This window comes from Paraburkholderia sp. TE9906 (assembly GCF_056279605.1).
Genome location: NZ_JBWCCT010000002.1, coordinates 286,215 through 342,024, shown reverse-complemented (window position 1 = coordinate 342,024; position 55,810 = coordinate 286,215). Strand labels below are relative to the sequence as shown.

Annotated in this window: 53 protein-coding genes, 1 tRNA gene and 1 riboswitch (2 of these 55 only partly in view); of the genes, 32 read left to right on the top strand and 22 right to left on the bottom strand. The window is 64.1% G+C overall.

Annotated features, from left to right (window positions below):
* Both xdhB and xdhA read right to left on the bottom strand, forming a co-directional pair.
* A protein-coding gene (gene xdhB, locus ACZ9H4_RS05455) for a xanthine dehydrogenase molybdopterin binding subunit (RefSeq protein WP_476118417.1) crosses the window boundary here: on the bottom strand, positions 1-191 show its 5' end (the start). The gene continues 2,176 nt to the left of window position 1, outside the view; 191 of the gene's 2,367 nt are visible here — the first part of the coding sequence; it begins with the start codon at positions 189-191; its stop codon lies beyond the left edge, outside the window.
* Positions 192-229: 38 nt separating this feature from the next.
* The gene (xdhA, locus tag ACZ9H4_RS05450; protein WP_476118416.1) at positions 230-1,759 is read right to left on the bottom strand and encodes a xanthine dehydrogenase small subunit; all 1,530 of its coding nucleotides are present in this window, start codon (positions 1,757-1,759) and stop codon (positions 230-232) included.
* A gap of 400 nt (positions 1,760-2,159) precedes the next feature.
* Here xdhA and ACZ9H4_RS05445 point away from each other — a divergent pair, with 400 nt between their 5' ends.
* Complete coding sequence (locus tag ACZ9H4_RS05445) at positions 2,160-3,371, top strand: MFS transporter (protein ID WP_476118415.1); 1,212 nt, start codon at positions 2,160-2,162, stop codon at positions 3,369-3,371.
* Between the two features lie 39 nt (positions 3,372-3,410).
* Here the strand turns inward: ACZ9H4_RS05445 and ACZ9H4_RS05440 are convergent, their stop codons facing one another.
* The 4 genes from ACZ9H4_RS05440 to aspT (ACZ9H4_RS05425) form a co-directional block, all read right to left on the bottom strand.
* A complete protein-coding gene (locus ACZ9H4_RS05440) occupies positions 3,411-4,634 on the bottom strand; it encodes a pyridoxal-phosphate-dependent aminotransferase family protein (protein ID WP_408144274.1) in 1,224 nt (407 codons plus the stop codon).
* A gap of 161 nt (positions 4,635-4,795) precedes the next feature.
* The gene (locus tag ACZ9H4_RS05435) at positions 4,796-6,460 is read right to left on the bottom strand and encodes a bifunctional aspartate transaminase/aspartate 4-decarboxylase (protein ID WP_476118413.1); all 1,665 of its coding nucleotides are present in this window, start codon (positions 6,458-6,460) and stop codon (positions 4,796-4,798) included.
* A gap of 128 nt (positions 6,461-6,588) precedes the next feature.
* Entirely contained in the window at positions 6,589-8,271 is a 1,683-nt protein-coding gene (gene aspT, locus ACZ9H4_RS05430) for an aspartate-alanine antiporter (protein ID WP_408144271.1), read from the bottom strand.
* Positions 8,272-8,466: 195 nt separating this feature from the next.
* Positions 8,467-10,149, bottom strand: a complete 1,683-nt coding sequence (gene aspT / locus ACZ9H4_RS05425; RefSeq protein WP_476118412.1) for an aspartate-alanine antiporter — start codon at positions 10,147-10,149, stop codon at positions 8,467-8,469.
* Between the two features lie 534 nt (positions 10,150-10,683).
* On the opposite strand from aspT (ACZ9H4_RS05425), the gene ACZ9H4_RS05420 reads away from it, so the two are divergent.
* Complete coding sequence (locus ACZ9H4_RS05420) at positions 10,684-11,682, top strand: 2-hydroxyacid dehydrogenase (protein WP_408144266.1); 999 nt, start codon at positions 10,684-10,686, stop codon at positions 11,680-11,682.
* Between the two features lie 207 nt (positions 11,683-11,889).
* On the opposite strand, the gene ACZ9H4_RS05415 is transcribed toward ACZ9H4_RS05420, so the two are convergent.
* Positions 11,890-12,534 (bottom strand): plasmid fertility inhibition factor family protein, encoded by a 645-nt coding sequence (locus ACZ9H4_RS05415; protein ID WP_476118411.1) that lies wholly within the window; start codon positions 12,532-12,534, stop codon positions 11,890-11,892.
* Positions 12,535-12,624: 90 nt separating this feature from the next.
* On the opposite strand from ACZ9H4_RS05415, the gene ACZ9H4_RS05410 reads away from it, so the two are divergent.
* From ACZ9H4_RS05410 to ACZ9H4_RS05395, 4 genes are all read left to right on the top strand, one after another.
* Positions 12,625-13,410, top strand: coding sequence for a crotonase/enoyl-CoA hydratase family protein (locus ACZ9H4_RS05410; protein ID WP_476118409.1), 786 nt, complete (start codon positions 12,625-12,627; stop codon positions 13,408-13,410).
* 210 nt (positions 13,411-13,620) lie between these two features.
* Positions 13,621-14,787: an MFS transporter gene (locus ACZ9H4_RS05405; RefSeq protein WP_408144260.1), complete on the top strand. Its 1,167-nt coding sequence runs from the start codon at positions 13,621-13,623 to the stop codon at positions 14,785-14,787.
* Between the two features lie 151 nt (positions 14,788-14,938).
* Positions 14,939-16,099, top strand: a complete 1,161-nt coding sequence (locus ACZ9H4_RS05400; protein ID WP_408154773.1) for an MFS transporter — start codon at positions 14,939-14,941, stop codon at positions 16,097-16,099.
* Between the two features lie 237 nt (positions 16,100-16,336).
* Positions 16,337-18,121: a pyrrolo-quinoline quinone gene (locus tag ACZ9H4_RS05395; RefSeq protein WP_476118408.1), complete on the top strand. Its 1,785-nt coding sequence runs from the start codon at positions 16,337-16,339 to the stop codon at positions 18,119-18,121.
* 60 nt (positions 18,122-18,181) lie between these two features.
* On the opposite strand, the gene fahA is transcribed toward ACZ9H4_RS05395, so the two are convergent.
* On the bottom strand, positions 18,182-19,495 hold the full coding sequence (fahA, locus tag ACZ9H4_RS05390; RefSeq protein ID WP_476118407.1) for a fumarylacetoacetase: 1,314 nt from the start codon (positions 19,493-19,495) through the stop codon (positions 18,182-18,184).
* Complete coding sequence (gene hmgA / locus ACZ9H4_RS05385; RefSeq protein ID WP_408324977.1) at positions 19,492-20,850, bottom strand: homogentisate 1,2-dioxygenase; 1,359 nt, start codon at positions 20,848-20,850, stop codon at positions 19,492-19,494. The genes fahA and hmgA overlap by 4 nt, the downstream gene beginning before the upstream one ends.
* A gap of 314 nt (positions 20,851-21,164) precedes the next feature.
* Between hmgA and ACZ9H4_RS05380 the strand changes: the two genes are divergently transcribed.
* Positions 21,165-21,998 carry an EAL domain-containing protein gene (locus ACZ9H4_RS05380; RefSeq protein ID WP_476118652.1) on the top strand — a complete coding sequence of 278 codons (834 nt, stop codon included), beginning with the start codon at positions 21,165-21,167 and terminating at the stop codon, positions 21,996-21,998.
* Between the two features lie 84 nt (positions 21,999-22,082).
* Here the strand turns inward: ACZ9H4_RS05380 and ACZ9H4_RS05375 are convergent, their stop codons facing one another.
* Entirely contained in the window at positions 22,083-22,868 is a 786-nt protein-coding gene (locus ACZ9H4_RS05375) for an IclR family transcriptional regulator (RefSeq protein WP_476118406.1), read from the bottom strand.
* A 94-nt stretch (positions 22,869-22,962) separates the two neighbouring features.
* On the opposite strand from ACZ9H4_RS05375, the gene ACZ9H4_RS05370 reads away from it, so the two are divergent.
* The gene (locus ACZ9H4_RS05370) at positions 22,963-24,153 is read left to right on the top strand and encodes an acyl-CoA dehydrogenase (protein ID WP_408144249.1); all 1,191 of its coding nucleotides are present in this window, start codon (positions 22,963-22,965) and stop codon (positions 24,151-24,153) included.
* Positions 24,154-24,311: 158 nt separating this feature from the next.
* On the opposite strand, the gene ACZ9H4_RS05365 is transcribed toward ACZ9H4_RS05370, so the two are convergent.
* Positions 24,312-24,950 carry a peroxiredoxin gene (locus ACZ9H4_RS05365; protein ID WP_408154763.1) on the bottom strand — a complete coding sequence of 213 codons (639 nt, stop codon included), beginning with the start codon at positions 24,948-24,950 and terminating at the stop codon, positions 24,312-24,314.
* Positions 24,951-25,302: 352 nt separating this feature from the next.
* Here ACZ9H4_RS05365 and ACZ9H4_RS05360 point away from each other — a divergent pair, with 352 nt between their 5' ends.
* The 3 genes from ACZ9H4_RS05360 (at position 25,303) to ACZ9H4_RS05350 (ending at position 26,739) form a co-directional block, all read left to right on the top strand.
* Positions 25,303-25,605, top strand: a complete 303-nt coding sequence (locus tag ACZ9H4_RS05360; RefSeq protein ID WP_007179108.1) for an ElaB/YgaM/YqjD family protein — start codon at positions 25,303-25,305, stop codon at positions 25,603-25,605.
* 129 nt (positions 25,606-25,734) lie between these two features.
* The gene (locus ACZ9H4_RS05355) at positions 25,735-26,121 is read left to right on the top strand and encodes a phage holin family protein (RefSeq protein WP_408144245.1); all 387 of its coding nucleotides are present in this window, start codon (positions 25,735-25,737) and stop codon (positions 26,119-26,121) included.
* A gap of 144 nt (positions 26,122-26,265) precedes the next feature.
* The gene (locus ACZ9H4_RS05350) at positions 26,266-26,739 is read left to right on the top strand and encodes a DUF3318 domain-containing protein (RefSeq protein WP_408144243.1); all 474 of its coding nucleotides are present in this window, start codon (positions 26,266-26,268) and stop codon (positions 26,737-26,739) included.
* Positions 26,740-26,914: 175 nt separating this feature from the next.
* On the opposite strand, the gene ACZ9H4_RS05345 is transcribed toward ACZ9H4_RS05350, so the two are convergent.
* The 7 genes from ACZ9H4_RS05345 to glyA all read right to left on the bottom strand — a co-directional run bounded on the left by ACZ9H4_RS05345 (position 26,915) and on the right by glyA (position 31,713).
* Positions 26,915-27,346: a type IV pilin protein gene (locus tag ACZ9H4_RS05345; protein WP_408154759.1), complete on the bottom strand. Its 432-nt coding sequence runs from the start codon at positions 27,344-27,346 to the stop codon at positions 26,915-26,917.
* A 10-nt stretch (positions 27,347-27,356) separates the two neighbouring features.
* The gene (locus ACZ9H4_RS05340; protein WP_408325018.1) at positions 27,357-27,848 is read right to left on the bottom strand and encodes a pilus assembly PilX family protein; all 492 of its coding nucleotides are present in this window, start codon (positions 27,846-27,848) and stop codon (positions 27,357-27,359) included.
* Positions 27,849-27,964: 116 nt separating this feature from the next.
* The gene (locus ACZ9H4_RS05335; RefSeq protein ID WP_408324979.1) at positions 27,965-28,774 is read right to left on the bottom strand and encodes a PilW family protein; all 810 of its coding nucleotides are present in this window, start codon (positions 28,772-28,774) and stop codon (positions 27,965-27,967) included.
* Complete coding sequence (locus tag ACZ9H4_RS05330) at positions 28,771-29,217, bottom strand: type IV pilus modification PilV family protein (RefSeq protein WP_408144238.1); 447 nt, start codon at positions 29,215-29,217, stop codon at positions 28,771-28,773. The genes ACZ9H4_RS05335 and ACZ9H4_RS05330 overlap by 4 nt, the downstream gene beginning before the upstream one ends.
* A complete protein-coding gene (locus tag ACZ9H4_RS05325; protein WP_408324981.1) occupies positions 29,214-29,780 on the bottom strand; it encodes a GspH/FimT family pseudopilin in 567 nt (188 codons plus the stop codon). Before ACZ9H4_RS05325 ends, ACZ9H4_RS05330 begins: the two co-directional genes overlap by 4 nt.
* Positions 29,781-29,976: 196 nt before the next feature.
* Entirely contained in the window at positions 29,977-30,459 is a 483-nt protein-coding gene (nrdR, locus tag ACZ9H4_RS05320) for a transcriptional regulator NrdR (RefSeq protein WP_042328342.1), read from the bottom strand.
* A gap of 6 nt (positions 30,460-30,465) precedes the next feature.
* On the bottom strand, positions 30,466-31,713 hold the full coding sequence (gene glyA, locus ACZ9H4_RS05315) for a serine hydroxymethyltransferase (RefSeq protein WP_408144234.1): 1,248 nt from the start codon (positions 31,711-31,713) through the stop codon (positions 30,466-30,468).
* Between the two features lie 166 nt (positions 31,714-31,879).
* Positions 31,880-31,988, bottom strand: a riboswitch (ZMP/ZTP riboswitch).
* A 238-nt stretch (positions 31,989-32,226) separates the two neighbouring features.
* Between glyA and ydfG the strand changes: the two genes are divergently transcribed.
* The 12 genes from ydfG to ACZ9H4_RS05255 all read left to right on the top strand — a co-directional run bounded on the left by ydfG (position 32,227) and on the right by ACZ9H4_RS05255 (position 41,681).
* Positions 32,227-32,973, top strand: a complete 747-nt coding sequence (gene ydfG / locus ACZ9H4_RS05310) for a bifunctional NADP-dependent 3-hydroxy acid dehydrogenase/3-hydroxypropionate dehydrogenase YdfG (RefSeq protein ID WP_408144232.1) — start codon at positions 32,227-32,229, stop codon at positions 32,971-32,973.
* 58 nt (positions 32,974-33,031) lie between these two features.
* Positions 33,032-33,511, top strand: coding sequence for a tol-pal system-associated acyl-CoA thioesterase (ybgC, locus tag ACZ9H4_RS05305; protein ID WP_476118651.1), 480 nt, complete (start codon positions 33,032-33,034; stop codon positions 33,509-33,511).
* Positions 33,512-33,667: 156 nt separating this feature from the next.
* Positions 33,668-34,345 carry a protein TolQ gene (tolQ, locus tag ACZ9H4_RS05300; RefSeq protein WP_007179119.1) on the top strand — a complete coding sequence of 226 codons (678 nt, stop codon included), beginning with the start codon at positions 33,668-33,670 and terminating at the stop codon, positions 34,343-34,345.
* Positions 34,346-34,355: 10 nt separating this feature from the next.
* Positions 34,356-34,802 carry a protein TolR gene (gene tolR, locus ACZ9H4_RS05295; RefSeq protein WP_168663430.1) on the top strand — a complete coding sequence of 149 codons (447 nt, stop codon included), beginning with the start codon at positions 34,356-34,358 and terminating at the stop codon, positions 34,800-34,802.
* Complete coding sequence (gene tolA / locus ACZ9H4_RS05290; RefSeq protein WP_408144227.1) at positions 34,799-35,812, top strand: cell envelope integrity protein TolA; 1,014 nt, start codon at positions 34,799-34,801, stop codon at positions 35,810-35,812. Before tolR ends, tolA begins: the two co-directional genes overlap by 4 nt.
* Before the next feature lie 137 nt (positions 35,813-35,949).
* Positions 35,950-37,242, top strand: coding sequence for a Tol-Pal system beta propeller repeat protein TolB (gene tolB, locus ACZ9H4_RS05285; protein WP_408144225.1), 1,293 nt, complete (start codon positions 35,950-35,952; stop codon positions 37,240-37,242).
* 34 nt (positions 37,243-37,276) lie between these two features.
* On the top strand, positions 37,277-37,786 hold the full coding sequence (pal, locus tag ACZ9H4_RS05280) for a peptidoglycan-associated lipoprotein Pal (protein ID WP_168662948.1): 510 nt from the start codon (positions 37,277-37,279) through the stop codon (positions 37,784-37,786).
* A gap of 20 nt (positions 37,787-37,806) precedes the next feature.
* Entirely contained in the window at positions 37,807-38,556 is a 750-nt protein-coding gene (gene ybgF / locus ACZ9H4_RS05275) for a tol-pal system protein YbgF (protein WP_121316602.1), read from the top strand.
* A gap of 184 nt (positions 38,557-38,740) precedes the next feature.
* Positions 38,741-38,816: transfer RNA gene (locus ACZ9H4_RS05270), tRNA-Lys, on the top strand.
* 249 nt (positions 38,817-39,065) lie between these two features.
* On the top strand, positions 39,066-39,731 hold the full coding sequence (locus ACZ9H4_RS05265) for a hypothetical protein (protein ID WP_408324985.1): 666 nt from the start codon (positions 39,066-39,068) through the stop codon (positions 39,729-39,731).
* A 409-nt stretch (positions 39,732-40,140) separates the two neighbouring features.
* Positions 40,141-40,515, top strand: coding sequence for a hypothetical protein (locus ACZ9H4_RS05260; protein WP_476118402.1), 375 nt, complete (start codon positions 40,141-40,143; stop codon positions 40,513-40,515).
* A 326-nt stretch (positions 40,516-40,841) separates the two neighbouring features.
* Complete coding sequence (locus tag ACZ9H4_RS05255; protein ID WP_408144218.1) at positions 40,842-41,681, top strand: mechanosensitive ion channel family protein; 840 nt, start codon at positions 40,842-40,844, stop codon at positions 41,679-41,681.
* 113 nt (positions 41,682-41,794) lie between these two features.
* Here the strand turns inward: ACZ9H4_RS05255 and ACZ9H4_RS05250 are convergent, their stop codons facing one another.
* Positions 41,795-42,466 carry a VTT domain-containing protein gene (locus ACZ9H4_RS05250; RefSeq protein WP_476118400.1) on the bottom strand — a complete coding sequence of 224 codons (672 nt, stop codon included), beginning with the start codon at positions 42,464-42,466 and terminating at the stop codon, positions 41,795-41,797.
* Positions 42,467-42,649: 183 nt separating this feature from the next.
* Here ACZ9H4_RS05250 and mutL point away from each other — a divergent pair, with 183 nt between their 5' ends.
* Both mutL and miaA read left to right on the top strand, forming a co-directional pair.
* Positions 42,650-44,710, top strand: a complete 2,061-nt coding sequence (gene mutL, locus ACZ9H4_RS05245; RefSeq protein WP_408154750.1) for a DNA mismatch repair endonuclease MutL — start codon at positions 42,650-42,652, stop codon at positions 44,708-44,710.
* Between the two features lie 43 nt (positions 44,711-44,753).
* On the top strand, positions 44,754-45,704 hold the full coding sequence (gene miaA, locus ACZ9H4_RS05240; protein WP_476118398.1) for a tRNA (adenosine(37)-N6)-dimethylallyltransferase MiaA: 951 nt from the start codon (positions 44,754-44,756) through the stop codon (positions 45,702-45,704).
* A 70-nt stretch (positions 45,705-45,774) separates the two neighbouring features.
* Here the strand turns inward: miaA and purM are convergent, their stop codons facing one another.
* A complete protein-coding gene (gene purM / locus ACZ9H4_RS05235) occupies positions 45,775-46,842 on the bottom strand; it encodes a phosphoribosylformylglycinamidine cyclo-ligase (RefSeq protein WP_408143600.1) in 1,068 nt (355 codons plus the stop codon).
* Positions 46,843-46,943: 101 nt separating this feature from the next.
* On the opposite strand from purM, the gene ACZ9H4_RS05230 reads away from it, so the two are divergent.
* From ACZ9H4_RS05230 to panB, 7 genes are all read left to right on the top strand, one after another.
* On the top strand, positions 46,944-48,020 hold the full coding sequence (locus tag ACZ9H4_RS05230; RefSeq protein ID WP_408154746.1) for an AI-2E family transporter: 1,077 nt from the start codon (positions 46,944-46,946) through the stop codon (positions 48,018-48,020).
* A 73-nt stretch (positions 48,021-48,093) separates the two neighbouring features.
* Complete coding sequence (gene hda, locus ACZ9H4_RS05225) at positions 48,094-48,867, top strand: DnaA regulatory inactivator Hda (protein ID WP_408143596.1); 774 nt, start codon at positions 48,094-48,096, stop codon at positions 48,865-48,867.
* Positions 48,860-49,546, top strand: a complete 687-nt coding sequence (locus ACZ9H4_RS05220) for a histidinol-phosphatase (protein WP_408154744.1) — start codon at positions 48,860-48,862, stop codon at positions 49,544-49,546. Before hda ends, ACZ9H4_RS05220 begins: the two co-directional genes overlap by 8 nt.
* The gene (gene pcnB, locus ACZ9H4_RS05215; RefSeq protein ID WP_408143591.1) at positions 49,543-51,144 is read left to right on the top strand and encodes a polynucleotide adenylyltransferase PcnB; all 1,602 of its coding nucleotides are present in this window, start codon (positions 49,543-49,545) and stop codon (positions 51,142-51,144) included. The genes ACZ9H4_RS05220 and pcnB overlap by 4 nt, the downstream gene beginning before the upstream one ends.
* A gap of 48 nt (positions 51,145-51,192) precedes the next feature.
* Complete coding sequence (folK, locus tag ACZ9H4_RS05210) at positions 51,193-51,738, top strand: 2-amino-4-hydroxy-6-hydroxymethyldihydropteridine diphosphokinase (RefSeq protein WP_408143589.1); 546 nt, start codon at positions 51,193-51,195, stop codon at positions 51,736-51,738.
* Positions 51,735-52,415: a deoxynucleoside kinase gene (locus ACZ9H4_RS05205; RefSeq protein WP_476118397.1), complete on the top strand. Its 681-nt coding sequence runs from the start codon at positions 51,735-51,737 to the stop codon at positions 52,413-52,415. The genes folK and ACZ9H4_RS05205 overlap by 4 nt, the downstream gene beginning before the upstream one ends.
* 37 nt (positions 52,416-52,452) lie before the next feature.
* Positions 52,453-53,268, top strand: coding sequence for a 3-methyl-2-oxobutanoate hydroxymethyltransferase (gene panB / locus ACZ9H4_RS05200; RefSeq protein WP_408154738.1), 816 nt, complete (start codon positions 52,453-52,455; stop codon positions 53,266-53,268).
* Between the two features lie 106 nt (positions 53,269-53,374).
* Here panB and pabB read toward each other — a convergent pair whose 3' ends face one another.
* Positions 53,375-55,315, bottom strand: a complete 1,941-nt coding sequence (gene pabB / locus ACZ9H4_RS05195) for an aminodeoxychorismate synthase component I (protein WP_476118396.1) — start codon at positions 55,313-55,315, stop codon at positions 53,375-53,377.
* 25 nt (positions 55,316-55,340) lie between these two features.
* On the bottom strand, positions 55,341-55,810 hold the 3' portion of the coding sequence (dnaJ, locus tag ACZ9H4_RS05190; RefSeq protein ID WP_408143581.1) for a molecular chaperone DnaJ. 670 nt of this gene lie beyond the right edge of the window; only the last 470 of its 1,140 coding nucleotides appear in the window; the start codon falls outside the window, past its right edge; the stop codon is at positions 55,341-55,343.

Sequence of the window (55,810 nt, the reverse complement as noted above, 5' to 3'; positions counted from 1 at the left end):
TTCGCATGGGCTTTCGACGACAGCCCGAGCGCGGCGTGCAACGTGCCGGCGAGCGTCGGGATGTCGTCGGTATAGGTGGCGCGGCCGCTCACGTGCAGATGCGCGGACTCGTGCGGACGCGACACGTGGACCTGGGTGAAGTCGTCGAGATCCTGCAGGTCTTTCAGGAACGGCTCGGCTTGCTGATTCATCGTGATGTTCTCCGTATCCTTCGTAGGCTGAGCGCGGATCAGGCGCTCGCGGCGACAGGCGCGCACGCGGCGGCGACCGCGCGCACGTCGAGCGCGCTCTTCGGCAGCGGATTATGCGGACGCGTTTCGAGCCAGAAGCGGTACAGCGTGTTCTTCGCGGCTTCGAGCCGGTAGTCGCTGGTCGCGCGCATGTCGGACAGCGGCGCATAGTCGTTGCCGAGCGCGAGCATCGCGGCCTGCGCGGTGGCCTCGTGCCATTCGGCGTCGCCCAGCACGGCTTCGACATGCGTCGCGCGTTTGGGCGTCGCGGCCATCCCCCCGAACGCGACGCGCGGCTCGCGAATCAGCTTGCCGTCGGCGATGAACGAGAACGCGGCGCACACGGCCGAGATATCCGAATCGAAACGCTTCGAGAGCTTGTAGGTGCGAAATTGCAGATTCGCGCGCGCGCCGCTGCGCGTCGGCACCTTCAGCCCGACGACGAACTCGTGCTCGGCCATGTCCTTCTTCTGATACGCGAGGTACAGGTCTTCGAGGGGCATCTCGCGCTCGATCTCGCCGCCGCGCACGATCACGCGTGCGCCGAGCGCGATCAGACCCGGCATCGAATCGCCGATCGGCGAGCCGTTGGCGATATTGCCGCCGAGCGTGCCGGCATTGCGGATCGGCAGCGAAGCGAAGCGCTGCCACATCTCGGTCAATTCGGGGTACTGCTTCGCGATCTCCGCATAAGCCTTTTCGACGCTCACGCCCGCGCCGATCTCGATCCACTCGCCGTTGGTTTCGAGCTTCCGCAATTCGGCGATCTGGCCGACGTAGACGAGGTCGCCCAGCTCGCGCATCTGCTTCGTGACCCACAAGCCGATGTCGGTGCTGCCGGCGAGAATGCGCGCGGCCGGCTGGGCTTCCTTGATCTTCGCGAGTTCGGCGACGCTGCGCGGCGCGTCGAACTGCTGGCCAGCGTGCTCGTAGTGGAAGGTGTTCTCGCGCGCCAGCGTGGCGAGCGTGGCGGCGAGCGCCGCGACGTTCACGGGCGCTTTCGGCGCGGGCGCGTCGAACATGCGCACGGCCGCATCGACGATCGGCCGGTAGCCGGTGCAGCGGCACAGGTTGCCGGTCAGCGCATCGCTGATGGCTTCGCGCGACGGCACCGTGCGGTTCGCGCAACTCTGCTCCTGGCCGTGCTTCTCGTACAGCGACCACATCGACATGATGAAACCCGGCGTGCAGAAGCCGCATTGCGAGCCGTGGCATTCGACCATCGCCTCCTGCACCGGATGCAGCGAGCCATCGGGCTGACGCAGATCTTCGACGGTGTAGAGCGCTTTGCCGTCGAGCGTCGGCACGAACTGGATGCAGGCATTGACCGCCTTGAAGTCGACGCCGCCCGCTTCGTTGCGCTCGCCGAGCACGACCGTGCACGCGCCGCAGTCGCCTTCGGCGCAGCCTTCCTTGGTGCCGGTGCAATGCGCGTCCTCGCGCAGATACTGCAGGACCGTGCGGGTGACGGGCGCATCCTTGATCTCGCGGATCGCGTTGCGGTGGTAGAAGCGAATCGGCTCAGTCATGTCTCGTTACTCTCGAATTAATCTCGAATGTTCTGTGTCCGTGGGGACGTGCTGCAGCGATGGTTTGAAAGCTATCACCGTCAATAAAGGCAACCCATAGCGCGGCTCGCATGGGGGACATATTCGCCAGGCGATATAGAGGGCGGTTTGAGAGCGGGTTGGCTTATGTTGGAATGAGCTTTTTGCCGTGTATTTGTTCTTTTTGCAGAATTTTGGTCACCACCAATCATGGCATGCCTCGCTCGCCAGACAAAAATACGGACGCTGAACACGCGAACTCGGGCCACTATGTGGGTTCGCGACGCCGATGCGACGGTCGGCGAATTATGTAAATGCAGCAAGGGAATCGGTTCCATGGGAAAATCACGTCTTCCCGCCGATTTCAAGTCTCGTTTTCCCCATGTCCACTGACTCCGCGCCACCTCGCAGCGAATTCGCGACGACCCTGCAGATTATTCCGGTCGTCTTTTTCACGTTTCTTTGTTATCTGACGATCGGCATTCCGCTGGCGGTGCTGCCCGGCTACGTCCACGGCGACCTCGGGTACAGCGCGGTGCTGGCCGGCGCGGCCATCAGCGTGCAATACCTGGCGACGCTGGCCTCGCGGCCGCTCGCGGGCCGCTCCGCCGATACGCTGGGGCCGAAGCGCACGGTGTCGATCGGTCTGCTGGGTTGCGGCGCGAGCGGCGTCCTGCTGCTGCTCGCCGTGTTGTCCGGCCATTGGCCGGTGCTGAGCCTCACGCTGCTGGTGTTCAGCCGGCTCGTGCTCGGCTTCGGCGAAAGCCTGTGCGGCACCGGCGCGATTCTGTGGGGCATCGGCCGGGTCGGCACGAACAACAACGCCCGGGTGATTTCGTGGAACGGCATCGCGACCTATGGCGCACTGGCGATCGGTGCACCGCTCGGCGTCGCGATCGCGCACGCGATCGGCTTTGCCGCGCTCGGCATTCTGGTGATCGCGCTGGCCGCGCTCGGTTTCTATCTGGCTCGCCAGATCGCGCCGGTGCCGCTCGTCCACGGCCAGCGGATGTCGTATCGCAGCGTGTTCACGCGGGTGCTGCCGCACGGCATCGGCCTCGCGCTCGGCTCGGCCGGGTTCGGCTCGATCGCGACGTTCATCACGCTGTTTTATGCGGCGAAGAACTGGCCGAATGCGGCTTTGTCGCTGACGGTGTTCGGCACGCTGTTCATCGGCGCGCGCCTGCTGTTCGCCAACACGATCAAGACCTACGGCGGCTTTCGCGTCGCGATTGCCTCGTTCTCGTTCGAATGCGTCGGCCTGCTGATGTTGTGGCTCGCGCCCGAGCCGCATATCGCCCTGGCCGGCGCCGCGTTGACCGGCTTCGGCTTCGCGCTGGTGTTCCCGGCGCTCGGCGTCGAAGCGGTCGGGCTCGTGCCGCCTGCGAGCCGTGGTGCGGCGTTGTCCGCGTACTCCGTGTTTCTCGATCTGTCGCTCGGGATTACCGGGCCGCTGGCCGGTTATATCGCCGGGGAATTCGGCTATGGGTCGGTGTTCCTGTTCGCCGCGGTTGCTGCTGCGGCGGCGGTCGTGCTGTCGACCGTGCTCTATCTGCGCAACGCCAAAGTGACTGGCCAACCCGCGGCGCTGTGACAGGATTGTTGTTTGCCTGCGCTTAGCGCAGGCAAACAACTACTTTCCTTCCGACAACCCGCGTTCGAGCGCCGCCACGCCGGCCGGCAGATCGACCTTCACGCCGAGATCCACCATCGTCCTGCCGAGCGCATGCACGGTGCGGAAAAGATTGTGTTCGCGGCATTGCTCGCCCATCTGCCCGATCCGGACGATCGGCAAACCAAACGAGCCCGAGATCTCCACCTGATGCTGCCGCGAAATATGCGAGCAGACATCCGCGGGAGTCAAACCGTCGGGCACTTCGATGCCGACCACCGAATTCAAGCGGCACGCTTCGGGGGCATACAGCTGCAAGCCGAGCGCCGTCACACCCTCCTGCAACGCCAGCGAACATTTCAGATGCCGTGCGAAGCGCTTTTCGAGCGTCTCCGCGCACACGAGGCGCAACGCCTCGTGCAATGCGAGCACGCCCGAGACCGGCGCGGTGTAGTGATAGCCGGCGTTATGCCAGAAGTTCTCCGCGAGCGACGCATCCAGGCACCAATGCGCATTCGGCGCGGTGCGTCCTTTGACGCGCGCCCAGGCCGCATCGGAAAACGCGATCAGCGACACGCCCGGAATCGACGACAACCCCTTCTGTCCGCCCGTGATGACCGCGTCGATGCCCCACGTGTCCATCTCCAGCGGCATCGTGCTCAACGTGCACACCGCGTCGACGATCACCAGCGCGCCCGCCGCTTTCGCAAGCGCGGCAATGTCCTTCAGGTGGTAATTCCACACCGTGTTCGACGTCTCGCCCTGCACCACCGTGACCACTTCGGGACGTTCGCGGCGAATCGCCTCGGCGATCTGTTCGAGGCTCGCCACCGACCTGTCCGCGACTTCGAGCGTGCTCACCTTCGCGCCCACTCGCCGGCCCATTTCGCCCATGCGGTCGCTGAAAAAGCCGTTCTTGATGCACAGCACGCGCGTGCCTTCCCACGCGAGGTTGGAGATCGCCATCTCCATCGCGGCCGAGCCCGGTCCCGCCACGCCGAGCACCCACTTCGATTGCGTCTGGAACACGTAGCGCGCCATCGTCTTCACCTGAGTGATCACCTTCACCATCGCGCCGCCCAGGTGATTGATCACGATGGTATTGGCCTTCGCCACGGCGGCGGGAATCGGCACGGGGCCGGCGCCCATCATCAGAAGCGGCTCTTCGGGAAGGATGGCGTCGAGCGATTCGACAACCGGACAGGGCACTACGGAAGCAACGGTAGAAGGTGATGAAGTCGGCATGATCGGTACGTGAATGTCAGGACGCAGAGGAAAGCGTGGCCTCACCGGCCATGACGCCGGTGAGGCCACTCGTCCGATCATTCACTGATCCGCGCGATTGCGCAAGTTTTTTGACTATGCCTGATGAGGCAACGGCGCCACTGCCTCACGCGTCCCATGCGTCATTTCACCTTGGTCTTGTCGAGTTTCTTGCCGGTTGCCGCGTTGAACCGTTCGACATACTCCTCCATCAGCTTGCGCAGCGCACGGCCGATTTTCCGGTAGTCGGCCTCGTTGAGATTGGCGAGCGACACGCGTCCCGACGGATGCTGGGTCCCGAAGCCTCGACCCGGCAGCAGCACGACCCGTGCTTCGCGCGCAAGACGGAACAGCAACTCGGAAGGCTCCGTGTTCTTATAAAGCCACTCGACGAACTCGCGGCCATACGCCCGCTCGCCAAGAAATTCGACGTCGAGAATCGTGTAGTAGTCGACCTGGTTCGGATCGTCGTCCTCGAATGAGATGCCCACCTCTTCGTACAGCGCGCGCTTGCGGCTGCGGATCAGGCGCTTCAATGCGTTCTTGTAGGCGTCCGGCGTGTCCATCAGCGAGAACAGCGAAAACAGCACCATCTGCACCTGCTGCGGCGTCGACAAACCCGCTGTATGGTTCAGCGCGACAGTACGGCTGTCGGCCACCAGGCGGTCGATGAACTTGAGCTTGTCCGGCTCGGTCGTGATCGACTCGTAACGCTCGTGCAACTGCCTCTTCGCGTCTTTCGGCAACTCGGCGATCAGCTTGTCGAGCACGTTGTCGCGATGCGTCGCGATCGTCCCCAGACGCCAGCCGGTTGCGCCGAAGTACTTCGAATACGAGTACACGAGGATGGTGTTCTTCGGCGCGAGCGCGAACAGCGACACGAAGTTGTCGGCGAACGTGCCGTACACGTCGTCGGTGAGCAGGATCAGGTCGGGCCGTTCCTGGACGATGTCGGCAATGTACTGAAGGCTTTCGTCGTCGATCCTCACCGACGGCGGATTGCTCGGGTTCACGAGAAAGAACGCCTTCACTTTGGGATCGCGCAGCTTGTCGAGTTCCTTCTTCGAGTACTGCCAGCCGTTGGCGACATCGGCTTCGAGATTCACCACGTTCAGCTGGTAGTCGTTCAGACGCGGAATCTCGATGTACGGCGTGAAGATCGGCATGCCGAGCGCGATCGTGTCGCCCGGTTTGATCAGGTGATTCTCGCGCATCGTGTTGAAGATGTACGTCATCGCGGCCGTGCCGCCTTCCACCGCGAAAATGTCGAACTCGCCGACGAACGGATGATCGCCGATCATCTCGCGGCGCAGATACTGCCCGACGATCAGTTCGGACAGCTTGAGCATGCGGTCGGGCACCGGATAGTTCGACGCGAGGATTCCCTCGCACATTTCATACAGGAAGTCGCCGGCCGAGTACCCCAACTGATCGCGCACATACGACACCGCACCGCGCAGGAAGTCGATACCCGCGACGCCCTTGTTCTCGCGCAGAAACAGATCGAAGCGTTCCGTCAGGCCTTCGCGCTTCGGAAACCCGCCGATGCCTTCCGGCATATACGCAAACGAACGCTCCGATTCGCGCATCGCAAAGAGGCCGAGTTGCCAGAAGCCGTGGCGCGGAATGGTCGCGAGAAAGTTCGGATTGCCGCGCCCGGCGTTGAGCATCGACGCATTGGCGGGCCGCTCCACGGCGCCGCCGCCGGCGGCCTTGATCAGTTCGTCCTTCAGTTCGAACGGGCTGAGCGCGGACAGTCCGGGTTGCGCCATGTCCCCTTGTTTCTTGTCGCCCTTCTCTTTTGCCATGATGCGTTCTCCAATGAGCCAGGTGAAAGACGCCGGCATATCGAACCATTGCCCGGTTGCGGCCGGCGTAACAGAGATCGATGGATGCGTGCGCTACATCTGCGCCGCACGCGTGAGCCGCACGCGCCCTACACGAGCCCGACCACGAGCGGCCCAAGCAGGGTCAGCGCGACGTTCGCGATCGCATAGGTGATCGCGAACGGCACGGTCGGCACCGCGCTTTCCGCCTTGTCGAGCACGCCGCCAAAGGCCGGGTTGGCGCTGCGCGAGCCCGACAGCGCGCCGGCCAGAATCGCCGCGTTGTTGTACTTGAGCACGTAGCGGCCGAACAGCATGGTCAGCAGCAGCGGGAACAAGGTGACGAACACGCCGAGCAGGAAGATCGTCAGGCCGCTCTGCTTGACCGTCACTACCGCCTGCAAGCCGGAGTTCAGGCCCACCACCGCGACGAACGCGGCGAGCCCGAAGTCCTTGAGCAATTGCGATGCGGCCGACGGCATCGCGCCGTACATCGGATGCTTGCCGCGCATCCAGCCGAACAGCAGGCCGGCCAGCAGACAGCCGCCGCCCGAGCCGAGCGTGAGCGGAATGCCGCCGACGTTGAGGACGATCAGCCCAATCAGCAAACCCAGCACGAGGCCGACGCCCATGTAGATGAAGTCGGTCTTGTTGCTGTACGGCAATTCGTAGCCGGCGGCGTCGACTGCGCGCTTGGTGTCTTTGGGCGATCCGTAGAAGGTGATGACGTCGCCGTGCTCGACTTTCGTTTCCGGCAGGATCGGCAGCGGCTGGCCAGCGCGCGTGATGCTCTGGATGTAGACACCGTGGCGCATGTTGCGATCCACGAGTTCGCGCGCGGCAGCGAGCGTCGTGTGGTTCATGCCCTTCCTGGTGAAGACGCCTTCGCGTGTCTGCATGACGACGCCGACGTCGCCGGTGTCGGCGACTTCGTTGCCGTTCGCGCCGAAGGCGACCACCGCCTCGCGGCGGCCCACCACCAGCACCACGTCGTCGTGCTTCAGCATCAGATCGGGCGTCGGTTCGAGCGTCTTGCCGTCGCGCTTGATGCGCTCGATCGTCAGGTAATCCTCATGCAGCGTCTCGACGGCCTTCACCGTCTTGCCCGCGCTGACGTCGATCTTGTACGCCCGTCCCACCAGCTCGGGCAGCGCGGCAAGCTGCCCCGGCCCGCGTGCCGGCGCGCCCGAGGCCAGCTCGCGTTCCGCCTCGATCGAGGCCTCCCGCAGACCTTGCCCCATGAACTTCGGCAGGATGTTCACGCAGACGATGATTGCGCCGAGCGAGCCGAACACGTAGGTCACCGCGTACGCAATCGCCACGTCCGATTGCAGCGACTTGACCTGATCGGCCGGCAGCCCGAGGCGCGCGATCGCATCGCCCGCCGTACCGATAATCGCCGATTGCGTCAGCGCGCCGCCGGCGAGTCCGGCCGCGAGTCCCTTGTTCAGGTGGAACAGCTTCGCGCATACCACCACAGTGACGAGCGCGCTGACGGCGAGGAACACCGCCATCGCGATCTCACGCAGCGTCTTGCGGTTCAGCGAATTGAAGAAGCCAGGCCCGGAGTCGTAGCCGACCGCGTAGATGAACACGGCGAACATCACCGACTTCACGCCATTGTCGATCGTCACGCCCGCCTGGCTGATCACCACCGCCGCCAGCAACGACCCGCCGACGCCGCCGAGCTGGAACTTGCCGAAGTTGATCTGCCCGATGAAGTAGCCGACCGCAAGCGACAGAAACAGCGCAATCTCGGGGGATTTCTGAAAGATATGGTGTAGCCAGTCCATCGTGCCCTCGCTGATTAGTTGGCGATACTGAGTACTGGTTGCTGCCTGCGCATGCGCTGCGCGGTCATGTCGTGCGCCGCTGCTCGCGTGCTTCATGTCACATGCCCGATGCCGCATCGGCCGCGCAAGACCTGGTCCGCCGCGCGCGGCGCATCTGCTCGTCCCCCCGGCCTCGCCGGGTTGACCTGCCTATGCCTAGCCGACTTTGCCCGCGAGGCCCACGACCACGGGCCCCATCAGCGGCAACAGGATGTTCGAGAGTGCGTAGGTGATCGTGTAGCCGATCACCGGCGTCGAGTTGCCGGTCACGCCCACCAGTGCGCTGATCGCCGGCGTGCTGCATTGCTGGCCGGCGATCGCGCCGAGCAGCATCGGCGCTTCGAGCTTCAGGAACATGTGGCCGATCCACAGCGACAGCAGACCCGGCACCAGCACCATCAAAACACCGGCGACGGGCAGCGCGAGGCCGTACTCGCGCACCAGCTTGATCGCGTCCGGCCCCGCCGACAAACCCACCGCGGCGATGAAAGTGGCGAGGCCGAAGTCCTTGAGGATTTGCGCGGCCGCCGACGGCAGCGAGCCGATCAGCGGATGGCGCGAACGGATCCAGCCGAACAGCAGGCCGGACAGCAAACAGCCGCCGCCCGTGCCGAGCGCGATCGACACGCCGCCGATCTGTCCGCCAAGACGACCGATCGCCATGCCGACCAGCACGCCGAGGCCGAGATAGACGAAGTCGGTTTTCTGCGTCGCGGGGAGCACGTAGCCGAGCCGCTTCGCGCCGCGCTCGACATTGGCCTTCGCGCCGACCAGCGTCAGCACGTCGCCGCGATTGAGCTCGGTGCCGGGCAGCGCGGGCACCGTGGTTTCGAGCCGCGTAACGGCTGCGATGTAGACGCCGCGTCCATCCTCCGGCTTCGCCTGGTCACGCACCTGCGCAATCGTGCGGCCATGCAGATCGCCCCGCGTCAACACGACGTCGAGCTTCTCGGCGAAGACCTGGCCGAAGGCCGCGCCATCCACTTCTTCGCCGAGACCGGCCGCCGCCGCGACCACCGCTTCGCGCCGCCCCGCCACGAGGATGAGATCGTCCGCCGCGAGGCGCAATGACGGTTCGACCGGCACGTTCGCGCCGTTGCGCTGAAGCTGTTCGATGGTGAGGTTGAAGCCGTGCTGCTGTTCGAACTCGCGGATCGTGACGGCGGCCCCCGCGCCCACCCGGAACGCGCGGCCCACGAGCGCCGGCGCCGCCTCCCGCTGCCCCTCGCTGAACGCGCCCTCGCCGCCGAGCTTGCGCCACACGCGCTCCGCTTCGTCACGCAGATTGATGCGCAGCAACAGCGGCGCGAACTGGCTGGTGAACAGCACGATCGTGATCAGGCCGAACAGGTAGCTCACGCTGTAAGCGGTCACGATGTTGGCCTGCAGACGCAGCGTTTCCGCGTCGCCGAGACCGAGCTTGCCGATCGCCTCGGACGCCGTGCCGATCACCGCCGACTCCGTCGCGGCGCCCGCGAGCAAGCCCGCCGCTGTGCCGATGTCGAGCCGCAGCACGCTCACCGCGATCATGATCAGCACGAGCACCGACACGATTTCGACGATCGACAGCAAGCCATAGCGCCAGCCCCGGCCGATGTTGGCGAAAAACTGCGGGCCGCCGGTAAAGCCGAGCGCGAAAATGAATAGCGCGAACGCGATGTTTTTCAGGTCGGGCGCGAGCCGCGCGCCCGTCTGACCCAATATCAATGCGACGATCAAGGTGCCGCATACGCCACCGAGCTGAATCGGTCCCACCCGAAACGAGCCAATAAAATATCCGATTGCAAGGCTTGCGAACAGCGCGATCTCCGGTTGCGTTTTCAGCAATTCACCGATCATGTTGTCTCCCCGATTAACGGGTTTTGTTAGCAGCGCACCGAAGACACTCACCCGGAACTCGAATAAACCCCGCTGACCGGGGTGGATCAGGCAATCAACGGCCGCCGGCGGGGAGCCGGACGAAACGTGGGTTATGGCAAGGGAATGATGCAGCAGGCATTGCGGCAAGAACGCCGCGGCGCAGCAAAGGGACAAGAAAGTTTTCCGCTAGCTCGACAGTCACGCTTTCCTCGCGAAGTTGCCTAACGCTGTGAAAAAACATTATTTGCTGACGGCCTATTTCTTACAGCATGTTTTGGCATGCTTATGGACTGCCTTTTAATAAATATTGTAGTTCGGCAACCCTGTCAATATTATTTTCATCTCGACGCGTCGAGTTCACGAAATACGATCCTGGTTAAAGGCAAACGAATAGGGTAGCGGGCACTACGCCCGAAGGCGATTATTTGGATGGGTAATTTATACTGGCCTGCAAGCCGCCGTGCCCGGCAGTCCGCCTCGTCAAAGCCGAACCATCTTCTTCGGAGTCCCGACATGCGCATGATCCTGTTCAGCAGCCGCCAGTACGACAGCGACACGTTCACCGAAGCCAATGCGGCCCACGGCTATGAGCTGCATTTCCAGGAGTCTCATCTCGACAGCGAAACGGCGGTCCTCGCACAGGGCTTCGAGGCGGTGTGCCCGTTCGTCAACGACAACGTCGACGCCGCCGTGCTCGAGCGGCTCCATGCGGGCGGCACGCGTCTGATCGCGCTGCGCTCCGCAGGCTTCAATCACGTCGACCTCGCGGCGGCCGAACGGCTCGGCATGACGGTCACGCGGGTGCCGGCCTACTCGCCGCACGCGGTCGCCGAACATGCGGTCGGGCTGATCCTCGCGCTGAACCGGCGTCTGCCGCGCGCCGCGGCGCGCACCCGCGAGGGCGACTTCTCGCTGCATGGGCTGCTCGGTTTCGATCTGCACGGCAAGACCGTGGGCGTGGTCGGCACCGGCATGATCGGCCGGGTGTTCGGACGCATCATGGCAGGCTTCGGCATGCGCGTGCTCGCGCATGATCCCGGCACGCCCGCCGACGACCTGCTCGCGCTCGGCGCGCGCTATGTGCCGCTCGACACGCTGCTCGCCGAATCCGACGTCGTCAGTCTGCACTGCCCGCTCGTGCCCGCCACTTATCATCTGATCGACGGACCCGCGCTCGCGAAGATGAAACGCGGCGCGATGCTGGTCAACACCGGCCGCGGCGGACTCGTCGAGGCCAATGCGCTGGTCGGCGCGTTGAAGGACGGCCAGCTCGGCCATCTCGGGCTCGATGTGTACGAGGAGGAAAGCGGCATCTTCTTCGAGGATCACTCGAATCTGCCGTTGCAGGACGACGTGCTCGCGCGGCTGTTGATGTTCCCGAACGTGATTGTCACCGCCCACCAGGCGTTCTTCACGCGCGAGGCGATGAGCGAGATCGCGCAGACCACGCTTGGGAACGTCGCGGCATGGCAGGCCGGCACGCCGCGCAACGCGGTGCATGCTGCGGGGTAGGCTGGGGGCGGGACGTTTGTATGTTGAGGGCCAGGTCGTGCGTCGTGCGTCGTGCGACTTATACCGTGCGTCATGCCCGTACTGCACGGCCAGGGCTGACGCGGTACGTCGTACGCTGACGCCCTGGCGGCTTGCGCCTTACCACGCGTCGTGCACCTCATGCCATCCCCCGCGCCACGCATCATCGACACCATCACACATGGCGAACTACACGCCTTTGTCACCGGCCGGCGGGATCGAGCGAATCGCGGTGCGGGCATCGTCCGCCGCGCCGCAGACTTCGCGCAGCAACGCCGCTTCGCGCTCATGCACTTCCACCGGACACCAGCGCGCACCCGCATCGGCCAGATAGCGCGCGCGATGCTGGCCGTTGCGAAACGCCACCACCCCTTCGCGCTCCAGACCCAGCCAGCCGAGCAACCCCGGCGCGCGGCGCATCGAGATCGTCACGTAAGGCATCTGCGGAATGCGCTCGCTCTCGGGGTCGAGAAACTCACGAATGCCGCGCACCTTGCCTGAATGCCATTCGGCGACCGGCTTGAGCACGTAATCCGTGTTGTCGCGATCCGCGCAGACGAGCAGCTTGCGCATATCGACCAGCACGACCTGATGCCGTGTGCCGTCGGTGACGAAGACGCGCTTCAGGCGCACATGGTCGTACCATGGATGTTCCTGCAACGGCACGATCCAGACCGTTTCGGCACGCCCCGAAGGAAGTCCATCGGGGGGACACGCCGGCGTGGCGGCTGGCGATGAATTGGACAAGGGCAAAGGCAGGCTCGATAAGCTGGCAAACCAGCGCCAGCGCGTGAATAGAGCGCCCACGCTACGAGTCGACTGTGAAAGAAGCATGACAGGCCATGGAATTAATTGCTCTGCATGAGCACGCTGCACAAAACTCCCGACACGCACGGGCGGACCTTGACCCTCAGATAAACGACGATGATAACCACTCAAAATTTTAATGAGTCCGTGCGCATCGAAGCCGACGAGGACAGCGGCGTCGCCACCATCGTTCTGGAGCGGCCCGCGCGGCGCAACGCGGTCGACCGTCCGATTGCCGAAGCATTGAGCGCTGCGTTCAGCCGCTTCGAAGGGGAGCCGGCCTGGCGGGCGGCGGTGCTGTTCGGCGCGGGCGGCACGTTTTGCGCGGGCGCGGACCTGAGCGCGCTCGCCGACGACACCCGCCGCAACGAACTGCATGCCGACGGCAGCGGCCCTGGTCCGATGGGTCCGACGCGAATGAGCTTCAGCAAGCCGGTGATCGCGGCGATTGCCGGTTACGCGGTGGCGGGCGGGCTGGAGCTGGCGGCGCTGTGCGATCTGCGGGTCGTCGAGGACGATGCGGTGCTCGGCGTGTTCTGCCGGCGCGTCGGCATTCCGCTGATCGACGGCGGCACGATCCGCCTGCCGCGTTTGATCGGGTTGTCGCGGGCACTGGATCTGATCCTGACCGGGCGCGCGGTGAGCGCCGAGGAAGCGCTCGCCATGGGACTGGCGAATCGCGTCGTAGCGAAGGGCGCGGCGCGCGCGGCGGCCGAGCGGCTGGCTGCGGAGCTAGCCGCGTTTCCTCAGGCGGCGCTGCTCGCCGACCGCCGCTCGGCACTGGAAAACAGCCCGCTCGACGATCTCGCCGAGGCGCTTCGGCGCGAAGGCGCCGGCGGATATCGGGCGGTGTTCGAGGAAGGGGTCGCCGGGGCGGCGCGGTTCATCAACGGTGCAAAGTGAGGTGCGTTAGGCGCGATGGGTTGAGTTGCGCGATCTGCCTGCTCCGCCTCCCCTTTTCAAAAAAACAACGTCCCCCTCGACGGTCAGCATCGCGGTTTTGACTTAGGTAGAATCCCCTACTGCTTCCCAGTACAGCGCCGGCGTTCTCGTCCCGAAAACGCGCGCCTGCCGCGCGACGCTCCCCGTCGCGCCGATTCACGCTCCGTCACCATGCCTTTGCCCCTGCTTGCCCTTGCCGTTGCCGCGTTTGGAATCGGTACCACCGAATTCGTGATCATGGGGCTGCTGCCCGACGTCGCGCGCGATCTGTCCGTGTCGATTCCGGCCGCCGGCATGCTGGTGTCAGCCTATGCGCTCGGCGTCACGATCGGCGCGCCGATCGTCGCGATCGCGGTCGCCAACATGCCGCGCAAGAAGGCGCTGATGAGTTTGATCGGCGTGTTCATCGTCGGCAATCTGCTGTGCGCGGTTGCGCCGAGCTACGCGGTGCTGATGGCCGCGCGCATCGTCACGGCGTTCTGTCATGGGGCGTTCTTCGGCATCGGCTCGGTGGTGGCCGCGGGGCTCGTCGCGCCGAACCGCCGCGCGCAAGCCATCGCGCTGATGTTCACCGGCCTCACGCTCGCCAACGTGCTCGGCGTGCCGCTCGGCACGGCGCTCGGCCAGGCCGTGGGCTGGCGCGCGACCTTCTGGGCGGTGACGGGCATCGGTCTCGTCGCGGCGGCCGCGCTCGCCGTGTGCCTGCCGGCGAAGATCGAGATGCAGAAGGCGAGTCTCGTCCACGAATTCAGCGTGCTGAAAAACCCGCAGGTGCTGATGGTGCTCGGCATCAGCGTGCTCGCGTCGGCGAGCCTCTTTTCCACCTTCACCTACATCACGCCGATTCTCGAGGACGTGGCCGGCTTCACGCCGCACGCGGTCACGCTGGTGCTGCTGCTGTTCGGGCTCGGGCTGACGGTCGGCAGCACGCTCGGCGGCAAGCTCGCCGACTGGCGGCTGATGCCGTCGCTGGTCGCATTCCTGCTGGCGATCGTCGTGATCCTGACCGTCTTCGCGGGCACGATGCACGCGCAGATCCCGGCGATGATCACGATTTTCGTGTGGGGCATCCTCGCTTTCGCGATCGTGCCGCCGCTGCAGATGCTGATCGTCGATCGCGCGAGCAGTGCGCCGAATCTCGCGTCGACCTTGAACCAGGGCGCCTTCAACCTCGGCAACGCAACGGGTGCCTGGCTCGGCGGGATGGCGATCGGCGCGGGCGCGCCGCTCACGACGCTGCCGTGGGTCGGTGTGGCGACCTCGATCGGCGCGCTGCTGTTGACGCTGTGGTCGGTGTCGATCGACCGGCGCGCGCAGAAGATGGCGGTGGCGGGTTAAGGCCGCGCACATTGCGCACTATCAGCCTTGCGCCTGCGCGAGGCGCCCGTTGCGGGCGTTCCGTCTTGCCCCTTTGCGCAGCGCCCGTTGGCGCGTCCCGCAGGCCCCGCACTCGTGCCAACGCCCGTCAGCCGTAGTAGCATCCCGGCCGATGAAAGTCATCTTCACTCGCGATTTCCTCGCCCTGATCCTCAGCGTCGCCGTCGTCGGACTCGGCAGCGGCGCCACGCTGCCCCTCACCGCCCTCGCGCTGACGCAAGCCGGCTTCGGCACCGACGTCGTCGGCCTGCTGACCGCCGCGCAAGCGGGCGGCGGCCTCGTCGTCGTGCCGGTGGCCGGCTGGATCGCGGCGCGCGTCGGCGGCCGCGAGGTGATCGTCGGCGCGGTGCTGGTGGTTGCGCTCGCCACCGCGCTCATGCAGCTCACGTCGAACCTGTGGCTGTGGGCGCTGTTGCGCGTGCTGTGCGGCGCGGCGCTGATGCTGCTGTTCACGATCGGCGAGGCCTGGGTCAACCAGTTGGCCGACGACGCGTCGCGCGGCCGCGTGATCGCGATCTATGCAACCAACTTCACGCTGTTCCAGATGTCGGGCCCGGTGCTCGTGAGCCAGATCGCGGGCTTCACGCATTCGCGCTTTCTGATCTGCGGCGCGATTTTCCTGCTCGCGCTGCCGATGCTCGCCGCGATCCGCACGACGCCGCGAGCTTCCGACGACGAGCACGCCGCCCACGGCAGTTGGCGCCACGTGCTGCCGCAGATGCCGGCCCTCGTCATCGGTACCGGCTTCTTTGCGCTGTTCGACACGATCGCGCTGTCGCTGCTGCCGCTCTTCGCGATGTCGCACGGCATCGCGAGCGAGGTGGCGGTGCTGTTCGCGTCGGCGCTGCTGCTCGGCGATACGACGATGCAGTTTCCGATCGGCTGGCTCGCTGACCGGCTCGGCCGCGAACGCGTGCATATCGGCTGTGGGGTGGTCGTCGTGGCGCTGCTGCCGTTGCTGCCTTGGGCGATCAGGTCGCCGTGGCTGTGCTGGCCGCTGCTGTACGTGCTCGGCGCGGCCGCGGGCGCGATCTATACGCTTTCGCTGGTTGCCTGCGGCGAGCGCTTTCGCGGCGTCGCGCTGGTGTCGGCGAGTTCGCTGGTGGGCGCGTCGTGGAGCGCGGCCAGTTTCGGCGGCCCGCTGGTCGCCGGCGCCCTGATGAAGGGTGTCGGCAACGACGCGATGGTCGGTGTGCTGCTGTTCGCGGCGCTCGCGTTTCTCGCCGCCGCGTGGTGGGAAAAGCGCCGCGCGCCGCTGCGAGCCGCCGGCTGACGGGCGAGGATTGACGGCCGCGCGCTATCGCGCTGACGGGTGACGACGGCACGCCATCGGCCGACAGGCGACGAGCGGCAGTTGCACGCCCCGGCTCGCGCGCAACGCCTGGGCGGCCGCGCGCTCGATGCAATCTTGCGGTCAGCACGCTTGATGCTAGTCTTGAACCACATTGCACGGTCCTCCGCCGAACGGCCCATGCTTCATGGCGCCGCCGTATGCAATGGGGAGTTCGCCATGCAAACCCTGCACACCCCGCGCCGTTTTTACCTGTTGAGCGCACTCATCGTATTGAGCGCCCTGCTGTTCGCCGATTGCGGCGGCGGTGGCGGAAGCGGGGAAACGAGCGGCGCAGCGAGCAGCGGCGGCGCGTCGGGGGCCGGGGCGACGACCGGCGGCAGCGGTTCGGCAAGCGGTACGGGCAGCGGCGGCAGCACCAGTGGTACCGGCGGTACCGGCGCTGGCACTGGCGGCTCCGGCACCTCGTCGGGCGGCGGCATGTCCATGGCCGCGACGCACGACGTGCTGACCTATCACAACGACATCGGCCGCACGGGCCAGAATCTCAGCGAGACTCTCCTTTCCCCCGCCAACGTCAACGCGGCGACGTTCGGCAAGGTCGGCTTTTTCGCCGCCGACGGCAAGGTCGACGCGCAACCCCTCTTTGTCGAATCACTGGCCATCGCGGGCGGCACGCACAACGTGCTGTACGTCGTGACCGAGCACGACAGCGTGTACGCGCTCGACGCCGACAGCGGCGCGCAGCTATGGCGGGTCAGCACGCTCGGCACCAACGAAACGCCGAGCGACGACCTCGGTTGCAGCCAGATCACGAAGGAAATCGGCATCACGTCGACACCGGTCATCGACCGCTCGCGCGGCGCGCACGGCACGATCTACGTGGTCGCGATGTCGAAGGACACGAGCGGCGCCTATCATCATCGCGTGCACGCGCTCGATCTCGCGACCGGCGCGGAACTGCTGAACGGCCCAACGGAGGTGAGCGCCAGCTACCCCGGCAGCGGCGCGAACAGTTTCAACGGCAACGTGCTGTTCGCGCCGTCGTCGTATGCCGAGCGCGCGGGTCTGCTGCTTCTCGGCGGCGTGGTCTACACGGCGTGGACCTCACATTGCGACGCGGGCGCCTACACCGGCTGGATCATGGGCTATAGCGCCGACACCCTGCAACAGACTTCCGTGCTCAACCTCACGCCGAACGGCTCGGGCGGCGCGATCTGGATGAGCGGCGCCGGCCCGGCGTCGGATGGCGCGTCCATCTACCTGCTCGGCGGCAACGGCACGTTCGACACCACGATGAACGCCAGCGGCTTTCCCGCGCAACACAACTTCGGCAATGCGTATCTGAAGCTCGGCACGGCAGGCGGTCTTGCGGTCGCGGATTACTTCGCGATGTCCAATACCGTTCAGCAGTCCAATGCCGACCAGGACCTCGGCTCCGGCGGAGCGATCGCGCTGCCCGATCTCACCGATGCAAACGGCGTGGTCCAGCACCTCACGCTCGGCACGGGCAAGGACGGCATCATCTATGTGCTGAACCGCGATTCGATGGGCAAATTCAATGCCGCGGGCAACAGCATCTACCAGGAGATTCAGGGGGTGTTGAACGGCGGCGAGTTCGGCATGCCTGCGTACTTCAACGGCCGCATCTATTTCGGCTCCGTCGGCGACAATCTCAAGGCGTTCACGGTGACCCATGCGCGGCTCTCAACGGCGCCGAGCGCGCAGACCTCGATGACGTTCGCCTATCCCGGCACCACGCCGAGCATCTCCGCCAATGGCTCAGCGAACGGCATCGTGTGGGCTGCGGAAAACGGCACCACGGCGGCGCTGCATGCGTTCGATCCGGCCAATCTCGCCGTCGAGCTCTATAACAGCAATCAGATGGGCACCCGCGATCAGTTCGGCGCGGGCAACAAGTTCATCACGCCGATGATCGCCAACGGCAAGGTGTATGTCGGGACGACGAACGGCGTCGCGGTATTTGGCTTGCTGAAGGGGTGAGGAGGTCTGGGCGTGGCGGGCGTGACCCGACATGCGCCAGCCTGCCCTCTGCCTGCGCCCCTAAGGCCGCGCCGGAAGAATCTCCCCCACACACGCGCCAAATCCCACGCGATACCCATCACCCTGGCACCAGCCGGCCAGCGTCAACTCGTCCCCGTCCTCGATGAACGTGCGTGTTCCGCCTTCGTTCAACTCCAGCGGCTTCTTGCCGTTCCATGTCAGTTCGAGCAGGCTGCCGTACGAATCGTCGGTCGGGCCGCTGATCGTGCCGGAACCCATCAGGTCGCCCACCCGCGTATTGCAGCCCGAGACCGTGTGATGCGCGAGTTGCTGCGCCATCGTCCAGTACATGTGCCTGAAGTTGGTTCGCGCGATCGTGCTTGCCTGCTTCGCCTGTTGCGGGCGCAGCATCACTTCGAGATGGATGTCGAACGCATGCTCGCCGTCGTGGCGCAGGTACGCGAGCGGTTGCGGCGCCTGCACCGGCTGCGCGACGCGGAACGGTTCGAGCGCGTCGAGCGTGACGATCCACGGCGAGATCGTGGTCGCAAACGTCTTCGCGTTGAACGGGCCGAGCGGCACGTATTCCCATTGCTGGATGTCGCGCGCGCTCCAGTCGTTGAGCAGCACCATGCCGAAAATATGCGCTTCGGCGTCGGCGCACGCGACCGGCTCGCCCAACGCATTGCCCGCGCCGATCACGAAGCCCGTTTCCAGTTCGATATCGAGCTTACGGCACGCGCCGAACACCGGACGCTCCTGATCCGGCAGCTTCAACTGGCCGTTGGGGCGGCGCACTGGCGTGCCGCTCACCACCACCGACGACGCCCGTCCGTTGTACCCGATCGGCATCTCCGACCAGTTCGGCAGCAGCGCATTCTTCGGATCACGAAACATCGAGCCGACATTCGTCGCGTGTTCTCTCGACGAATAGAAATCGGTGTAGCCCGGAATCCGCACCGGCAGATGCAGTTGCGCGTCGGCCTGGCGTACGAGTGCCTTCGCGCGCAACGCGGTGTCGTCGCGCAACGTCGCGGTGTCGCGTGCCAGCAGCATGCTCAACTGGATGCGCACGCTGCGCCATGCGTCGCGGCCGAGCGCGATGAAGTCGTTCAGCGTGTCGCTGGCGACGGCGCGGGCAAACCCATCGCCTTGCGCAGACCCGTTCAACAACCCCGCCTTCTGCAACGCGGCGAGGTCGACGATCTGGTCGCCGATCGCCACGCCCACGCGGCGCGCGTCGTTGTGCCGGTCGCTAAAGATGCCAAACGGCAGGTTCTGGATCGAAAAATCGTTGACCGGATCGTTGGCCGACTCGACCCAGCTTTTGCGCGACGAATCGAGCGTCGCCTGGAGATCGCTCGATGCGTTCATCGTTGCTCCGGATTGAAGTGTTTCTTGAGACCTTGCCAGCATTCGTAGTAATGCGCCTGCAATTGGGCAGTTTCGAGCGCGAAACGGGTGGGTTTGATCAGCGTGCGCGTTTCGAACATGAAAGCCATCGTGTCGCCGACTTTCTTCGGCGTCGACGTATCGCCGTTCGAGGCTTTTTCGAACGTGTCGGCGTCCGGCCCGTGACCCGACATGCAGTTGTGCAGACTCGCCCCGCCCGGCACAAAGCCCTCGGCCTTTGCGTCGTACACGCCATGCACGAGCCCCATGAACTCGCTCGCGACGTTGCGATGAAACCACGGCGGGCGGAACGTATCTTCTGCGGCGAGCCAGCGCGGCGGGAAGATCACAAAGTCGATCGTATCGACGCCTGGCGTGTCGCTTTGCGATTGCAGCACCAGAAAGATCGATGGGTCCGGGTGATCGAAGCTGATCGAGCCAATCGTGTTGAAGCGCCGCAGGTCGTATTTGTACGGCGCGTAGTTGCCGTGCCACGCGACCACGTCGAGCGGCGAATGGCCGATGTCCGCGCGCCACAGCTGGCCGTTCAGCTTCGCGACGAGTTCGAAGTCGCCTTCGCGGTCTTCGTAAGCGGCATGCGGCGTGAGGAAGTCGCGCGGATTGGCGAGACCGTTCGAGCCGATCGGGCCGAGGTCCGGCAAGCGCAGCAGCGCGCCGAAGTTCTCGCAGATATAGCCGCGCGCCGCGCCGTCCGGCAGGTTCACCGCGAAGCGCACGCCACGCGGAATCACCGCGATCTCGAAGGGCGCGAGTTCGATGCGGCCCATTTCGGTCGCGATCTCGAGGCCGCCTTCCTGCGGCACGATCAGCAATTCGCCGTCGGCGTTATAGAAGAAGCGCTCGTGCATCGAGCGGTTCGCCGCGTACAGATGAATCGCGCAGCCATTCATCGCTTCTGCGGCGCCATTGCCGGCCATCGTCACCCAGCCGTCGATGAAATCGGTCGGCTCGGCCGGCATCGGCAACGGGTCCCAGCGCAACTGGTTCGGCGGCGTCGGCGGCACGTCGGCGAAATTGGCGACGAGCCGCTCCGACGGTAGCGGCGTGAACGGCTTGTGCATGGCCGCCGGACGAATCCGGTACAGCCACGATCGGCGGTTATGACCGCGCGGCGCGGTGAACGCGGTGCCGGACAACTGTTCGGCATACAGGCCATAGGCCGCGCGCTGCGGCGAGTTGCGGCCTTCCGGCAGGGCGCCGGGCAACGCCTCGGTCGCGAATTCGTTCGCGAAACCCGATTGATAGCCCGGTTCGATGTCGAGCCGCGAACTGGCGGCAGGCGGACTACGAAGCGGCGTGCGTGTTGGGGTGTCCATACAAAGGTTCTCCGTAGATGCTCGACTCGTTTCGTCTCGCCTCGACTGCGGTTCGGATAAGCGGCCGGCGAAATCAGCACTCAGCCTGCAATTTACGAATAGTAAAACGAATTATGAATGGTGAAATTAACGTATACCCTGAAGTACGACGGCGGCAGGCGTTACCGCTCGTACGTACGCATGAGCGGCGGATAACGTTATGAGCATTTTGTTCATGTGCGCGGATTGCGGACTGCTACCATCAACGCATGCGGCAATCGAGTCGCGTTGCCGAGCGCCGTGTGCGCATTCACCATCGCCATTCATTCGCCTTCATGATTCCGCCGACCATCACCGATCTCGTTACCCGCGCCGCCGCTCACCCTTTTCTCGGCGAACATCTGGTGATGGGGCAAGGCGAGCATAGCGACATCGCGCTCGCACGGTTCGAGGACATCCAGCTCGCGAGCGCCTACGTGCCGATCTTCGATATCAGCGTGCATGCGTTGGCGCAGTCGCTGTCGTCGGGGGCCGAGGGAGTGGACCGTTTCGGCGACGAACTCGGCTTCCAGGCCGTCACCCATCAACTCGGCGCGGCGCCGTTCGACGTGTTCGATCCGTTCGACCGCGTCGGCAACGATCAGGAACTGGTCGCGCTCGACCGGATGTCACGCGCGCTGCACGCGATCAATTTCTTCGGCGCGCAGCGGCATGGGCTGCTGTTTCTGCGCGTGCACGAGCGTTTGCTCAAGAGCGTGAAGTACGACCACGGACGGCATTTCTCGACCGTGCTGATGTCGTTCGGATTGAACCCGTCGCGGGTGGTGATCGAATTGCCGGCGGCGGCGGTCGCGCATAAGACTTTTCTCGGCTATCTGACGAGGAGCTACCAGCACTACGGCTTCAAGGTGGCGGGCAACCTGTCCAACGCGGGGCAGATTCTGTCGGTATCGGAAACGGCGCGGCTCGACTTCATCAAGATGGATGCCGGCACCGCGTTGCGCGACGCGACGGTGAAGCCGCTCGTCGGCTATGCGGGCAGGCTGCGGATTCCACTGATTTTCAATCGCGTGATGGATGAAGCGCAGTTCCTCGCATTGCAGCAGTACGACGTTCGCTTCGTGCAAGGGCCGTTATTCACGGCGCACTATCACGACCGGGCGGCCTGATAGCGCGAGAGCGTGAGGTGGGCAATGTCCGCGATGCACGATGCGTGCGTCCCGCTTCTGCTTGCCACAGCCGGCTTGACGGCTTCAGCCCGGCTCGCCCAGACGTCGTGCGAGCGCCTTCAAACGCGGCGCGACATTTTCGCGAAACACCTCCTCGCCCATCGACGACGCCGGCCCGCTGCAACTGAGCACCAGCCAGCGCCCGTCGCGCGGTTCGCGAAACGGCACCGCGACCGCGTTCACATCGTCGTGCCACGCACGAAACGAATAGCAGCAGCGCTCCGTGGCGAATGCCTCGATTTCCTTTTCGGCATCGGCCACCAGCGTCGCGCCGACCTTCCCCGCGTTCTTGCGGAGTTCGGCCAATAACGCCGCGCGCGTGTCGGCCGGCTGGACCGCCAGGTACGCGCGACCCATCGAACTCGTCAGCATCGACAGTTTCGAGCCGGATGCGAGGCCGAGCGTCAGCGCGGTTTCGCTGCGGATCGTGTCGAGATAGATCATGTCGAGCCCGTCGCGGCACCCGAGCGACACCGCCGCGCCCACTTCGCGCGCAAACGCGCGCATATGCGGGCGGGCGAGTTCGAGCGTGTCGGTGCCCGATAGCAGCGCGAAACCGAGCGACAGCACGCCGGCATCGAGCGCATATTTGCCGTGGGATTCATCGAGCCGCAGATAGCCGAGCACCGTCAGCGTGTAGGCGAGACGGTTGACGGTCGCCTTCGGCAAGCCCGTGCGCGCGACGAAATCGCGGTTGCCGAGCATCGTTTCGCCAGGCTTGAACGCACGCAGCAGATCCAGCCCGCGTGCCAGGGCGACGACGAATTTGCGCTCGTCGACGGGTTCGGAGAAAGTGGATGTGTGCGTCATCGGGTGGTACACTCGGTCGTCGTTTGCAAAACATTGTTTCGCTTAGCGGAACTTAAGTCAAGCTTGGATCGCGCAAGAGATCAGGAGATACGTCATGGCCGAAGCCGCGCAGTTTCATTGGGAAGACCCGCTGCTGCTGGATCAGCAGCTCACCGAAGACGAACGCATGGTGCGCGACGCCGCCGCGGCCTATGCGCAGGACAAGCTGCAGCCTCGCGTGCTCGAAGCGTTCCGTCATGAGAAGACCGACATCGAGATCTTCCGCGAGATGGGCGAGCTCGGCCTGCTCGGCCCGACGATTCCCGAGCAATACGGCGGCCCCGGCCTGAACTACGTCGCGTACGGGCTGATCGCGCGTGAAGTGGAGCGCGTCGATTCCGGCTATCGCTCGATGATGTCGGTGCAATCGTCGCTGGTGATGGTGCCGATCAACGAATTCGGCTCCGACGCGCAGAAGCAGAAGTACCTGCCGAAGCTCGCCTCCGGCGAATGGATCGGCTGCTTCGGCCTGACCGAGCCGAACCACGGTTCCGATCCGGGCAGCATGGTCACGCGGGCGAAGAAGGTCGACGGCGGCTATTCGCTGTCGGGCTCGAAGATGTGGATCACCAATTCGCCGATCGCCGACGTGTTCGTCGTGTGGGCGAAGCTCGAGGAAGACGGCAAGGACACGATTCGCGGCTTCATCCTGGAGAAGGGCTGGAAGGGGCTGTCCGCGCCGACCATCCATAGCAAGGTGGGCCTGCGCGCGTCGATCACCGGCGAAATCGTCATGGACGAAGTGTTCGTGCCGGAAGAAAACCGTCTGCCGAATGTGGGCGGTCTGCGCGGCCCGTTCACGTGCCTGAACTCGGCGCGCTACGGCATCGCCTGGGGCGCGCTCGGCGCCGCCGAAGCCTGCTGGCACACCGCGCGCCAGTACGTGCTCGATCGCAAGCAGTTCGGCCGGCCGCTCGCCGCGAACCAGTTGATCCAGAAGAAGCTCGCCGACATGCAGACCGAAATCACGCTCGGCCTGCAAGGCGTGCTGCGCCTCGGCCGCATGAAGGACGAAGGCACCGCCGCCGTCGAGATCACGTCGATCATGAAGCGCAACTCATGCGGCAAGGCGCTGGACATTGCGCGGCTCGCGCGCGACATGCTCGGCGGCAACGGCATTTCGGACGAGTTCGGTGTCGCCCGCCATCTCGTGAACCTCGAAGTGGTGAACACCTACGAAGGCACGCACGATATTCACGCGCTGATTCTCGGTCGCGCGCAAACGGGCATTCAGGCGTTTTTCTGATGGCGTTGCTGAGGCGTTGATTGTGTTGTCGCGTCGAGCACGGCGCGATCACGCCGCTCAATGACAAAAGGCCGGTTCATGTTGAACCGGCCTTTTGTCATTGCGACTCCGCGTGATCGCGTTATCGCCAGTCGCGCGTTCCGCAGTGCATCAGACGCTCACTTGTTCGGCTGCGGCGTCATGCGCAGGTACGGACGCAGCGCCTTGTAGCCCTTCGGGAATTTCTGCTTGATGACTTCCTCGTCCTTCAGCGACGGAACGATCACCACGTCATCGCCCTGCTTCCAGTTGCCCGGCGTCGCAACCGAGTGGTTGTCCGTCAGTTGCAGCGAGTCGATCACGCGCAGCACTTCGTCGAAGTTGCGGCCGGTGCTGGCGGGATACGTAATGGTGAGACGCACCTTCTTCTTCGGATCGATCACGAACAGCGAGCGGACCGTGAAGGTTTCGCTCGCGTTCGGGTGGATCATGTCGTACAGCTCGGAGACCTTGCGATCGCCATCGGCGAGAATCGGAAAGCCGACGCTGGCGGCTTGAGTCTCGTTAATGTCCTTGATCCACTCCTTGTGCGACTCAGCGCTGTCGACCGACAACGCAATCGTCTTCACACCGCGTTTTTCGAATTCGTCGGCGAGTTTCGCGGTCAGGCCGAGTTCGGTTGTGCAGACCGGCGTGAAGTCGGCGGGGTGCGAGAACAGCACACCCCAACTATCGCCGAGCCATTCATGAAACTTGATGCGGCCGACACTCGATTCCTGCTCAAAATCCGGCGCAATATCGCCAAGACGTAGACTCATGGTGGATCCTCCTGTGGGTACCAGTTCAGATATCGGATTCGGCGCGAGCGTTTGCCCGCAACATCTCGCGGAACATAAAGCATACGGCAGGCACACTACATGACGAAGGAACATCGCGTCACTACTTTATGCGTTTTTGTAATTTTCGCCGATTTGGTTGAAACTTTGCGGGACAGATCAACTCCATCTTAAGCAAACTTTGGTTGGAGCTACCCTTCAGGGTGAGTTTTTCGTACTTTGCGTAACCGGGAATGGTTCGTGCATCGATTCGACTCGACCGGGCACTGCGCTCGCCAGCGGCCGTTTCTTTGGTTACGATTCACGCGTGGCGTGAGATAAAGGGGAGCTGTCAATGTCGGAAATCAACAAGGAGAGATTGATGTCGGATATCAAAACCGTCCTCGCGGACGCCGAGGATCTGCTGAAACAAGCCGCGAGCGCCACGGGCGAGCGCGCGTCGGAATTGCGTGAAACGGCGCTCACGCGCCTGAAGCAGGCTAAAGAAAAGGCGGCTGACGTGCAGGTCGTGGTAGTCGAAAAAGGTAAGAAGGCTGCCCGCGCCACCGACGATTATGTGCATGAGCATCCGTGGGCGTCCATCGGAATTGCCGCGGGCGCTGGCGTGCTGCTGGGGCTGTTGATCAACCGCAAGTAACGCTGGTGCGGCTGTCGGACGAAGCTGGTCCGGCGCATCAGTATTCGAGTTGACCGGCGCACGCCTGGCCGGTCCGCTTCTCTTGGCGCGCACGCTTCTCACGCGCCCTCACGCGCAACGCCCACAGCCATGACGATCGACACCCAATCGCAGCGCGGAGAACATAGTCCGCTGCGCCGCATTATCGGTTCCGTGTTTGCGATTCTGCAGACGCGGCTTGAACTGGTCGGCATCGAAATCGCCGAAGAAAAAGACCGCCTGCTCGGCGTGCTGTTCCTCGGCCTCGCGGCGATGATGCTGGCCACCATGGCGCTGATCGCCCTGACTGCGCTGATCGCCATCGCATTCTGGGACACCTACCGATGGCAGGCGCTCGCCGGCATCACGGCGGTCTATGCGATTGCCGGCCTCGCCTGTGCGCTGAAAGCGCGCAGCGGCTTGCGCAATGCGCCGCTGGTTTTCGAAGCGACCATCGCAGAGTTCGAGAAAGACCGCGAAGTGTTCCGCAAGCCGTGACATGCAAGGCGCGACGGGCGCGCTTCAATGTTTCGCGCCTTAATTGAGATTCGCAAGCAACATGTAGCACCGTTTAGTCTCGTCGTTAGCCTCGTCGCCTAGTTGCGTCGTTGACTGTCCCACCCACACTGCCGCCGACACGCCATGAGCCATTCCGATACCGCATTCCGTAGCAAGCGCCACCACGCCAAAGAGTTGAGCGCGCCGCACTTGCGCGCGCTGCGCAAGGAATTGCTGATGGTGCGTGCGGATGTCGAGCGCATGGAACTCGCTCAGGCGACCCTCGATTTGCGGCAGGCGGTCACGCACTTCAGCTGGCTGAAATTCATCCTGCCGGGCTTTGGCGGCATGCGGACCGGCAGCGGCTCGAAGGCACACTTCGTCAATGCAGGAACCATTGGGGCGTTGCTCAAGCAGTATCCGTTCGTCAGCTCGGTCATTTCGATGCTAATCGCCAAGCCACTGCGCGCGACCGTCGTCGCTGGTGCAAAACCCGCGCTCAAATGGGGCAGCCTAGGCCTCGCGGCCTGGGAAGCGTATCGGATCTGGCAGCAGATGAAACGCGATTCCGGGTCGTCTGCCGGCGTGAAGGCCGAGTCGACGGATAGCGGGTATTAAGTGGATGCGGCGGAGTGGGCTGATGGCGGATGGCGGATGGCGGATGGCTGATGGCTGATGGCTGATGGCTGATGGCTGGTGGCTGGTGGCTGGTGGCTGGTGGCTGGTGGCTGGGGGCTGGCGGCCGGGTTGCTCAGTTGCTCAGTTTCGACGTCTCCGCTGAGTCGTTAATCCGCTAGGTCGTACTCCAGCATTCGCTGCTTGCCGGGGCTACCCCGCCAGCAACGCTTCTATTGCCCCGCTGGCCCGTCGCATCAAGCGCAAACGTACCGCACGGGTCGTCGCCCATCGGGCCGGATTGTTCCGGCGCCGCCTCGATGGCGTAGCCGCCGTTTGTGTCGTCCGCCGGCAACACGTGCAAACGATAAATCGGCGTACCGAACTGCGGCGCCTGGTCCAAACCGGGCGGCAGCGTCGACATGCCATCGCTCGCCGCGCCCTCGACGAATTGCGCTGCCCGATACAACGCGGACGCCGCGTCGATACGATGGGTTCGCGCCACGTGACTGCGATACGAAGGCACGGCAAACGCGGCCAGCGTCGCGGCTACTGCCAGCGCGATCATCAGTTCGAGCAACGTGAATGCGGATGTGTACGTTCTCATCATGCACCTCCCGTCAAAATGGCCGTGCAGCGACCCGTCGCCAATGACGCTCGATCGTCTCGCCGTCGATCACCAGTTCCATCTGAAGCCATGCCTGGGACTCACCGGTCCGGCCGAAACCACGCGCCGTCAGTAAATACGCGCGAGCTTCAGCGCGGGTGGATAGACGCCACGCCTCGATCAGACACTGCGGCGCGCGCGACGAGCCGGACCATTGCGCGACAGGCGTGACGGCGCCGGCTTCGAACGCGCTTTCGAGTTTCCATTGCGCCGGCTCGCCATACGCGGCTTGCGGCGCTGCGGGAGCGTCGGCACCAGCAGCAATAACGCTCCGGGCGCACAGGTTCAGCGCCGAGTCCGCAGCGTGGAAAGCCTGCAAATAGTCGCGCACGTCGGTGGTTGCGCGAGCAGCCGCGAGCGATGTTTCGAACCAGGCTGCCGAGGTCGCCAGCATCATGGCTGAGATCAGCAGCACAATCGGCAGAACGACGCCGCTGTGACGCATAAGTGCAGCATGACCACTGAGGCTAAGGCGAAGTAAGCGTACGGGCTGCGGCTCATTCTTACGCCGCTCGCGCTTCCCATGCATGCGGCGCAGCACCGCTGTTGCCTGTCGCTCGATCACAGTGAAACCTCCGCCTGATTGCGTAGCGCCACGCGCCGCGAGAAAGCTTGTCGCGGCCGCTGGTCGGCCCCGAGCGTGCTGACGCCGTCGCAATCGACGTAGCGTGAACGCTGCCCCTCTGGCGCGCCGCGTACCAGCACGCAAAGGTCGACGGCAACGATAGCCGGCCATTGGTCAGCCTGAACCGCTGAAGCATCCATCGCGTCAGGAGCGCCAGCCAGCCAGTATTTGATCCGTACTCGCTCGACACCCTCGACCAGCGGCTGCGCGGACCCCGAGTTGCCATTGCCTTCGCAGTAAAGCTCCGGCTCGCCGCTCGACGTGCTGATATTGGCAAAGTACCGGTTGACCACCAGCGCGCCTTGGCCGGCGAGCATCGCGGTGCCGGCTGTTACGGCTTGTCCGAGACAATCGGTTGCTTGCCCGCTTGTCGATGGCCACGCGGACACACTATCTCCTACATAGCGGACGACGACGCCGTCCGAGCCGCCCGACAGTTTCGTGCAAACAATGCTGTCGTCCGCACCCGTCGGGCGGCCACCTGAACATCCGAACAACGCCGGAGGACCGTCGTAATGCAGAACGTCCGCAGGGACGAAGCTGGTCATTTGCAGTTGCTGGCCGATCAACGTCAGCGCGGTCAAGCCAGCCTCGCGCATTCGCATCGCGTTGCTCGCGTGTTCGAACGCGCTTCGCTGCGTCGTATAGAGCGACACTGCGCCCGCCGTCACTACGAGCCCCAACGCCATGGCGATCACAAACTCGAGCAACGTATGACCGGAAGCTGTATGCCAACGCCGCATCATTTCGCAAACGCCAATGCGACGCACGACGAGCCGGCGGGAACATCCGCGCCGCCACAAGACTCCGGTTTGTCGATTACCTCATCGGTACGCGGCATATCGTGCACGGCTGCCCATGTCACAAGCGCCGCCGACACGCCCGCGCTCTCGCCTACCGACGCCTCGCCGTGTGGCAGGAGCATGTTTGCCCGTGCGCTCCATTGCCGGGTTGCAGCATCCATTGTCGAAGGTGCATAGGCCGCCTCGGCAACGGAATCAGCGATCCACGCCGCGTGTTCGCGCATCGACATCGCGCGCGCTTCCCGTGCGGTCCATAGTTGACCGGCGATCAGGCCTAGCGCCGTTACGGCGATCAACGCGACGGCCAGCATGACCTCAATCAACGAACTGCCCCGGCACGTCGCTGCGCAGCGGCGCGAGCCGTAGGTCGGTGAATCGCGCATCATGACGCCGCTCCGCAGGCGCCCTCGGCGAGTCGCGCGCGACCGCCCGCCGCAATACGGATACAGCGCCGCCACTTGTCGCCTTGCGTCGCTTTGGTGGGCGTTCGCGGCGCAATATCGAAACTGCGGAAAGCGCCGATCAATTGGCCCGCCGGGGGCGTGAACGTGAGATTCGTCTGCACGCCGGTAATACTCACCGCAGCAAGCAGCGGTTGTGCTCGCAGCAGCGAGAGCGTGCCGCCGCGCTCAGCCAGTACGGCCCAGCCGCATGACCAGTCGGTGATGCCGTCGCCACAAGACTGTCCGGCGGCAAGGCAAGCTCGCGCCGCATCGATCCGGCACACGGTGACGCGTGCGCCGCGGCGAAACGATTCGCTGCGCGCGTAGGCGAGTGTCGACACAAACGCCTTCGCACGTGCGTCGACCTGATCGCGCACGTGCCACGCGACGAACGACGGCGTGGCCATGACCGCGATCACCGCCAGCAGCGCGACCACCGCCAGCGTTTCGACAAGCGTGAAGCCGCCGCGCGACGGCCAGCAAAGCGCATCGTATTTCATCTGCATTCCTGATCGTTGGGAGAATGCAGCCAATCTAGCGACTCGCGAACGGTTCGACAATCGGCCGGATGGCCAGATGGTATTCGGACGCTATCCCGCGCAAAAATGCACGCGACGAACCATCAAGGAGCGGGAGAGACTGATGCGCGAATTAACGCGTGGGACCACGGCTGCGCAGGCACAATGCGCAGCGCGACGACAGTCAGCGCTTACGCGCAGGCTTGGGCGGAGAAGAGGCGCGGCGAAATTCTTCGATCACGTCTTCGAATTCGGAGACGTCTTCGAAGCGCCGGTAAACGGAGGCGAAACGAACGTAGGCAATGGTGTCGAGAGCACGCAACTCGTTCATGACGAGTTCGCCGAGGCGCTCGCTGCGCACCTCGCGCTCGCCGCTGCCGAGCAATTGATACTCGATGCGGGCGACCGCCGCGTCGATCGCGTCCGCCGCCACCGGGCGCTTGCGCAGCGCCAGTTGCATGCTCGCGACGATCTTGCGGCGGTCGAATTCCGTGCGGCTGCCATCCTTCTTGACGACCGACGGCAACGCCAGCTCGACCCGCTCATACGTCGTGAAACGTTTGTCGCAGGCCGGGCAGCGGCGGCGCCGGCGAATCGTCGCGCCGTCTTCGGATACGCGCGAGTCGACGACCTGCGTATCGGCGTGCCGGCAGAAGGGACAATGCATGACGGCTTACTTGTAGACCGGGAAACGCTGCGTCAGCTCGGCGACCTGGCCGCGCACGCGGTCGATCGTGGCGGTGTCTTCCGGATTGTCCAGCACGTCGGCAATCAGGTTACCCACCAGCTCGGCTTCCTTGACGCCAAAGCCACGCGTGGTCATGGCCGGCGAGCCGAGACGCACGCCGCTCGTCACGAACGGCTTTTCCGGATCGTTCGGAATCGCGTTCTTGTTGACGGTGATGTGCGCCGCGCCGAGGGCCGCTTCCGCTGCCTTTCCGGTGATCTTCTTCGCGCGCAGGTCGACCAGCATCACGTGGCTTTCGGTGCGGCCCGACACGATGCGCAGACCACGCTTGACCAGCGTTTCAGCCAGAACGCGCGCGTTTTCGACGACCTGTTGCTGGTACACCTTGAATTCCGGCGACAGCGCTTCCTTGAACGCGACGGCCTTGCCGGCGATCACGTGCATCAGCGGACCGCCCTGGATGCCCGGGAAGATGGCCGAGTTGATCTGCTTTTCGAACTCGGCCTTCATCAGGATCACGCCGCCGCGCGGGCCGCGCAGGCTCTTGTGCGTGGTGGTGGTGACGAAGTCCGCGTGCGGCACCGGGTTCGGGTAGACGCCCGCGGCGATCAAACCGGCATAGTGCGCCATGTCGACCATGAAGTACGCGCCGACCGACTTGGCGATCTTCGACAGACGTTCGAAATCGATACGCAGCGCGAAAGCCGACGCGCCCGCGATGATCAGCTTCGGCTTGTGTTCCTGCGCGAGCTTTTCCGCGGCGTCGTAGTCGATGTCTTCGGCTTCGTTCAGGCCATAGCTCACCACGTTGAACCACTTGCCGGACATGTTGACCGGCGAGCCGTGGGTCAGGTGGCCGCCGTGCGCGAGGCTCATGCCCATGATCGTGTCGCCCGGCTTGAGCATCGCGAAGAACACGCCCTGGTTCGCCTGCGAGCCGGAGTTCGGCTGCACGTTGGCGGCTTCGGCGCCGAACAGCTCCTTCACGCGGTCGATCGCGAGCTGCTCAGCGATGTCGACGTATTCGCAGCCGCCGTAGTAGCGCTTGCCCGGATACCCTTCGGCGTACTTGTTGGTGAGTTGCGAGCCTTGCGCAGCCATCACAGCCGGGCTCGTGTAGTTTTCCGACGCGATCAGTTCGATGTGCTCTTCCTGACGGCGGTTTTCCTGCTCGATGACCTTCCAGAGTTCAGGATCGACGTTGGCGATGGTGCTTTGGGCTCTGTCAAACATACGGATTCCGTTGAGTGTGTTCAGGTTGACCGGATCATGCGCCGAATCTTGCGTAGAGGGTACGCAGCGCTACTGGCGGCTGGGCCAGCCCTGACGTGGCGAATGGAGAGTCGCCGCACACGCGAGGCAGGACAGCCACCGTCAGCGCAGATAAACGCGCGCGGATCACGGCTGCCCAGGCGAACGGCAAAACGGCACCCTGCGCTTCACGGTGGGTTGTTCCACCTTGAACCCGATTGGTTGAATCGGTTCTATCGCCAGTCACGCAGGGTCGAGCGCGTTAGTTTATTGGAAGAGGATCGAATAGGCAACCGGCTTCCGGGCGCAGCGGCGCAGGCCGGCGGGACGGGTCGCCGCGGCGCCTCCCGCAATGCGCAAACGGCATCCGCAAGCACGCCGGGAATCCGCTGCGCCCCCCTGTCACAGCCCCTCATACGGCTGGTTCATCCTTGCCGCAGCGCCGCATTGGAAGTAGGCTTGGGGCCTTTCTCTTTTACCGACCAGGGAACTGCAATGATCGTGTTCGTCACCGGAGCGTCCGCGGGATTCGGCGCCGCCATCGCCCGCGCCTTCGTCAAAGGCGGCCATCGCGTCGTCGCCACCGCGCGCCGCAAAGACCGTCTGCAGGCGCTCGCCGACGAGCTCGGCGACGCGCTGCTGCCGTACGAGCTCGACGTGCGCGACCGCGCCGCCGTCGAAGCGGCGCCCGCCGCGCTGCCGGCCGAGTTCGCCGCAATCGACGTGCTGGTCAACAACGCCGGCCTCGCGCTCGGCGTCGAACCGGCGCAAAAGGCCAGTCTCGACGAATGGAACACCATGATCGAGACCAACTGCACGGGCCTCGTGCAGGTCACGCACGCGCTGCTGCCCGGCATGATCGAACGCAATCGCGGACACATCTTCAATCTGGGCTCGGTGGCGGGCCGCTGGCCCTACGCGGGCGGCAACGTGTACGGCGCGACCAAGGCGTTCGTGCGCCAGTTCAGCCTGAACCTGCGCGCCGATCTGGCCGGCACTGCGCTGCGTGTCACCGACATCGAGCCGGGCCTGTGCGGCGGCACCGAATTCTCGAACGTCCGGTATCGCGGCGACGATGAAAAAGCCGACAAGGTGTACGAAAACGTCCAGCCCCTGACGGCCGAAGACATCGCGGATTCGATCTACTGGATCGCCACCCGTCCGGCCCACGTCAACATCAACACAATCGAGCTGATGCCGGTGGCGCAATCGTTCGCCGGCTTGTCCATTCATCGCGGCTGAAGGCCGCCAGACGGGGCGCACACTTTGAAACAGACCACGCGGTGTGCGTTCCGGTAAAATGCGCCGCATGAATATGTCGACCAGCCAGCCTGGCGCGGAAATCGGCTACACGTGGTCCATCCGCGTGTACTACGAAGATACCGATGCCGGCGGCATCGTGTTTTACGCCAACTACCTGAAATTTTTTGAACGGGCGCGCACCGAATGGCTGCGCGCGTGCGGCGTCGACCAGAGCCGGCTCGCGGATGAAACAGGCGTGATTTTTATCGTGCGCAGCACCGCGTTGGACTATCGGGCGCCGGCCCGGCTTGACGACGTCGTCAAAATCGTCAGCCGGATCGAGCGACTCGGCAGGGCTTCGGTAGACTTCGCCCAGGAAGCGTGGCGCGAAGGCACGCTGCTTGCTACCGGTTCGATCCGGGTCGGCTGCGTCGACCGCGTTGCGCTGCGGCCGGCCGCGATTCCTCCACCGGTTCTGGCCGCTTTGCGGCGCGGACCCGGCATGGGCGATGGCGGCCTGTCAACGGACAACGCCTGAATCCCGTTGATTCGGGGCCAGTGAACTCATACCGATCAAGCAGCACCAAGCATGGTTCGGCTTGCAATAACGCCGAAGCTTCCGTTTTGCCCACGGCAAGCTTCGAGCGGCCTTGCAGCCGGACGCCCCCTTTCCGGGACGTTAAAACGAACCTTTATGAACACTACACAAGATCTGTCGATCGTTTCTCTAGTACTCAACGCGAGTCTGCTGGCTCAGGCCGTGATGGCCCTGCTACTGTTGCTGTCGCTGCTGTCCTGGACTTTCATTTTCCGCAAGTGGTTTGCGATCCGCCGTGCCCGCGCGCAAACTGAACGCTTCGAACGCGATTTCTGGTCGGGCGGCGACCTGCAGGCGCTGTACCAGAGCGCCGCGAACAACCGCCATACGATCGGCGCGCTCGAACGGATCTTCGAGTCCGGCATGCGCGAATTCCTGAAGGGCAAGGAAAAGCGCCTGAACGATCCGGGCGCGATTCTCGATGGCGCACGGCGTGCAATGCGGGCCGCGTTCCAGCGTGAAATGGACGTGCTCGAAGCCAATCTTGCGTTTCTCGCGTCGGTCGGCTCGGTCAGCCCGTATATCGGTCTGTTCGGCACGGTGTGGGGGATCATGAACGCGTTCCGCGGCCTCGCCAACGTCCAGCAGGCTACGCTTGCCAACGTCGCGCCGGGCATTGCCGAAGCGTTGACCGCCACCGCGATCGGCCTGTTCGCCGCCATTCCGGCGGTGGTCGCGTACAACCGCTACGCGCACGACATCGACCGTCTGGCGATCCGCTTCGAGACCTTCATCGAAGAGTTCTCGAACATCCTGCAGCGCCAGGCACAGTAAGGAGGCCACGATGGCAGGCTCCCGCTCCTCCAGCATGCGCGGCTCCCGTTCGCGCCGTGCGATGGCCGACATCAACGTCGTGCCCTACATCGACGTGATGCTCGTGCTGCTCGTGATCTTCATGGTGACCGCGCCGCTCGTCGCTCCGTCGATCGTCAATCTGCCGACCGTGGGGGGCGCCGCGCCGCAGCAGCAAACCCCGCCCGTGATCGTCAACATTCGCGCGGACGGCAACATGAGCGTCAAGTACAAGGACGATTCCGGCGCGCAGCAGCAGGAAAACATGTCGAAGGCCGACCTGAATGGCTTTATCGCCGACCGGGCGCAATCGCATCCTGACCAGCCCGTTGTGATCGCCGCCGACAAAACCGTGAAGTACGAAGTCGTGATGAACGTGATGTCCGAGCTGAAAGCCCGCGGCGTCAAGCGTGTTGGATTGCTCGTCAAATCGCAATGATCCGCAAGAACTCCGAATACCCGCTCCAGCCACCGCGTGAACGCGGCACCGGGCGAGCCTTTGCGTTCGCGCTGGTGATGCATGCGCTGCTCGGGTTCTTCCTGTATCACGGCATCCAGTGGCAAAACAGTACGCCCGAGGGCGCGGAAGCCGAGTTGTGGACCGAGGTGCCGGACACGGCAATCCCCCGTCCCGTCCCGCCGCCGCCCGTGCCGGTCGCCCCTGCCCCGCCGGTGCGCGACGAGCAGGCCGACATCGCGCTACAGGAAAAGAAGCGCCAGCAGCAGGAAGCGGCGCGCGAGGCGCAACTGGCCGAGCAGCAGCGTCAGCAGAAGCTGCAGGCGCAGCAGGAAGCCCAGGAGAAGCGGCAGCAGCAACTGGCGGCCGACCAGGCCGCGCAGAAGGCCGCCGCAGCCAAACTGAAACAGCAGCAGCAACAGCAACAACAGCAGGTCGAGAAGCAGAAGCAGCAGCAACTGGCCGAGCAGCAGAAGCAGCAGCAGTTGAAAGAACAGCAGCAAGAGCAACAGCAGAAACAGGCCGAAGCTGAAGCGCAAAAGAAGGCCGACGCTCAGAAAGCGGCGAAGGCCAAGGCCCAAGCCGACGCTGCGGCGCAAGCGAAGAAGCTCGATGCGGAACGTCGTGCGCGCCTTGCGCAGATGCAGGGCGCGGTTGGCGGCACAAGCTCCTCCAGCAATGGGCTGGGCAAGAGCGGCACGGGCAGTGGCTCGGGTGGCACGGCGGCATCGCCGGGTTACGCGGACAAGGTGCGTCGCGCGGTGCTGCCGAACGTCTCGTGGGGCGGTGAAACGGAAGGCCTGGAAACTGTGATCTCGGTGCGTTGTTCGCCGACCGGCACCTTGCTGAGCGCAACGATCTCTCGTAGCAGCGGCAACGCCGCGTGGGACGCCGCCGCATTACGGGCAGTCCATCGCACCGATCCGATGCCGCTCGACACCAATGGCAAGACGCCGGAAAGCTTTTTGATTACGCTGCGTCCGGCTAGCTGATGGCAGCAATTTGACAGTCAGTTGACAGCGGACGCGGCGCCCGCCCCACGGGGCGCGCTCGGGAACGAATTAGTCTTTTTCCGGTCTGTCTGCTGTCGTGAAGTGTAGTAAAACCGTTTTTGGGGAATCCATACAGCATGAGTTTGATGACCAAGCTAGGCCTGCGGACACTCGTAGCATCGTGCCTGATCGCCGTTGGCGGCGCCGCCAACGCACAACTGAACGTCCTCGTGACGGGCGTCGGGTCCACCCAGTTTCCGATCGCCACGGCGAATTTCGCCAATGAAGCGAACTCGCCGCAGCAGGTCAGCACGATCGTGCGTCAGGATCTGCAACGCAGTGGCAAATTCACCAACATCGACGCGGGCTCCACGCCGGTGTCGGAGTCGGATTCCGTCGACCTCGGCGCGTGGAAAGCCAAGGGCGCCAACGCGTTCGTGGCGGGCAGCGTGAACCGCCTGCCGAACGGCCAGTACGAAGTGCGCTTCAAGCTGTACGACACGGTCAAGGGCGAGAGCCTCGGGGGCCTCGTGCTGGTGAGCCCGGAAAGCGGCTTGCGCATGAGCGCGCACAAGGTCGCGGACTATATCTACGCGAAGCTGATGGGCGGCCGCGGCGTGTTCGCCACGCGCCTGTCGTACGTGATCAAGACGGGTGGCCGTTACCAGTTGCAGATCTCCGATTCGGACGGCCAGGACGCGCACATTGCACTGTCGAGCCCCGAGCCGATCATCTCGCCGGCGTGGTCGCCTGACGGCACCAAGGTCGCCTACGTCTCGTTCGAAAAGAAGAAGCCGATCGTCTACATCCACGACCTGCCCACGGGGCGTCGCGTGGTCGTGTCGGATCAGAAGGGCAACAACAGTGCGCCGGCGTGGTCGCCGGACGGACGCACGCTCGCCGTCGCGCTCTCGCGCACCGGCAACACGCAGATTTTCGCCGTCAACGCGGACGGCAGCGGCCTGCGTCGTCTCACGCAAGGCAGCTCGATCGACACCGAGCCTGCCTTCTCTCCTGATGGCCAGTCGATCTATTTCACCAGCGACCGTGGCGGCGCACCGCAAATCTACAAGATGTCGGCGCAAGGCGAAAACGCCGGCTCCGCGCAGCGCGTCACGTTCACGGGCAGCTACAACACCAGCCCGCGCGTGAGCCCGGACGGCAAGCAGCTCGCTTACATCTCGCGCGTCGGCGGCGGGTTCAAGCTTTATATCCAGGACCTGCAAGGCGGAACAGCCACGGGCCTGACGGACACGACACATGACGAATCGCCGAGCTTCGCGGCGAACGGTCAGTACATCCTTTACGCCACACAGGTGAACGGCCGTGGCGTGTTGGCCGCAGTATCGACCGACGGTCGCACTCGGCAGGTCCTGTCCGTTCAGGGGGGCAGCGTACGCGAGCCGTCCTGGGGCCCGTTTATGCAATAACGTTTGATGCAATAACACAAGGAGAGTAACCAAAATGATGTCCAAACTTCGCTATGTATTTGCTGTTCTCATGGTCGGCGCGCTGGCCGCATGTCACTCGGGCGTCAAGCTCGACGAAAACGCCGGCAAGGGCGGTGCAGTGTCGACCCAGCCGAACCCGAACGATGTCGCACAGGTCAACGTCGACCCGCTGAACGATCCGAACAGCCCGCTCGCCAAGCGCAGCATCTACTTCGACTTCGACAGCTACTCGGTCAAGGACGACTACCAGTCGCTGCTGCAACAACACGCGCAATACCTGAAGAGCCATCCGCAACGCCACGTCCTGATCCAGGGCAACACCGATGAACGCGGCACCAGCGAATACAACCTGGCGCTCGGCCAGAAGCGTGCTGAAGCGGTGCGTCGTTCGCTGTCGCTGATGGGCGTGACGGACTCGCAAATGGAAGCCGTGAGCCTCGGCAAGGAAAAGCCGCAAGCTACGGGTCATGACGAAGCGTCGTGGGCACAGAACCGCCGCGCCGACCTCGTGTATCAACAGTAAGTCAACGGGTGATGAGCCGAATGACGCATCGTTTCTCCTGGCTGCGGTTTGCCGCAGCGGCCTGCGTCGCAGGCACGGCCTTCGCGGCCGTACCTGCGCATGCGGGCATCTTCGACGACGATCAGGCCCGCCAGGCCATCCTCGATCTGCGCTCGAAGACCGATAGTTTGTCGAGCCAGCTGTCGGCCGCACAACGCACGATCCTCGATCAGTCCAACCGTCTCGACCAGCTGAACCAGCAGGTCGCGACGCTGCGCGGGCAGAACGAGGACATGGCGAATCAGCTCACCACGCTGCAAAAGCAGCAGAAGGACTACTACACCGATCTGGACACGCGCCTGAAGAAATTCGAGCCGCAGCAACAGACGGTGGACGGCGTCCAGGGTGAGGTGCAGCCGGGCGAAACCGAGTCGTTCAATGCGGCTTCGCAGCAGTTCCGCAGCGGCGATTTCAAGAATGCCGCGGCGTCGTTCCGCAGCTTCATCTCCAAGTATCCGAACAGCCCTTATCAGCCGACCGCGCAGTACTGGCTCGGCAACGCGCTGTATGCACTGCGCGACTACAAGGGTTCGACGGCCGTTTGGCAAGGTGTGGTGGCCAAGTATCCGCAGCATCCGCGTGCACCGGAAGCGTTGCTGGCGATTGCGAACAATCAGATCGAGCAAGGTCAGAAGGCCGCGGCCAAGAAGACGCTGGAGCAGATCGTCGCGCAATATGCGGGTTCGGACGTTGCGCAGTCGGCTCAGAGCAAGCTGTCGCAGATCAAGTAGCCGTAGTTGCTGTCGAGTAGTTCGCAGTCACGCGCAGTGTCCGATGTCATAGCCACGCGCGCCTCTCGCTCGAAGGCCCGGGTAGCGATACCCGGCCTTCCACTAACTGAAGTGTCGATAGCTTGATTAGCCACAATGGGTTGACAGCCTGCCAGGGCTATCGATATAATTTCGCTTCTCTTTTGGGTCGTTAGCTCAGCTGGTAGAGCAGCGGACTTTTAATCCGTTGGTCACAGGTTCGAATCCCGTACGGCCTACCAAAAGATTCGAGGGCTTACATGCGAATGCATGTAAGCCCTTTTCTTTTTGCCTCACGCTTTAGTTGGCAGCGCTTTAGTTAGCCGCTTTAGCGCCCTCCTCGTTCATTCCCCAAAATCGTTCGACACCCCACAGACCTCTCAAGGTCCGCGCAAGCATGATCGCTTGACGCCGCCTGTAGAGCGGCCGAAAAAGACCATGAGACCGGGCCGCCAAGGGGCAATGACCCCCGCTGCCCGACCGCCTAGGGGATGCCAGTGAAAACGATAAAAGTAATCTGGGTAGTCGGTTTGGCACTCTCGATCGAGACCTCGCACGCACAGGAAATATTCGTGCAGGGAGGCACGCTTGGCATCGGTGCCGGCGCGGCACTGAGTCTCACGTCATGGTTCGGCGTGCATGCGGACTTCAATGCATTCAAGTTCTCACATGACTTCACCGTGGGCGGGAATCGCTATAAGGACGACGTGCGTCTGCGCCAGGGCGGGATCTACGGGGACTTCTTCCCCTGGGCGAACAGCGGCTTTCGCATCACGGCCGGCGTTCGCTTTACGGACAATGAAGTCAGCGGCGATTCCGTTCCCACGAACGGCACCTACACGTTCAAAGGTCAAACCTTGCCCGCCTTTCCAGGCGAGTACGCGACGGCCACTGCCAGGCACCCGCCCGTGATGCCATATCTGGGCATTGGCTACGGCCTGCACGCCACCGGAAAAGGGTTTGGCCTCGTGGTCGATCTGGGCGTCGCTTACGGCATCCCGCGCTCGTCATACACGCTATCGCCTGCCCTCGCCCAGGCTGCCGGCCCCGAGTTGAGCCAGCAGATCATCGCGACGGGGCTGCAACAACTGCAAGAGAAAGCATCGCCCTTTCGCTGGTATCCCACGTTGCAGATCGGCGTTTCGTACCGCTTCTGATTGGCCAGCTCAGGGAAGCAGACATAGCTCGGTCGGCGATGACAACGTTTACATCACAATCGCATACAAACGATTCAACCGCAGCCATCTGCTTTCAAAAGCTGTGTGCCGAAACACACCCTCCTTTCTCGCTGGTCAAAGGACCAGCGAAGCTCGACGCACTCCATTCGGTTCTATCGCATTCCTCACCATTGGATTGACACATTTCTACGATTCAAACCAACGTTGCCACCAAAAATCAGCGTCTTCCTAGAACTTTCGCCTCCCACCAACAACATCGAATCCCGGTTATTTATCGAGATGAAAAGATATGCAATGATCGCCGTCGGTCCGGCAAGACACACTGGAGCCATGCGTCCACAGACGCGTCGGCAATGCCGCGAGACCCCGCGTTTTTCATTGCATCGATATGGCCAATTTTCTGTTCGATCTCGTTTCGAACCTCGCTTTACTCGCGGTCGTCATGATCGCATGTGCTGTGTACAACCGGTTCACACCTGGTCCGGCAATCAATGGCGCGCACGTGTTCGCCGCGCTGGTACTGGCCGCGCTGCTGCTCGATGCGGCGCTGACCTTTCTCGTGTTCGCCGACGCGCAGAACCGCTACGGCCAGTTCAGCACGCCGGCCGCGTTTTCCGTCCGCGCTGCCGCTTATGTGATCGCGATCGTCACCGCTTTCGCCTGGCATCACGTGACGCGCCGCAAGCGTGCCGCGAAAACCGCCGCCGACAAAGCGCTCGTCATCCACACCTCGGCGTACTCGCAATCGCATCTGCCCATGTAAGCCCACTCCAGGCGATCGCGCCTCGGCACGACTCGTCCTGGGCGCTGATCGACGTCACCGAACCTGCGCCAAAAGCATCGCACAAACGCATTCACGCGCTCGCGTGCAGCAAGCCGTCGCCTTTCAAAGACGACCGCCTGATCACCGGCTCGTTCCCGCCAGGCTTCCCCGTTCGGCGACGGGAACGGTCCTTGCACATGCGCGCGCCGTCGCCTATAACTCCCGAAGACCGCGCGTTGCCGTTTGCGTCCGCCGTCGAGCATTGCCGCTGTATTGCGCCACCGTTGTTCAATCAGTCGAAGGCAACTTATCCAACGAGGGACATCTTGGATCTCGATACCATACGCGTGTTCATCATGACCCGAGGCATCGACCTCGGCACCAAGGTTCTCGGCGCGATCGTTTTGTGGATCGTCGGCCGCTGGATCATCGGTCTGATCATCGGCTTGCTGCGCAAGGTGCTCGCGCGCAATGGCCGGGTCGACCCCACTCTCGCTCACTATCTCGGCTCGATTCTCGGCGGCCTGCTGAACCTGCTGCTGATCCTCGCGATCCTGCAGATATTCGGAGTCCAGACGACTTCGTTCGCCGCGTTGCTCGCCGGTCTCGGCCTCGCGATCGGCACCGCCTGGGGCGGCCTGCTCGCGCACTTCGCGGCCGGCGTCTTCATGCAGGTGCTGCGGCCGTTCAAGGTCGGCGACTTCGTCACCGCGGGGGGCGTCACCGGTACGGTCTCGGAGCTGGGCCTGTTCGGCACCACCATCGTGACGCCGGACAACGTGACCACCATCGTCGGCAACAACAAGGTCTTCTCCGACACGATCTCGAACTTCAGCGTGTTGCCGGTACGGCGTGTCGAGCTGACCGCGAAGATCGCCAACGGCGTCGATCCGACCGACGCGATGAACCGGTTGAGGGCGGCCATCGTGCAGATTCCGAATGTCGCCGAGAGCCCCGCGCCCGATATCGAAGTGCTGAGCTTCACGCCGGAAGGACCCTTGCTATGCGTGCGCCCTTACACGGCTAACGATCACTATTGGCAGGTCTATTTCGACACGAATCGCGCGATCGTCCAGACCTTCAAGGAGGCCGGCTACCCGACACCGGAAACGCCGCTTGCGCCGCGTGCGGTCGGCCCAGGAGCGACGGGAACCGCGGCCGGTTGAGAGAACCGTGCGCCGCGTCGTCGGCGATTCGAAACTCCGCAAAATGAAAAAGGCGTCGCGAGATTCGCGACGCCTTTTGTTCATGTGCCTACGCGCGCCTCTGCAATGACGCGTCAGCGGCTATCGGCCTTGACCCCACCCTTGCGCATCATCTTCCACAGTGCGCCGAGCAGAACCGGCACGACGGCCGCGCCAATACCCACCAGCACGATCACGTTCAGATACTGACGAATGAACGGAATATTGCCGAAGAAATAACCGAGCAGCACGAGCAGCAACACCCACAGCAGCGCGCCGATAACGTTGAACAACTGGAACCGGCTCATGGTCATCGACGAAGCACCGGCCACGAACGGCGCGAAGGTCCGCACAACCGGAATGAAACGCGCGAGCACGATGGTCTTGCCGCCATGCTTTTCATAGAAGTTGTGCGTCTTCTGCAGCGCGCTGCGGTCGAGGAAGCGTTCGAGAAAAGGAATGTGCGAATCGAACACCCGCGGCCCGATGGCCCTCCCGATCATGTAGTTGACGGTATTGCCGGCGATCGCCGCCACCAGCAGCAGCACGATCAGCAGACCAAGGTTCAACTGGCCCGTCGCACAGAATGCGCCGCCGATGAACAACAACGAATCGCCCGGCAAGAACGGCAGAATGACGAGGCCGGTTTCGCTGAATACGATCAGGAACAGCACCGCGTAGACCCAGGCGCCATACACATGGATGAAGTCTCCGAGGAACTTGTCGATGTGCAACACAAGGTTGACGAAATGTAGCAGCGTGTCCAAGGAGCGTCCTCTGTTAAGGGAATGTGAACGTGGTGAAAACAGCCTTGCCGGCAGGCCCGCGAGGAAGACGGCAAGCGCTTGCTCGCCGCCGGAAATTGACCGCGTCATGATACCGAAAGTGCCCGGCCGCGATTAAAAATCCGTTGCCAGTCGGCTCGTGTGCCGAGTCGCTATAATTTCGCCATGTCAGAATTCTCCGAAACGCCTGCCGATTCCGCCGCGGCCGCAGTGCCCGCCGCCGCGCCTGCGCCGCGCCCGTTGCGCGCGATCCAGCCCCTTCCCGATCAGTTGATCAGCCAGATCGCCGCCGGCGAAGTGGTGGAACGGCCCGCGTCGGTGGTCAAGGAGTTGCTGGAAAACGCGCTCGACGCGGGCGCGCAGACGCTGCGCATCCTGCTCGACGAAGGCGGCGTCAAGCGCATTTCGATCACCGACGACGGCTGCGGCATTCCCGAGAGCGAACTGGCGCTCGCGCTGATGCGCCATGCGACCAGCAAGATCCGCTCGCTCGCCGAACTGGAAGCGGTCGCCACGCTCGGCTTCCGTGGCGAGGCGCTGGCGTCGATCGCGTCGGTCGCACAGATGACCATCACGAGCCGCACCGCCGAAGCGCCGCATGCCGTGCGCGTCGACGCGCAAACCGGTGTGCTGAGCCCCGCGGCCGGCACCCAGGGCACGACGATCGAAGTACGCGAGCTGTACTACAACACGCCCGCGCGCCGCAAATTCCTCAAAAGCGAACAGACCGAACTCGGCCATTGCCTCGAACAGATTCGCCGCGCGGCTCTGGCGCGGCCCGACGTCGCGATTTCGGTGCTGCATAACGGCAAGGCGGTCGAACACTGGAACGCGAGCGAGCCGCCTGCGCGGGTCGCGAAGATTCTCGGCGAGACTTTCGCGACGGCGCACCTGCCGCTCGACGAATCCGCCGGACCGCTGGCCGTCTACGGCTGCGCGGGCTTACCGACTGCGAGCCGCGGGCGTGCCGATCAGCAATACTTCTTCGTCAACGGCCGCTTCGTGCGCGACAAGCTGCTCACGCATGCGGTGCGCGCCGCGTATGAAGACGTGCTGCATGGCGACCGTTATCCGTCTTATGTGTTGTTCCTCGATCTGCCGCCTGAGGGCGTCGATGTGAACGTGCATCCGTCGAAAATCGAAGTGCGGTTTCGCGATTCGCGCTCGATTCACCAGTTCGTGTTCCATGCGGTGCAGCGCGCGCTGGCGCGGCATGCGGGCGCATCGCCGGAAACGACGGCGGGTGGGCACGCTGCGCATCTGGAGCCGATGGCGGGCGGCCCGGCTTCGTTCGGCGCGACGCCGCTCGGCGGCGCGGCGGGCATGGGCGGCGGCAGCTTCGGCGCCGGGGCTGGCTTCGCCGGCTCGCCAGGCGGACTGGCGCGTGGCGGGTCAGGCAGCGGCTTCGGCCCGTCGTCACAGCCCGGCAACACCTGGATGCGCCAGGCGCGCATGACGCAAGGCACGCTGCCGGTCGCGCAACCGCTGGCGTTTTACGACGCGCTGTTCGGCCGCAAGGACAGCCATCCCGGCACCGCGGAAGGCGCGACCCTGCTGGAGGCGCGCGACTCGGCCGCCGAAACGCCGTCGCCGTATAACGCGTCGGCGCCCTACCCGTCGCCCGCCCTCAACGGCACCGACGAACAACCGCTCGGCTTCGCGCTCGGCCAGATTCACGGCATTTACGTGCTCGCGCAGAACGCGCACGGGCTGGTGATCGTGGACATGCACGCCGCGCACGAGCGCATCCTGTACGAGCAGTTCAAGAACGCGCTGGCCGATCGCGCGATCGCCGTGCAGCCGCTGCTGATCCCGCAGACGATGCAGGCCGATCCGATCGAAATCGGCACAGTGGAAGAAGAGCGCGACACACTCGACGCGCTCGGCTTCGACCTTGCCGTGCTGTCGCCGACCACGCTGGCGATCCGCGCCGTGCCCGCGCTGCTCAAGGACGCCGATCTGCAGGCGCTGGCGCGCGCGGTGCTCGCCGATCTGCATGAGTTCGGCGGCTCGCGCGTGCTGACCGAGCGTCAGCACGAACTGCTCGGCACGCTCGCCTGCCATCACGCGGTGCGTGCGAACCGGCGTCTGACGCTCGACGAAATGAACGCGCTGCTGCGCCAGATGGAGGCGACCGAGCGCGCCGATCAATGCAACCACGGGCGTCCGACGTGGTATCAACTGACGCTGTCCGACCTCGATCGGCTGTTCATGCGCGGGCAGTGACGGTGCGCTCGCTGATTTTGCTTCGACCCGTGCGGGCTTGCTCATGACGTCACGCAACCTTCCCACACCGGTCCCTTGCCTGCTCGGCCCGACTGCCTCCGGCAAAACCGCCGCCGCGCTGGCGCTCGCCGCACGGCGGCCGGTGGAGATCATCAGTGTCGATTCGGCGCTGGTCTATCGCGAGATGGATATCGGCACAGCCAAGCCGACTGCCGAAGAACGCGGGGTGGCGCCGCATCATCTGATCGACATCGTCGATCCGACCGACGCCTATTCGGCTGCGCAATTTCGCGCCGACACGTTGCGGCTGACCGGCGAAATCCACGCGCGCGGGCGGCTGCCGTTGCTGGTCGGCGGCACCATGCTGTACTACAAGGCGCTCACGCAGGGACTCAACGACCTGCCCGCCGCCGACCCCGACGTGCGCGCCACGCTCGATGCCGACGCCGCGCGCGAAGGCTGGCCGGCCCTGCACGAACGGCTTGCGACAGTCGACCCCGTGACAGCCGCGCGCCTCGCACCGAACGATTCGCAGCGGATTCAGCGCGCGCTCGAAGTGTTCATGCTGACCGGCCAGGCGATGTCGGCATGGCTGGCCGCCCCCGCGCGGCAAGATGACGCCGCGGCGGCATGGCGCTTCGTGCCGATCGCACTGGAGCCGTCCGATCGCAGCGTCTTGCACGCGCGCATCGAACAGCGCTTCGATGCGATGCTGGCCGGTGGTTTCGTCGATGAAGTGGTGAAGCTGCGCGAACGCGGTGATCTGCGGCCCGAGATGCCGTCGATGCGCTGCGTCGGCTATCGACAGGTCTGGGAATATCTGGACGGCGCGGTCGATTATCCGACGATGCGCGACAAGGGAATCTTTGCGACCCGGCAGTTGTGCAAGCGGCAACTCACGTGGCTGCGAAGCATGACAGAACGGGTGGTGGTGGACTGCTGCGATCCGCAGGCTACCGCGCGGGTGCTCGATCAGGTCGAGGCGTTGATTTGAAGCGTTGAAGTATCGAACCTGCGCGGCGCGCATGCAATCCGCATGCGCGCCGCGCGGGCAATACCATCCGTTAGATCACGACCGTCTGCGCTTCACCGGCTGCGCTTTCGCGAATCGTGCCGATTTTCCACACCTGCTCACCGGCTGCCGACAGCAAACCGATCGCCGCTTCGGCGTCGGCGGCGGACACCACCACTGCCATGCCGATGCCGCAGTTGAACACGCGGTGCATTTCCGCATCGGCGACGCCGCCGTGCTTCTGCAGCCACGAGAACAGCGGCGGCAGCGGCCACGCGCGGTGATCCAGCTCGGCCGTGAGGCCTTCACGCAGCACGCGCGGAATATTTTCGACCAGCCCGCCGCCCGTGATGTGCGCCATCCCCTTGACGGCGATCTGCTGCATCAGCGACAGCAACGGCTTCACGTAAATGTGCGTCGGCGCCATCAGCGCGTCGGCCAAGGAACGGCCATCGAAGTCCGCATTCAGATCCGGCTGCGCGCGCTCGATGATCTTGCGCACCAGCGAAAAACCGTTCGAATGAATGCCGCTCGATGCGAGGCCCAGCACCACGTCGCCCGGAGCGATCGTGCTGCCGTCGATGATCTTGCTCTTTTCCACCGCGCCGACCGCAAAACCGGCCAGGTCGTACTCGCCGTCCGGATACATGCCCGGCATTTCCGCCGTTTCGCCGCCGATCAGCGCGCAACCCGACAGTTCGCAGCCATGCGCGATACCCTTGACGACCGTGGCCGCCGTGCCGACGTCCAGCTTGCCGCACGCGAAGTAGTCGAGGAAGAACAGCGGCTCGGCGCCTTGCACGAGAATGTCGTTCACGCTCATGGCGACCAGATCCTGGCCGACGGTGTCATGCTTGTTCAGTTGAAACGCGAGGCGCAGCTTGGTGCCGACACCGTCGGTGCCGGACACGAGCACCGGTTCCTTGTATTTCTTCGGCACTTCGAACAGCGCGCCGAACCCGCCGATGCCACCCAGCACGCCGTCGCGCATCGTCTTTTTGGCAAAGGGCTTGATCGCGTCGACAAGGGCGTCGCCCGCGTCGATGTCCACGCCGGCGTCGCGATACGACAAACCTTGGGCCGAATCAGTTGAAGGCTGGGCGGATTTCGGGTGATTCATGGGGAAGAGCTCGAAGGTCGGTAAAATGCGATTTTACCCGATGCTGGCCGACTGGCTGGAATTTGATCATCCGGTTCCGACTACACCTGGGAAAACCCGCTTTGCAACGAAATTCCTCGATTCTGACGCCCGTTCAGCGCCGCGCCCTCATCTGGCTGGTGATCGCGCTATGCGTCGGCATGCTGCTCTGGCTGTTGAGTCCAGTCCTCACCCCGTTTCTGCTGAGCGCGATTCTCGCGTACATTTTGCATCCGGGTGTCGCGTGGATGGTGCGCCGGCGCGTGCCGCGCGCCCTCGCGGCGCTGCTGATGATCCTGTTCTTCACACTGCTGATGACCATGCTCTTTCTGCTGGTGCTCGCGGTGATCCAGAAGGAAGGGCCGCAATTGCGGCAGCAGGTGCCGGTGTTCTTCGCGCATGTGAACGCGTGGCTGCAACCCAAGCTGGCCATGCTGGGTCTGGCCGACTCGCTCGATTTCGCCAGCATCCGCGACCTCGTGATGGGGCAGCTCGAAGGCAGCGCGAAGACCGTCGCGCAATATGCGTGGACCTCGATCCGCACGAGCGGCAATCTGATGATGGCGCTGGTCGGCAACCTCATGCTGGTGCCGCTCGTGCTGTTCTATCTGCTGTTCGACTGGAACCGCATGCTCGCGCGCCTGCAAATGATGGTGCCGCGCCGCTGGCTCGACAAAACGTTGCAACTCGCGCGCGACATGGACCAGATGCTGTCGCAATACCTGCGCGGCCAGTTGCTGGTGATGGCTGTGCTGGCGGTGTACTACTCGGTCGCGCTGAGTCTCGCCGGCTTCGAGATCGCGCTGCCGGTCGGCATTTTTACCGGGCTTGCGGTGTTCATCCCGTACCTCGGTTTTGCGACGGGCCTCGTGCTCGCGCTGCTCGCGGCGCTGCTGCAATTCGGCGACTGGTACGGCTTCGGCGCGGTCGCGCTGATTTACGGCTTCGCGCAGATCGCCGAAAGTTTTTATCTGACGCCGCGGCTCGTGGGCGAACGGATCGGGCTGCACCCGCTCGCGGTCATCTTCGCGCTGCTCGCGTTCGGTCAGCTGTTCGGCTTTTTCGGCGTGCTGCTTGCGTTGCCGGTCAGCGCGATTCTGTCGGTGGCGATCCGGGAATTGCGGCAAAGCTACCTCGCCAGCGCGCTTTACAACAACTAACCGCTTACTGACGTTTCAGGGCCCGAGGTCCGGGCCGCTACGGCCTTAGCCTCATTTTCGGCAGTCACCTACTGTGCTTCGTCAACTGACGCTCGATCTCGGCACCCCGCCGCCATCGACATTCGACAATTTCTTCGCCGGCGCGAACTCGGAGCTGGTCACGCGCCTGCGTGAGCTCGACAACGCGCTCGCCGCCGGGCCGGTCGCCGATCGCACCTTCTACGTCTGGGGCGAGTCCGGCAGCGGCCGCACGCACCTGTTGCAGGCGCTCGTGCACGAAGCGCCGCCGGGGCATGCGCGCTTCGCCGGGCCGCAGAGCAGCCTCGCCGCGTTCGGCTTCGACCCGCGCGTGGCGCTCTACGCGATCGACGATTGCGACGCGCTGTCGGCCGCGCAACAGATCGCCGTGTTCAACCTGTTCAACGAAGTGCGCGCGCATCCCACCAGCGCGCTGGTCGCCGCGGGCAACGCGCCGCCGATCGGCATGACCGTGCGCGAGGATTTGCGCACCCGCCTCGGCTGGGGCCTCGTCTTCCATCTCGCGCCGCTGCCGGACGAAGGCAAGGCGGCGGTGCTCAAGCTCGCGGCGCGCGAGCGCGGCATCATGCTCGCCGACGACGTGCCCGCCTATCTGCTCACGCATTTTCGCCGCGACATGCCGAGCCTGATGGCGCTGCTCGACGCGCTCGACCGCTTCTCGCTCGAACAGAAACGCGCCGTCACGCTGCCGCTTCTGCGCACCATGCTGGCGTCGCCCGACGCCGACGAACGGCGCGCCGCGCCCGGCTCGCCGGCGGGTTCGCACGCCGCTTCATCCGCTTCAAGTAAAATAGGCCCCCATGGCTAACCTCGCACTCTTCGATCTCGACCACACGCTCATCCCCACCGACAGCGACCACGAATGGGGCCGCTTCATGGTGAAACAAGGCATGGTCGACGCCGAAAATTTCGCCCGTGAAAACGACCGCTTTTTCGCCGACTACAAAGCCGGCAAGCTCGACATTCACGCCTATCTGATCGCCATGCTCACGCCGCTCGCGAAGTACACGCGCGCGCAACTCGCCGACATTCACGCGCAGTACATGCACGAAGTCATCACGCCGGCCATTTTTCCGGTCGCACTGGAACTGGTGAAGCAGCACCGTGAAGCCGGCGACCTCTGCTGCGTGGTCACGGCCACCAACGAATTCATCACGCGCCCGATCGCGCAAGCCTTCGGCGTCGACACGCTGATCGCCTGCGAAGTGGAAACCGTCGACGGCCAGCCGCATTCGCCGTACACCGGCCGCCCCACCGGCACGCCAAGCTACAAGGAAGGCAAGATCGTCCGTACCGAAGCGTGGCTCGCCTCGCTCGGCAAAACCTGGAGCGACTTCGAGCACAGCTATTTCTATAGCGATTCGCACAACGACATCCCGCTGCTCGAAATAGTCACCGACCCCATCGCGACCAATCCGGACGACACATTGCGCGCCCATGCGCAAGCCAAAGGCTGGCGCATCCTCGAACTCTTTCAACCCTCGTGATCAAAAAACTCATTCGCAAGCTATTCGGCCAGGACGCGGCGCCCGCTGACGACACCCTGCCCGCCGAAGCCGAAGCAGACGTAACCGGCCGCGCTCCCGCGCGCACGAAGTCCGCCACCGAAGGCGCGGCCAAGCCGCGCCGCAAAACGATCCGCGCGCCTGGCGCGACCGTCAAGGCCGTGCGCGATCCGGACGTGCCGGTCATCATTCCGCACGACGTGCACGGCATCGATCCCGCGCTGATCTCGAGGAACGCGATTCGCGTGACCGAAGGTCTGCAGCAGGCGGGCCATCGCGCGTTTATCGTCGGCGGTGCGGTGCGCGATCTGCTGCTCGGCATCAAACCGAAAGACTTCGACGTCGCCACCGACGCCACGCCCGAACAGGTGCAGAAGCTGTTCCGCCGCGCGCGCATCATCGGCCGCCGGTTTCAGATCGTGCATGTGCAGTTCGGCCAGGAAATCATCGAAACCTCGACGTTCCGTGCGCTGGTCGATCCGCCCGCGGCGGACGCTGCGCCGCCGCGGCGCCTCAAGCGCGACGAGCTCGACCGCCGCACCCACGCGGTGGACGCGAGCGGCCGCGTGCTGCGCGACAACGTGTGGGGCGAGCAGCACGAAGACGCCACGCGCCGCGACTTCACGATCAACGCGATGTATTACGACCCGGCCACGCAAACCGTGCTGGACTACCACAACGGCATGGCCGACATGCGCGCGCGTCTGTTGCGCATGATCGGCGACCCGGCCACGCGCTATCGCGAAGATCCGGTGCGCATGCTGCGCGTGGTGCGTTTCGCCGCGAAGCTCGAGTTTGAGATCGAAGACAGCACGCGTGCGCCGATCGTCAAGATGGCCGATCTGATCAACAACGTGCCCGCCGCGCGTCTTTTTGACGAAATGCTCAAGCTGATGCTGTCCGGTTACGCACTCGCCTGCCTGAAGCGCCTGCGCCAGGAAGGGCTGCATCACGGTCTGTTGCCGCTCCTCGACGTGGTGCTCGAACAGCCCATCGGCGAAAAATTCATCACGCTGGCGCTCTCCAATACCGATGCACGCGTGCGCGCCGGCAAGCCGGTGTCGCCGGGCTTCCTGTTCGCCACGCTGCTGTGGCACGACGTGCAGCAGCGCTGGCAGAAATTCGAAGCGGATGGCGAATATCCGGTGCCGGCGTTGCATCGCGCGATGGACGAAGTTCTCGACATGCAAACCGAGAAGCTCGCGATCCACAAGCGCTTCTCGGCCGATATGCGCGAGATCTGGGGCCTGCAGTTGCGCCTCGAAAAACGCTCGGGAAGAAGCGCGCTGAAGCTGCTGGAACACCAAAGATTTAGAGCGGGGTATGATTTCCTCCTGTTGCGCTGCGAATCGGGCGAACTCGATGAGTCGGTCGGTGCGTGGTGGACGGAGTTCATCGAAGGAGACATCGCCGCGCGCGAGGCATTGCTCACGCAAGGCGGGAAGGACCGAAGCCCCAGAAAACGACGGCGGCGCAGCAGTGGCGCGAAAAACCGCAAACCGGGCGACGGAATGGAGGGCGGCACGCCAGCCGAACGCACAGACAACGACGCGAGCCACGACGGCTCGCACGACGACTGACCGAGCGTTGGCTATTGCCGTCGAACGATAGTTGCAGGAAGTTATGCCATGACGGTTGCTTATCTCGGCCTCGGCGCGAATCTCGGGGACGCGCGCCAGACCCTGAAAGACGCAGTGGTGTGCCTCGCACAACAGCACACCATCTCCGTGCTCGCCAAGTCGAGCCTGTATCGCACTGCCCCGATCGACGCGGGCGGTGACGACTATTTCAACTGCGTCGTGAAGGTGGACACGACGCTCCCCGTGCGGCATCTGCTCGCGCTGTGTCACAAGATCGAGCATCAATTCGGCCGCGAGCGGCCGTTTCGCAACGCACCGCGCACGCTCGATCTGGACATCCTGCTCTACGGCGATCAATCGATCGACGAAGCCGATCTGGTCGTGCCGCATCCCCGCTTGACCGAGCGAGCGTTCGCGCTGGTGCCGCTCGTCGAAATCGAAGCGGCGCTGGTCATTCCGCAACACGGCCGCGCTGATGCGCTGCTCGCCGCCGTCAGCGATCAACGCATCGAGAGGGTGAAGGGCCCGTGTCAGTGTCCGATGCTCAATGCATTGACAGGCGCCACCACCGCCGACAAAGGCCGCTGCGAATGAGCTCACCGCCGCTCACGGTCACCGCGCCGCAACTGCGCCCGCCGTTCCGGTATCTCGCGATCGAAGGGCCGATCGGCGTCGGCAAGACTTCGCTCGCGCGACGGCTCGCGCAGCGCTGGTCGATGCAGGAGTTGTTCGAACGGCCGCAGGACAATCCTTTTCTCGAACGCTTTTATCGCGACACCGCGCGTTTTGCGTTGCCCACGCAACTGCACTTCGCGCTGCAGCGCGCGCAGCAGGCACAGGAAGTGAGCGCGGCGCACGGCTCGGGCACCCCGCTCATCGCCGATTTCATGACGCAGAAGAACGACATCTTCGCGCGTCTGACCTTGCAGGACGACGAGTGGCAGTTGTACCGCGCGCTCGCCGCGCGGCTCGACGTCAGTGCGCCGGCGCCCGATTTCGTGGTCTATCTGCAGGCCAGCCCCGAAGTGCTGTTCGCGCGCATCCAGAAGCGCGCGGTGCCGATGGAGTTGCAGATTTCCGACGCGTACCTGCGCGCCCTGTGCGACGCGTACAACGAATTCTTCTATCACTACGATCGCACGCCCGTGCTGACGGTCAACGCCGAACACCTGAATCCGCTCGATTCCGATGCGGACCTTGCGCTGCTCGCCGAACGCATCGAAAGCATGCGCGGCCGCAAGGAATTCTTCGTCAAAGGCACGTCGCTCTAAGCGACGCGGCCACCTCTTTTTTTCAATGGATTGACCCATGACCTATTTGCAGGAAGCGAGCCGGAACGCGATCACCGTGCCGAAACTGCAGGCGATGCGCGACGCCGGTGAAAGAATCGCGATGCTCACCTGTTACGACGCGAGCTTCGCCGCGCTGCTGGATCGCGCGGGCGTCGACGTGCTGTTGATCGGCGATTCGCTCGGCAACGTGCTGCAAGGCCAGACGACCACGCTGCCGGTGTCGCTCACCGACATCGCGTATCACACGGCCAGCGTGGCGCGCGCGCGACCCGCGGCACTCGTGGTCGCCGATCTGCCGTTCGGCACCTACGGCACGCCGGAAGACGCGTTCCGCAGCTCGGTGGAGTTGATGCGCGCCGGCGCGCAGATGGTGAAGCTCGAAGGTGGAGTATGGCTTGCGGACACAGTGCGCTTTCTGGTCGAGCGCTCGATTCCGGTGTGTGCGCACGTTGGTCTCACGCCGCAGTCCGTGCACGCGTTCGGCGGCTTCAAGGTGCAAGGCAAGACCGAAGCGGGTGCGAGCCAGTTGCTGCGCGACTCGCTCGAAATGCAGGCGGCCGGCGCACAATTGATCGTGATGGAGGCGATTCCGACGCAGCTCGCCAGCGAAGTCACGAAGCAGTTGCGCATTCCGACGATCGGCATCGGCGCGGGGCTCGACTGTTCGGGTCAGGTGCTGGTGCTGCACGACATGCTCGGGATTTTCCCCGGCAAGCGCCCGCGCTTCGTGAAGGACTTCATGCAGGGACAGCCGAGCATTCTGGCTGCTGTGGAAGCGTATGTGCGTGCGGTGAAAGACGGTTCTTTCCCCGGGCCCGAGCATACGTTCTGATGGGTGGCGGCGCTTAGGCGTTGGGCCGCGGCGCTGCTGTTCGATTGTTTTTGAATGTTGTTTGCGCGCGGGCGGTGCTCATGCACACAGCGGCTTCGTGCGTGTTCTAGCGGACTAAGCGCGCCTCCAGCGCGCCGCGCAACGCATTGCAGATCAGGAGCGCTTCTGCGTTCAGCACATCCGCCTGCGTGAGGACCTTTTCAGCCGCTTGCAAGCCCGACGCCTCGTCGAGCAATACGCTTCGCATCACACCGGGCAGCACACCCGACGCGAGCGGCGGCGTCCACCAGCGCCCTGCCAGCTTCACGAACACGTTCGACCGGCCGCCTTCGGTCAACTCGCCTCGCTCATTGAAGAACAGCGTATCGAACGCGCCCTTCGCCTCGGCTTCACGCCAGCCACGGTCGTAATCGGCGCGGCGCGTGGTTTTGTGGTGCAGCAGCGGGTCGCCGGCATCAGTTGCGAAAAACGCGTGGTCGGGACCGAGCAGCACGCCGACGCTTGATTCCTTCAGCGGGGTCAGGACTGCAGCGGTGATTTGCACCGTGCCGTCCTTATGCAGCGCGAGCCGCATGCGGTGCGGAATCTGCGCCGGCAGCGAAGTGCATTCCGTGGCGATTTGCGCGCGAACTGCGTCGATGTCGTCGAGCCTGAAGCCGAGCGCCGCGGCGCTCGACGAAAGCCGTTGGAGATGACGCGCGAGATGCCGCACGCCCTCTTCCCGCGTCGCATACATCGTTTCGAAGAGTTCGAAGCCCGGATCGGCGCCGGTCAGGAATCTGGCTTTCAATTGACACTCCGCGTATTCGTCGGCGGCCACGCTGTCGAGGACGATGCCCGCGCCGATACCCATCTTGCCTTGCAAGGCGCCAGTTTGCGCGGAGCGGTTCACAGTCAGTGTCCGGATGGCGACGGACAGGCAGAAGTCGCCACAGACGGATTCGGGTCTGGCGGCAGCAACAGTGTGCTCGCCGGAGGCATTCGTCGAGGCATTCGTTGAGGCTTCCGATGGCGCATCGAGCCACCCGATCGCCCCGGTATAAAGACCGCGAGGCGTATTCTCTAGCTCGTCGATCAACTGCATCGTGCGATGCTTCGGTGCGCCGGTGATCGAGCCACACGGAAACAGCGCGCGCAGGATGCCGGCGAACGACGTGCCGGGCCGCAAAGCGGCCTCCACCGTCGAGGTCATCTGCCAGACCGACGCATAAGGCTCGACCGAAAATAGCGCCGGCACCTTCACCGAGCCCGTCTGCGCGACCCGCGACAGATCGTTGCGCAACAGATCGACGATCATCACGTTTTCGGCGCGATTTTTCGGATCGTTGCCAAGAAACTCGGCTGTGCGCCGATCGGCAGCCGGATCGTCCGAGCGCGGCGCAGTGCCTTTCATCGGCCGCGCGCGCAACCTGGCGCCCTGCTTCTCGATGAAGAGTTCCGGCGAGCATGACAACACCCAGTTGCCGCCCGGCAACGCGATGAACGCGCCGAACGGAACCGGCTGTCGGGCCCTCAAGCGCCGATAGAGCGCAGTGGGCGATCCGAACACGTCGAAGCCGAGCCGGTACGTGTAATTGACCTGATACGAATCACCTGCGCGCAAGGCGGCGTGGATCGCATCGATCGCCACGTCGAATTGCGCGGGATCGACGCTCGCGTGCACATGGGCCGTGCCCGCCACCGACGGCTGCGCCGCACCGCCATCGCGAGCCATGAGCCACGCGTCGACCTCTTCGCGCGAACGCTTGTCGCAGCGTTCGAACAATAAAAAACGCAGCGTGGCATCGCCACCCTGCGTTTTCAGAGACCTGTCCGCTTCTTCGCCAAGAAGAAGCGTCCGGCCGAACTCATAGTCGGCGAGCACGACGGCATGCAAACCATCCCGCGTATCGGCAACGACGCTCTCGCACACGGCTTCGAGCTGCGCGACGTCCGAGCAAACCCGTTCACGCACGAAACCCGTGTACAGACGACTCGAACGGCGCGCCGCCGTCGCGTCGCAATCATCGAGCAGTGCGAACACTGCGCCGCGTTCATCTGCCGTCATGCTTACCGCCAACTTCAAACTGCCATTAATCGAAGAAGCTCTTCACCCGATCGAACCAGCTCTTGCTTTGCGGGCTATGTCGCGAGCCGCCTTCCACCAGCGCCTTTTCGAACTGTTGCAGCAGATCGCGCTGTGTTTCGTTGAGCTTGACCGGTGTTTCGACTTGCACGTGTACGTACAGATCGCCCGCAATGCTCGAACGCAACCCCTTGATGCCCTTGCCACGCAGACGGAACGTCTTGCCCGATTGCGTGCCTTCCGGCACGGTGAAGCTGGCGCGGCCTGCGAGTGTCGGCACTTCGATTTCGCCACCGAGCGCCGCCGTGGTGAACGGAATCGGCATCTGGCAATGAAGATCGTCGCCATCGCGCTCGAACACCGAGTGCTGCTTGATGTGGATCTCGACGTAAAGATCGCCCGACGGACCGCCGTTGATGCCCGGCTCGCCGTTGCCGGCCGAGCGGATGCGCATGCCGTCGTCGATACCCGCGGGGA

What these genes read in the sequence shown, in the direction of transcription:
- xdhA (WP_476118416.1), bottom strand. Translation starts at nt 1,759, where the DNA reads ATGACTGAGCCGATTCGCTTCTACCACCGCAACGCGATCCGCGAGATC.
- ACZ9H4_RS05445 (WP_476118415.1), top strand. Translation starts at nt 2,160, where the DNA reads ATGTCCACTGACTCCGCGCCACCTCGCAGCGAATTCGCGACGACCCTG.
- ACZ9H4_RS05440 (WP_408144274.1), bottom strand. Translation starts at nt 4,634, where the DNA reads ATGCCGACTTCATCACCTTCTACCGTTGCTTCCGTAGTGCCCTGTCCG.
- ACZ9H4_RS05435 (WP_476118413.1), bottom strand. Translation starts at nt 6,460, where the DNA reads ATGGCAAAAGAGAAGGGCGACAAGAAACAAGGGGACATGGCGCAACCC.
- aspT (WP_408144271.1), bottom strand. Translation starts at nt 8,271, where the DNA reads ATGGACTGGCTACACCATATCTTTCAGAAATCCCCCGAGATTGCGCTG.
- aspT (WP_476118412.1), bottom strand. Translation starts at nt 10,149, where the DNA reads ATGATCGGTGAATTGCTGAAAACGCAACCGGAGATCGCGCTGTTCGCA.
- ACZ9H4_RS05420 (WP_408144266.1), top strand. Translation starts at nt 10,684, where the DNA reads ATGCGCATGATCCTGTTCAGCAGCCGCCAGTACGACAGCGACACGTTC.
- ACZ9H4_RS05415 (WP_476118411.1), bottom strand. Translation starts at nt 12,534, where the DNA reads ATGCTTCTTTCACAGTCGACTCGTAGCGTGGGCGCTCTATTCACGCGC.
- ACZ9H4_RS05410 (WP_476118409.1), top strand. Translation starts at nt 12,625, where the DNA reads ATGATAACCACTCAAAATTTTAATGAGTCCGTGCGCATCGAAGCCGAC.
- ACZ9H4_RS05405 (WP_408144260.1), top strand. Translation starts at nt 13,621, where the DNA reads ATGCCTTTGCCCCTGCTTGCCCTTGCCGTTGCCGCGTTTGGAATCGGT.
- ACZ9H4_RS05400 (WP_408154773.1), top strand. Translation starts at nt 14,939, where the DNA reads ATGAAAGTCATCTTCACTCGCGATTTCCTCGCCCTGATCCTCAGCGTC.
- ACZ9H4_RS05395 (WP_476118408.1), top strand. Translation starts at nt 16,337, where the DNA reads ATGCAAACCCTGCACACCCCGCGCCGTTTTTACCTGTTGAGCGCACTC.
- fahA (WP_476118407.1), bottom strand. Translation starts at nt 19,495, where the DNA reads ATGAACGCATCGAGCGATCTCCAGGCGACGCTCGATTCGTCGCGCAAA.
- hmgA (WP_408324977.1), bottom strand. Translation starts at nt 20,850, where the DNA reads ATGGACACCCCAACACGCACGCCGCTTCGTAGTCCGCCTGCCGCCAGT.
- ACZ9H4_RS05380 (WP_476118652.1), top strand. Translation starts at nt 21,165, where the DNA reads ATGATTCCGCCGACCATCACCGATCTCGTTACCCGCGCCGCCGCTCAC.
- ACZ9H4_RS05375 (WP_476118406.1), bottom strand. Translation starts at nt 22,868, where the DNA reads ATGACGCACACATCCACTTTCTCCGAACCCGTCGACGAGCGCAAATTC.
- ACZ9H4_RS05370 (WP_408144249.1), top strand. Translation starts at nt 22,963, where the DNA reads ATGGCCGAAGCCGCGCAGTTTCATTGGGAAGACCCGCTGCTGCTGGAT.
- ACZ9H4_RS05365 (WP_408154763.1), bottom strand. Translation starts at nt 24,950, where the DNA reads ATGAGTCTACGTCTTGGCGATATTGCGCCGGATTTTGAGCAGGAATCG.
- ACZ9H4_RS05360 (WP_007179108.1), top strand. Translation starts at nt 25,303, where the DNA reads ATGTCGGAAATCAACAAGGAGAGATTGATGTCGGATATCAAAACCGTC.
- ACZ9H4_RS05355 (WP_408144245.1), top strand. Translation starts at nt 25,735, where the DNA reads ATGACGATCGACACCCAATCGCAGCGCGGAGAACATAGTCCGCTGCGC.
- ACZ9H4_RS05350 (WP_408144243.1), top strand. Translation starts at nt 26,266, where the DNA reads ATGAGCCATTCCGATACCGCATTCCGTAGCAAGCGCCACCACGCCAAA.
- ACZ9H4_RS05345 (WP_408154759.1), bottom strand. Translation starts at nt 27,346, where the DNA reads ATGATGAGAACGTACACATCCGCATTCACGTTGCTCGAACTGATGATC.
- ACZ9H4_RS05340 (WP_408325018.1), bottom strand. Translation starts at nt 27,848, where the DNA reads ATGCGTCACAGCGGCGTCGTTCTGCCGATTGTGCTGCTGATCTCAGCC.
- ACZ9H4_RS05335 (WP_408324979.1), bottom strand. Translation starts at nt 28,774, where the DNA reads ATGATGCGGCGTTGGCATACAGCTTCCGGTCATACGTTGCTCGAGTTT.
- ACZ9H4_RS05330 (WP_408144238.1), bottom strand. Translation starts at nt 29,217, where the DNA reads ATGATGCGCGATTCACCGACCTACGGCTCGCGCCGCTGCGCAGCGACG.
- ACZ9H4_RS05325 (WP_408324981.1), bottom strand. Translation starts at nt 29,780, where the DNA reads ATGCAGATGAAATACGATGCGCTTTGCTGGCCGTCGCGCGGCGGCTTC.
- nrdR (WP_042328342.1), bottom strand. Translation starts at nt 30,459, where the DNA reads ATGCATTGTCCCTTCTGCCGGCACGCCGATACGCAGGTCGTCGACTCG.
- glyA (WP_408144234.1), bottom strand. Translation starts at nt 31,713, where the DNA reads ATGTTTGACAGAGCCCAAAGCACCATCGCCAACGTCGATCCTGAACTC.
- ydfG (WP_408144232.1), top strand. Translation starts at nt 32,227, where the DNA reads ATGATCGTGTTCGTCACCGGAGCGTCCGCGGGATTCGGCGCCGCCATC.
- ybgC (WP_476118651.1), top strand. Translation starts at nt 33,032, where the DNA reads ATGCGCCGCATGAATATGTCGACCAGCCAGCCTGGCGCGGAAATCGGC.
- tolQ (WP_007179119.1), top strand. Translation starts at nt 33,668, where the DNA reads ATGAACACTACACAAGATCTGTCGATCGTTTCTCTAGTACTCAACGCG.
- tolR (WP_168663430.1), top strand. Translation starts at nt 34,356, where the DNA reads ATGGCAGGCTCCCGCTCCTCCAGCATGCGCGGCTCCCGTTCGCGCCGT.
- tolA (WP_408144227.1), top strand. Translation starts at nt 34,799, where the DNA reads ATGATCCGCAAGAACTCCGAATACCCGCTCCAGCCACCGCGTGAACGC.
- tolB (WP_408144225.1), top strand. Translation starts at nt 35,950, where the DNA reads ATGAGTTTGATGACCAAGCTAGGCCTGCGGACACTCGTAGCATCGTGC.
- pal (WP_168662948.1), top strand. Translation starts at nt 37,277, where the DNA reads ATGATGTCCAAACTTCGCTATGTATTTGCTGTTCTCATGGTCGGCGCG.
- ybgF (WP_121316602.1), top strand. Translation starts at nt 37,807, where the DNA reads ATGACGCATCGTTTCTCCTGGCTGCGGTTTGCCGCAGCGGCCTGCGTC.
- ACZ9H4_RS05265 (WP_408324985.1), top strand. Translation starts at nt 39,066, where the DNA reads ATGCCAGTGAAAACGATAAAAGTAATCTGGGTAGTCGGTTTGGCACTC.
- ACZ9H4_RS05260 (WP_476118402.1), top strand. Translation starts at nt 40,141, where the DNA reads ATGGCCAATTTTCTGTTCGATCTCGTTTCGAACCTCGCTTTACTCGCG.
- mutL (WP_408154750.1), top strand. Translation starts at nt 42,650, where the DNA reads ATGTCAGAATTCTCCGAAACGCCTGCCGATTCCGCCGCGGCCGCAGTG.
- miaA (WP_476118398.1), top strand. Translation starts at nt 44,754, where the DNA reads ATGACGTCACGCAACCTTCCCACACCGGTCCCTTGCCTGCTCGGCCCG.
- purM (WP_408143600.1), bottom strand. Translation starts at nt 46,842, where the DNA reads ATGAATCACCCGAAATCCGCCCAGCCTTCAACTGATTCGGCCCAAGGT.
- ACZ9H4_RS05220 (WP_408154744.1), top strand. Translation starts at nt 48,860, where the DNA reads ATGGCTAACCTCGCACTCTTCGATCTCGACCACACGCTCATCCCCACC.
- folK (WP_408143589.1), top strand. Translation starts at nt 51,193, where the DNA reads ATGACGGTTGCTTATCTCGGCCTCGGCGCGAATCTCGGGGACGCGCGC.
- ACZ9H4_RS05205 (WP_476118397.1), top strand. Translation starts at nt 51,735, where the DNA reads ATGAGCTCACCGCCGCTCACGGTCACCGCGCCGCAACTGCGCCCGCCG.
- panB (WP_408154738.1), top strand. Translation starts at nt 52,453, where the DNA reads ATGACCTATTTGCAGGAAGCGAGCCGGAACGCGATCACCGTGCCGAAA.
- pabB (WP_476118396.1), bottom strand. Translation starts at nt 55,315, where the DNA reads ATGACGGCAGATGAACGCGGCGCAGTGTTCGCACTGCTCGATGATTGC.